The organism is Gardnerella sp. DNF01144 (assembly GCF_049244245.1).
Classification (GTDB): Bacteria; Actinomycetota; Actinomycetes; order Actinomycetales; family Bifidobacteriaceae; genus Bifidobacterium; species Bifidobacterium piotii.
The window spans coordinates 57672-115342 of record NZ_CP058390.1 but is presented as its reverse complement, the minus strand read 5'-3'; the positions used below and the strand labels follow the sequence as shown (position 1 = coordinate 115342).

41 protein-coding genes and 5 tRNA genes (2 of these 46 cut by a window edge) are annotated in these 57671 nt (G+C 42.4%); 5 read left to right on the top strand and 41 right to left on the bottom strand.

Annotated elements, in window-relative coordinates:
- The 6 genes from HXT36_RS00410 to HXT36_RS00385 form a co-directional block, all read right to left on the bottom strand.
- Positions 1–34, bottom strand: the 5' portion of a protein-coding gene (locus tag HXT36_RS00410) for a type II toxin-antitoxin system mRNA interferase toxin, RelE/StbE family (RefSeq protein WP_016635844.1). Its footprint begins 272 nt before the window's first position; 34 of the gene's 306 nt are visible here — the first part of the coding sequence; its start codon is at positions 32–34; its stop codon lies beyond the left edge, outside the window.
- The gene (locus HXT36_RS00405; protein ID WP_421778823.1) at positions 34–333 is read right to left on the bottom strand and encodes a type II toxin-antitoxin system RelB/DinJ family antitoxin; all 300 of its coding nucleotides are present in this window, start codon (positions 331–333) and stop codon (positions 34–36) included. The genes HXT36_RS00410 and HXT36_RS00405 overlap by 1 nt, the downstream gene beginning before the upstream one ends.
- Before the next feature lie 86 nt (positions 334–419).
- Positions 420–492 (bottom strand) — tRNA-Arg (locus HXT36_RS00400).
- A gap of 117 nt (positions 493–609) precedes the next feature.
- Positions 610–921 (bottom strand): exodeoxyribonuclease VII small subunit, encoded by a 312-nt coding sequence (locus HXT36_RS00395; RefSeq protein WP_032817070.1) that lies wholly within the window; start codon positions 919–921, stop codon positions 610–612.
- A gap of 80 nt (positions 922–1001) precedes the next feature.
- Positions 1002–2342 carry an exodeoxyribonuclease VII large subunit gene (xseA, locus tag HXT36_RS00390; protein WP_116438739.1) on the bottom strand — a complete coding sequence of 447 codons (1341 nt, stop codon included), beginning with the start codon at positions 2340–2342 and terminating at the stop codon, positions 1002–1004.
- Between the two features lie 120 nt (positions 2343–2462).
- On the bottom strand, positions 2463–8363 hold the full coding sequence (locus HXT36_RS00385) for a S8 family serine peptidase (protein WP_421778822.1): 5901 nt from the start codon (positions 8361–8363) through the stop codon (positions 2463–2465).
- Between the two features lie 438 nt (positions 8364–8801).
- On the opposite strand from HXT36_RS00385, the gene HXT36_RS00380 reads away from it, so the two are divergent.
- Positions 8802–8875 (top strand) — tRNA-Lys (locus HXT36_RS00380).
- 189 nt (positions 8876–9064) lie between these two features.
- On the opposite strand, the gene HXT36_RS00375 is transcribed toward HXT36_RS00380, so the two are convergent.
- The 17 genes from HXT36_RS00375 to mraZ form a co-directional block, all read right to left on the bottom strand.
- Positions 9065–11569 (bottom strand): leucine-rich repeat domain-containing protein, encoded by a 2505-nt coding sequence (locus tag HXT36_RS00375; protein ID WP_421778821.1) that lies wholly within the window; start codon positions 11567–11569, stop codon positions 9065–9067.
- A gap of 211 nt (positions 11570–11780) precedes the next feature.
- Entirely contained in the window at positions 11781–12980 is a 1200-nt protein-coding gene (tuf, locus tag HXT36_RS00370; RefSeq protein WP_415694684.1) for an elongation factor Tu, read from the bottom strand.
- 170 nt (positions 12981–13150) lie between these two features.
- A complete protein-coding gene (fusA, locus tag HXT36_RS00365) occupies positions 13151–15280 on the bottom strand; it encodes an elongation factor G (RefSeq protein ID WP_020757198.1) in 2130 nt (709 codons plus the stop codon).
- A gap of 42 nt (positions 15281–15322) precedes the next feature.
- A complete protein-coding gene (gene rpsG, locus HXT36_RS00360) occupies positions 15323–15793 on the bottom strand; it encodes a 30S ribosomal protein S7 (protein WP_004127577.1) in 471 nt (156 codons plus the stop codon).
- A 3-nt stretch (positions 15794–15796) separates the two neighbouring features.
- Positions 15797–16168: a 30S ribosomal protein S12 gene (gene rpsL / locus HXT36_RS00355; RefSeq protein WP_003813881.1), complete on the bottom strand. Its 372-nt coding sequence runs from the start codon at positions 16166–16168 to the stop codon at positions 15797–15799.
- A gap of 274 nt (positions 16169–16442) precedes the next feature.
- The gene (locus tag HXT36_RS00350; protein ID WP_421778820.1) at positions 16443–17663 is read right to left on the bottom strand and encodes a cell division protein FtsQ/DivIB; all 1221 of its coding nucleotides are present in this window, start codon (positions 17661–17663) and stop codon (positions 16443–16445) included.
- 128 nt (positions 17664–17791) lie between these two features.
- Positions 17792–19300 (bottom strand): UDP-N-acetylmuramate--L-alanine ligase, encoded by a 1509-nt coding sequence (gene murC / locus HXT36_RS00345; protein WP_016635785.1) that lies wholly within the window; start codon positions 19298–19300, stop codon positions 17792–17794.
- Positions 19301–19302: 2 nt separating this feature from the next.
- On the bottom strand, positions 19303–20508 hold the full coding sequence (locus HXT36_RS00340) for a UDP-N-acetylglucosamine--N-acetylmuramyl-(pentapeptide) pyrophosphoryl-undecaprenol N-acetylglucosamine transferase (RefSeq protein WP_421779254.1): 1206 nt from the start codon (positions 20506–20508) through the stop codon (positions 19303–19305).
- A gap of 208 nt (positions 20509–20716) precedes the next feature.
- Entirely contained in the window at positions 20717–22060 is a 1344-nt protein-coding gene (locus HXT36_RS00335) for an FtsW/RodA/SpoVE family cell cycle protein (protein WP_020757202.1), read from the bottom strand.
- Positions 22053–23621, bottom strand: coding sequence for a UDP-N-acetylmuramoyl-L-alanine--D-glutamate ligase (gene murD / locus HXT36_RS00330; protein WP_020757203.1), 1569 nt, complete (start codon positions 23619–23621; stop codon positions 22053–22055). The genes HXT36_RS00335 and murD overlap by 8 nt, the downstream gene beginning before the upstream one ends.
- A 9-nt stretch (positions 23622–23630) precedes the next feature.
- Complete coding sequence (gene mraY / locus HXT36_RS00325) at positions 23631–24734, bottom strand: phospho-N-acetylmuramoyl-pentapeptide-transferase (RefSeq protein ID WP_016802455.1); 1104 nt, start codon at positions 24732–24734, stop codon at positions 23631–23633.
- The gene (locus HXT36_RS00320) at positions 24731–26587 is read right to left on the bottom strand and encodes a UDP-N-acetylmuramoyl-tripeptide--D-alanyl-D-alanine ligase (protein WP_421778819.1); all 1857 of its coding nucleotides are present in this window, start codon (positions 26585–26587) and stop codon (positions 24731–24733) included. Before HXT36_RS00320 ends, mraY begins: the two co-directional genes overlap by 4 nt.
- Before the next feature lie 23 nt (positions 26588–26610).
- Positions 26611–27801: a UDP-N-acetylmuramyl peptide synthase gene (locus tag HXT36_RS00315; RefSeq protein ID WP_415680598.1), complete on the bottom strand. Its 1191-nt coding sequence runs from the start codon at positions 27799–27801 to the stop codon at positions 26611–26613.
- A 28-nt stretch (positions 27802–27829) separates the two neighbouring features.
- Positions 27830–29884: a peptidoglycan D,D-transpeptidase FtsI family protein gene (locus tag HXT36_RS00310; RefSeq protein WP_415680597.1), complete on the bottom strand. Its 2055-nt coding sequence runs from the start codon at positions 29882–29884 to the stop codon at positions 27830–27832.
- Positions 29884–30528 (bottom strand): hypothetical protein, encoded by a 645-nt coding sequence (locus tag HXT36_RS00305; RefSeq protein WP_016831782.1) that lies wholly within the window; start codon positions 30526–30528, stop codon positions 29884–29886. The genes HXT36_RS00310 and HXT36_RS00305 overlap by 1 nt, the downstream gene beginning before the upstream one ends.
- Entirely contained in the window at positions 30528–31598 is a 1071-nt protein-coding gene (rsmH, locus tag HXT36_RS00300) for a 16S rRNA (cytosine(1402)-N(4))-methyltransferase RsmH (RefSeq protein WP_415680596.1), read from the bottom strand. The genes HXT36_RS00305 and rsmH overlap by 1 nt, the downstream gene beginning before the upstream one ends.
- Positions 31595–32374: a division/cell wall cluster transcriptional repressor MraZ gene (gene mraZ / locus HXT36_RS00295; RefSeq protein WP_415680595.1), complete on the bottom strand. Its 780-nt coding sequence runs from the start codon at positions 32372–32374 to the stop codon at positions 31595–31597. The genes rsmH and mraZ overlap by 4 nt, the downstream gene beginning before the upstream one ends.
- 199 nt (positions 32375–32573) lie before the next feature.
- On the opposite strand from mraZ, the gene HXT36_RS00290 reads away from it, so the two are divergent.
- Positions 32574–34850 carry a HelD family protein gene (locus tag HXT36_RS00290; RefSeq protein WP_415680594.1) on the top strand — a complete coding sequence of 759 codons (2277 nt, stop codon included), beginning with the start codon at positions 32574–32576 and terminating at the stop codon, positions 34848–34850.
- A 234-nt stretch (positions 34851–35084) separates the two neighbouring features.
- Here the strand turns inward: HXT36_RS00290 and nrdR are convergent, their stop codons facing one another.
- From nrdR to HXT36_RS00275, 3 genes are read right to left on the bottom strand one after another with little or no spacing between them, the layout of a single operon-like run.
- Positions 35085–35531, bottom strand: coding sequence for a transcriptional regulator NrdR (nrdR, locus tag HXT36_RS00285; RefSeq protein WP_032812895.1), 447 nt, complete (start codon positions 35529–35531; stop codon positions 35085–35087).
- A gap of 51 nt (positions 35532–35582) precedes the next feature.
- Positions 35583–35807: a hypothetical protein gene (locus HXT36_RS00280; protein WP_101889679.1), complete on the bottom strand. Its 225-nt coding sequence runs from the start codon at positions 35805–35807 to the stop codon at positions 35583–35585.
- A gap of 36 nt (positions 35808–35843) precedes the next feature.
- On the bottom strand, positions 35844–36206 hold the full coding sequence (locus tag HXT36_RS00275; protein ID WP_016783656.1) for a LysM peptidoglycan-binding domain-containing protein: 363 nt from the start codon (positions 36204–36206) through the stop codon (positions 35844–35846).
- A gap of 160 nt (positions 36207–36366) precedes the next feature.
- On the opposite strand from HXT36_RS00275, the gene lexA reads away from it, so the two are divergent.
- Positions 36367–37089, top strand: a complete 723-nt coding sequence (gene lexA / locus HXT36_RS00270; protein WP_421778818.1) for a transcriptional repressor LexA — start codon at positions 36367–36369, stop codon at positions 37087–37089.
- Between the two features lie 186 nt (positions 37090–37275).
- On the opposite strand, the gene HXT36_RS00265 is transcribed toward lexA, so the two are convergent.
- The 7 genes from HXT36_RS00265 to trmB all read right to left on the bottom strand — a co-directional run bounded on the left by HXT36_RS00265 (position 37276) and on the right by trmB (position 44799).
- Positions 37276–37755 carry a GreA/GreB family elongation factor gene (locus HXT36_RS00265; protein ID WP_016635771.1) on the bottom strand — a complete coding sequence of 160 codons (480 nt, stop codon included), beginning with the start codon at positions 37753–37755 and terminating at the stop codon, positions 37276–37278.
- A gap of 57 nt (positions 37756–37812) precedes the next feature.
- Positions 37813–38220 carry an FKBP-type peptidyl-prolyl cis-trans isomerase gene (locus tag HXT36_RS00260; RefSeq protein ID WP_004130076.1) on the bottom strand — a complete coding sequence of 136 codons (408 nt, stop codon included), beginning with the start codon at positions 38218–38220 and terminating at the stop codon, positions 37813–37815.
- Positions 38221–38488: 268 nt separating this feature from the next.
- Positions 38489–39967, bottom strand: coding sequence for an L-serine ammonia-lyase (locus HXT36_RS00255; protein WP_421779253.1), 1479 nt, complete (start codon positions 39965–39967; stop codon positions 38489–38491).
- 62 nt (positions 39968–40029) lie between these two features.
- Entirely contained in the window at positions 40030–42744 is a 2715-nt protein-coding gene (locus tag HXT36_RS00250) for an HAD-IC family P-type ATPase (protein WP_421779252.1), read from the bottom strand.
- A gap of 25 nt (positions 42745–42769) precedes the next feature.
- Positions 42770–43507 (bottom strand): hypothetical protein, encoded by a 738-nt coding sequence (locus HXT36_RS00245; RefSeq protein WP_421778817.1) that lies wholly within the window; start codon positions 43505–43507, stop codon positions 42770–42772.
- A 137-nt stretch (positions 43508–43644) separates the two neighbouring features.
- Positions 43645–43716 (bottom strand) — tRNA-Glu (locus tag HXT36_RS00240).
- A 129-nt stretch (positions 43717–43845) separates the two neighbouring features.
- Complete coding sequence (gene trmB / locus HXT36_RS00235) at positions 43846–44799, bottom strand: tRNA (guanosine(46)-N7)-methyltransferase TrmB (protein ID WP_421778816.1); 954 nt, start codon at positions 44797–44799, stop codon at positions 43846–43848.
- 239 nt (positions 44800–45038) lie between these two features.
- Here trmB and galE point away from each other — a divergent pair, with 239 nt between their 5' ends.
- Complete coding sequence (gene galE / locus HXT36_RS00230; RefSeq protein ID WP_115757305.1) at positions 45039–46049, top strand: UDP-glucose 4-epimerase GalE; 1011 nt, start codon at positions 45039–45041, stop codon at positions 46047–46049.
- 81 nt (positions 46050–46130) lie between these two features.
- Here galE and HXT36_RS00225 read toward each other — a convergent pair.
- The 6 genes from HXT36_RS00225 to nrdD all read right to left on the bottom strand — a co-directional run bounded on the left by HXT36_RS00225 (position 46131) and on the right by nrdD (position 53866).
- Positions 46131–46203 (bottom strand) — tRNA-Phe (locus HXT36_RS00225).
- A gap of 42 nt (positions 46204–46245) precedes the next feature.
- Positions 46246–46319: transfer RNA gene (locus HXT36_RS00220), tRNA-Asp, on the bottom strand.
- 115 nt (positions 46320–46434) lie between these two features.
- On the bottom strand, positions 46435–48609 hold the full coding sequence (locus HXT36_RS00215; RefSeq protein WP_421778815.1) for an ABC transporter ATP-binding protein: 2175 nt from the start codon (positions 48607–48609) through the stop codon (positions 46435–46437).
- On the bottom strand, positions 48599–50509 hold the full coding sequence (locus HXT36_RS00210; protein WP_421778814.1) for an ABC transporter ATP-binding protein: 1911 nt from the start codon (positions 50507–50509) through the stop codon (positions 48599–48601). Before HXT36_RS00210 ends, HXT36_RS00215 begins: the two co-directional genes overlap by 11 nt.
- Before the next feature lie 80 nt (positions 50510–50589).
- A complete protein-coding gene (nrdG, locus tag HXT36_RS00205) occupies positions 50590–51297 on the bottom strand; it encodes an anaerobic ribonucleoside-triphosphate reductase activating protein (RefSeq protein ID WP_421778813.1) in 708 nt (235 codons plus the stop codon).
- Between the two features lie 121 nt (positions 51298–51418).
- On the bottom strand, positions 51419–53866 hold the full coding sequence (gene nrdD, locus HXT36_RS00200; RefSeq protein ID WP_421778812.1) for an anaerobic ribonucleoside-triphosphate reductase: 2448 nt from the start codon (positions 53864–53866) through the stop codon (positions 51419–51421).
- 237 nt (positions 53867–54103) lie between these two features.
- Between nrdD and HXT36_RS00195 the strand changes: the two genes are divergently transcribed.
- A complete protein-coding gene (locus HXT36_RS00195; RefSeq protein WP_101896648.1) occupies positions 54104–54526 on the top strand; it encodes a DUF3052 domain-containing protein in 423 nt (140 codons plus the stop codon).
- Positions 54527–54819: 293 nt separating this feature from the next.
- On the opposite strand, the gene HXT36_RS00190 is transcribed toward HXT36_RS00195, so the two are convergent.
- Positions 54820–56679, bottom strand: a complete 1860-nt coding sequence (locus tag HXT36_RS00190; protein WP_421778811.1) for a DEAD/DEAH box helicase — start codon at positions 56677–56679, stop codon at positions 54820–54822.
- A gap of 336 nt (positions 56680–57015) precedes the next feature.
- Positions 57016–57671, bottom strand: the final stretch of a protein-coding gene (locus HXT36_RS00185; protein ID WP_421778810.1) for a GA module. Its footprint extends 5113 nt past the window's final position; the window shows 656 of its 5769 coding nt (coding positions 5114–5769); its start codon lies off the right edge, out of view — the gene reads right to left on this strand; its stop codon occupies positions 57016–57018.

Here is a 57671-nt window from a genome sequence, read left to right as displayed (position 1 = left end):
CTGCTTGAAATTGAGTATCAAAAATAATATTCATTACATATTATCCAAAAATGCTTTAGCTTCATTAGCATTACTAAAAACAATGCCATCTTCAGCAATTTTGCCATTGATAATTTTGTTAGTATGATTCATAGCTTTAAGCGTTGCTTCATTGGGAACAGACGTAACGAGCGAAGGACTAATAGGTAGAGCTTGTTCACGCACTGCCTGCTTAAGAAACATGTTTAACGCAGTAGACATATCAAGACCTAAAGCATTAAATAAAACTTCTGCATCTTGTTTAGTTTTCTCATCTGTTCTGAAATTAATTCTTGCTACCGTAGAAACAACCATAAACACACCCCTCATTGTCATAATTACGTATAATATACGTCTATTATACACACGCATGACACTTGCAGCGAATAAGTAATAAAAAGTGCCCCGAATCAGAATCGAACTGACGACACCCACTTTAGGAGAGTGGTGCTCTATCCACTGAGCTACCGAGGCAGTTTAGTTGATTGCAGCGCACAACACGCAAAACGAAACATGCGCACGCTTCTTGCAAAGCAACAAATGGCAATTATACACCATGGCGTGGTTTACGCGCTATAACGCGCTCAAGATTCACGATTCAAGATTTGATTGCGTTCCAGCAGTTGCTGCTGTAGCCGACTGCTCCGCTTGAGCCGCGTCCAACTTAGCGCGAACCGATGCAAGCAAGCCCTGCGCACGCTTTGCTAACGCCTCTCCAAGCTCCCATTGATGCATAGACTGATCTAAAGTCAAACCGCCAGCCTCAAGCGCTTTAACAGCTTGCACAAGCTTTTCGCGCGCCTCTTCGTAAGGCATTGCGTCAATCGCAGCTCGCTCTTCGCTGCTAAGCGTGCTAATCGCATCAACTTTTGCACCATTTTCGCGCGTAGTTTCGTCACTCATAATCATCCTTTTCTAATTTTTATTTAAAACTTTTTTTATTTTACGATTTTACGATTTTACGATTTTACGACTTTACAACTTTACGACTTTTCTACAGAAGTAACATTAGCTGTGATCAAGCCACTTTTAAGAGTAACTGTTATATCGTCGCCAGTTTTTACACGACTAGAATCGTCCAACACTTTCCCGCCGCTAATTTGCACAACCGCGTAACCGCGATTAAGCGTTGATTGCGGGCTAAGAGCTGTAATGCTGGCATGTGCCTTTTCAACAGTCAAACTAGCGTCGTCCAGCAACCGCACCAAACCATGCCTCATGCGTTCAATTGCTTGCTGAACAAACAACTCGTGCGGCTCCAACATAGTGGTTGGCTGAGTAATACTTGGCCTGTTTGCGTAGCCTTCAATAAGCTGAATCTCGTTGCTAACTCGCGCAGAAATCCTCATGCGCGCGTGTTGCAAGGCGTTATCAATCAACTGCCATTGCTCGTTAACATCTGGAACAACACGCTTTGCTGCATCTGTAGGCGTAGAAGCTCGCATATCTGCCGCCAAATCAATCAGCGTCCAATCGTCTTCGTGACCAATCGCAGAAACAATCGGAGTTACGCAAGCAGCCGTAGCGCGAACCACGCCCTCGTCAGAAAATCCAATCAAATCTTCAAAACTACCGCCGCCGCGCGCAACAATAATCACATCAACCTCTGGGTCTGCGTCTAGCTGCTTAATGGCAGCAATAACGTCCGCTGGGCATTGCACACCCTGAACATGCGCGTGAACCACCTTAAAACGCGTTACAGGCCATCGCAAATTGACGTTTGTAATAACATCTCCCTCGGCTCGAGCTTGAGGCGCACACACCAGTCCAATGCACTTTGGAAACTCGGGCAGCGGCACCTTATTTTCCGCGTCGAACAAGCCTTCGCCTTTAAGCTTTTTGCGCAACTCGTCTATTTGCGCTTTTAAGTCGCCAGCACCAACACGCCTAATTTCATCGGCAACAAAGCTCAATCGTGTTGCTTTTACCCAAATATCTGCCTTGCCGTGAACAACTACCCTATCGCCCTGCCGCAAATCTTTCGCTTGCTGAACAAACTTGCTAAAGCCCATTATGGAGATTGAAACGTCTTCGTTGCTGTCTCTAAGCGTTACGTAGCCAGACGTAGACCTTCTCATGTTGATTTCAACAATCTGACCTTCTACCCAAGCCGCAGGCCACTTTTCTACAGCACCATGGAACTTTTGGCTTATAACGCTTACTGGCCAAGGATTTTCTGCACTTGTTTCGCTTGCACGCAAAGGTAGCGTGCGATTAGATTGCGCTTTAGGCTGCAACTCTGAGCCTTGATGCTCATTTTGCAATTCTTGCAACACCATACTTAATGTCATGCTTACAGCTTGACTGTTAAGAAGGACAAACATGCAAACACGCCAATTTAACAAATGAACATACAAAACATAAAGCGCACTAACCAAATATTCCCCATGCTGTTACACATGGGGAATATAACTATTTAGACTTAAAGGTAACTAGTTAACACTTTACATGCGCATTTTGCGAACAAAAAGTGCAAAAGTGCCACTTAGCAGTAACAAAGCCAATGTAGCCAGTGTGAATACTATTCCAGCACCAGTCACACCTAACTTTGAAAGCATTCCCTCTGTATTAGTGTTCTTTGAAGAAGACAATGAGTTACTTAAGGAAGAATTAGCATTATTATTAGCATTCTTACTATTGCCATTAACATTGCTATTAGCATTACCATTAGCACCTGCATATGCTCCCGAGTTAGTCTCAGAACCATTTACCTCATTATTATCTGCAATATTACTTACAGATTCATAATCTTCATCACTAGACGCAAAAGTAAATCCATAATGACTTTCAGAATGTATCAAGTTATATTCTGCAATAGTCTCATCGAATGAAGTTGCATTAGCTGGAATAACCCACACATTAGTCCAAGCAATTTGTAATCCTCTGTTATCAATAAGAACAATTGTATGTTTACCCGAATATCCTTCTGGAATCTCAGCATAAAAATGAGGCTGACCTTTATCATCCAAAACAACCTTTACGTAGCTAGCACCATCTTTGCCATGCAACAAAACAGGAAGAGAATAAATGTACGCATATGCATATACAACTTTATTCTTCTTAAGCTGCTCAATAATGTCACTATTTTGGCTAAGTCGAAGCTTCATAGGATTTTCGACACCTGCACGAGCAACATTGTTTTCATATTTACCAACTAAAAGATTGCTCTTAAGAGCTTTTGTTAATTCAACAACACTCTTAGGAGCTGCTGGAACATGAGCGTTTGCATCTGGAGGAGCAGGAATTTCTTGCTTCTTTGGAACATTTGGATTCACATTATGACCAGGCACATCTGGCTTAGAATGATCAGGCTTAACTGGTTCAGCATGCTTCTTTTTAACAAACGGAATGGAAGTTCGCTGATTATCACCAGCAGCTGAGTTTCCAGCATAATCAATAGCTTCTACGCGAAGAATATGATTACCTTCTGCCAGATCTTTAGCATGAATGACTGCCTTTAATTCCAAATGATCCTTTTCAGGTTTATCTACTTCAGTATAGGAACTATATCCTTGAGTTAACGAAAGCAACGTGCTCTCTACAGGATGAGGAGCTAAATTCGTATTAGAAACAGCACCGATTGGCTTGTCATCAACATATGCAGCTACAGATTTAAGATTTGCATCTTTAGCTTTTACAGCAACAGTATAGTCACCTTCTACTGATTCACCGTCTTTCATGCTCACATCTACAGTTGGATTTGTTTTATCAACAACAACTGGAATGGAACCATAAACAGATGAATTAACCTTGTCTTCAAGCTCAAGAAAAACATGATCTCCATCTTCTACATCAACATCACGCTCAAATTCTTTTTTGTTTGCTTCTGGGCCATCACCATTTTCCAGAGAAGTAAACTCTGCAACAACAGAATGATTGATAGAAAGCCTATATCCAGAAGCGTTATCTTGAGCACTACCCTTAAACTTTACGGTATCTTTGTTTGTAAACAATGTATGACCATATAATTGTGGATTAACAAAAGTAGCTTTTGGAGCTTCTTTATCAAACAAGAAAGCAACTGCAAAATCCATAAGCTTATTACCATCAGCAGTTTTTACAACAGCACGGAAATCATTAATTCCAGTATGCATTGGCAAATCAATAGAGAAACTATGCGCTTGACTGTCTATCTTTGCAGCAATAGCTGACTCTAACATATACTTGCCATCTTTATTAAGACGCGTAGAAGGAGTAAATTCTACACTCTTTATATCTGGACCAACAGTACCTTGCAAAGTAAAGGAGTCTAAGCTTGGTCCTGCAGTAATAGGATTAATCATCCAAATATTTGCTCCAAGTGGAGTTACATTACTTGGATAGAACACGCCATTGCTTACTTCCATAAAGTTCGGCTCGTTACGGCCTTGAAGCTTAACAGACTTAATTTTAAGATTCTGACCATTACTTGCGCAGAGAGTAACCTGATACGCCTTAGCAGAAGGCTTTACTGTTACTTCAAATGTTCCATCCGAATTAATCGTTACTGGATCCTCTTTTGTCTCAGTGTCATCTACATCATCAGCAGATTCGCTGCTTGAATTAGAAGAACCAGGATCAGTAGAACCAGCTGCTTGCTTCACTTTATCCACTTGGTAACGAATTGTTAGCTCAAGCTTTTGCTTAGGTTGTGAACTATCTTTTACTTTGCCTTTTACAGTTACACTACCATCACTCAAAACAGGCAAACTTCCATCACTATCGCCACTATCCGTATTAGTAACACTAATACGCGGACGCTCTGGATTGTATGTTAACGTAAACTCTTCGCTAGCTATTTGCGTTTTGCATTTATCATCAGAGAATCCAAGCACCTTTACAGTGTTTTCACCACGTACTATTTTTATATTACTAGCAGTAAACTTTGGTGCTTTATTTAAATTCACTTTAACTGTTGTTTTAACAATTGATCCATCGTATTTCTTGTAACTTGCTAGAACTTTCATGGATTTAACATCATCAGAAACATAACCTTCAAGATTTAACTTATTGTCATGCACTACAGATGTTCCAACCATCTTCCCGTCCATTTCCTTTCGACGAGAAATGAAGATTTTATGATCTTTATTAGCAAACACTTTAACTACACGAGTTCCATTCATTCCTGCGTCTTTAGCAACAACAGAAATAAATGGCGTTGTGTTACCAACATTTATTTTGCACACGCGCTTATGATGTACTTTATCTAAAGTGCAACCAGTTGCATCATCATACTTAAATACATCATCATCACCAACACGGCGAATAACTGGAAGACCAGGATCTTCACTTAAGTTATCACTTAAAGTGATTGTTACAACGCCATTAGAATCACGGTCGGAAACATTCACATTAGGACCATGCGTATCTAGAGCAAACTTCATGTCGTAGTTTTGCCACTGAAAGCCTTTGCCCAAACGAGCTTGAATGCGATACACGTAATTTCCATCCTCAAACCGCACAAACTGCGCGATTTTCGGATCATAACGCTTACCATCAAAACGACCATTCACACCTTCATGGCCCATTGAATCTGCTGCAGAAGGCAAAGTAGGTCTAGAAACATTGTGGTCTTCACCTAAAACTCGTAATACCTTGCTTGCATTTTCATCCATAATCTCGTAGCGAATATCTGCCGCACTACGCAATAATGGCACATATGGTGTGATTAAATCATACCATCCATCATCATTAGGTGAGAACATGAATCGTTTAGATCCATTTATCTTAACTTGCATACTTCCGTCTGCTGAATCAGACATAAGGGCAGTAGTTGAATCAATTTCACCATTACTTTCATCGGAAGACTGGTTCGGAGCTGCAGGAGAAGGATTTTGTGCAGGATTAACAGGCTTAGCTGGTTTATCAGCATTCTTATACTTTTCACCAGGTTTAACCAAAATCTGCTCAGCATTCCAATTACCAACAAAACCAAGATATGGAACAGACAAATCAGGCTGACCTTTAGTCTTAGACTTTAAGCAAGCCCATCCTTCAATGTAATGGTTTTCCCCATATTGAGGATTCAATGTGAAAGTAATATCAACTGTTTTACCAGCCTCTACAATTACGGAAGACTTATCTGCAGTTAATGTTTCTTTATCGTTCACAAATGTGGATGTTTTTTCACCAGGTTTATTTGTCTCGTTTACAACAACCTGATTCGGTATGCTATATTTAACATTCTCAGAACCATAATTGTGCAATGTTACATTAAACTTGCGTTCACCCTGCTTTAACTCATAAAGAGAAGCATATGCTTTACTTTCATTGCTGCGACTATCTTTAGTAGTTGCAACAACATCCGTCTTAATGGCTTTGTCGAGCTGCGCTAAACCAGCGCCAATTTGTCTAGGAGCATACGGAACTTTTTTATTACCATCATCCCGAGTAAGAATCTTAGCTGTATTCATCAACACTTGCTCAATACGATCAACTAATTCAGAAGGTTTAAGTTCTTTGCCCTTAAAACGCTTTTTATAATTTTCCATCAGCAGAGCAGAAAGACCTGATATATTTGGGGCTGCCATAGAAGTACCAGACATACTTCTGTACTTATTATCATTCTGAGTAGACCACACATTCCCACCAATACCAGAAATATGAGGCTTAAAATTAAGATCTGGAGTTGGACCCCAAGACGTAAATCTAGATGGCTTTAACGAATCTGGGTTAGCAATAGCAACGAAATCATTGGTGAAAGTTACTTCCACTTTTCCATTATTCTTTTTGATTGCTTGATAGATTGCCTCACCATCTTCATAGCGTATTGATGTTACAAAAACATCTTTAATCTTATCGACGCCTGCCATATCTAGGAATTGAGTAGGATCATCCTTTACATTGTATACAACAACACCTTCAGCACCTTTTTCTTTTGCGTTATTAACTTTTTCTGTAAACGCAATATCTCCGCGTTTAACTAATGCATATTTACCCTTTAAGTTAAGGTCTTTAACATCATCTTTTTTACCAAGGTTAATATCAACAATTTCATGTGATTTTCCATCAGCTACACCTGTAGAAAGTGAGTAAGGAAAATCATTTTTCTTAGCATCATTAGAACCAGAGTTTGTAGCAGATGCATTATTAACAAACCATTGCGCCTTGGTTTGTGTAACTTTTGAATTTTCAACAGAAGCAACACTAAAAGCATCTGGGAAGGAAGATGGAGACCCCAAAGTGCCATCATCCCATTTTCCAAACACATCATCTAATCCACCAGAATTCGAGAAGTTCAATCCAGAATTTCCAGCCGAAACAACAGGCAACACTCCAGCTTTTCTAGCCTTCATTAACGCTAACGCAGCAATACTTGAAGTAGAATCAAGTCCATTATCGGAGCCAATAGACATGTTTATAACGTCGGCACCAAGCTTAACAGAATCTTCTATAGCTGCCACAACATCCGCATCACGGCATCCAGGCATATCTGGGTTGTTAGAAAACACTTTCATAGCAAGCAGCTGCGCATTAGGAGCTATGCCATTAACACGATGATTGCTAGCTGCAGGAGCATTTTCTTCATCTCCATTAGCTCCAACAATTCCAGCAACATGCATGCCATGCTGTTCAGCATGATTATCTTTCACTTCATTAGTTTCATCTGCATAATTAAATCCTGCAGGAACTTTATCTGTAAATCCTGGTTGTGGATTTAACTTTTTTGCACTTTTAGCAGATGAATCCAGCTTCATATCTTTACTGTTAATATCAATTCCAGTATCGATTATTGAAACCAACATGCCAGTACCATCTAAGTTTTTATTACTTTCTCGGAAAGCCTGCGTAAGACCCTGAAGCTCACGAGCAAAATTTTCCAGCGGATAATATAAACGCTCTTTTTCTACAGATCTAACTTCTGGCTCATGGCGTAAAGCTTGCATACGGTTTGCTGGAATTGTTGCTTCAAAGCAATTCATTAAATATCCAAGCTGACGTCGAACACTCATATTGTACTTTTTACGCCATTTATCAATTAAACGATTTTGCTCATCTTTATTTGATTTTTCCGATGCAACTGAAGGACGACTCGGCTGCTTACGCAGAGTAACAATAACAGCAATAGGCTTATTGGGCACGCTAGCACTGTTCTTTATAGCATATTTTTCAAGCAATGCAGCTTTATTTGAATCTAAGTATAAATTCTCATATCTAGTAAGCTTATGGCTTACAGAGTTATTTTTATACATTCTAAACTGATTTTTAATAGAAGATGCATTTGCATCATTTACATAAGCACTGTTATTACTAACTGAATTCTTAGTATCCGCAGCATTTGCTGCACCAAATGGAGCAATAAGGGTTGCTGTAGCAACTCCTAATGCAGCTAAGCGAGTTAAATATGATGCTCTTTTGAACTTCATAAATACGCTCTCCTTCAATGAAATACTTATAAAATATTTTTCACAAGCCTAGCATTGAGTAAAATAAAAAAAAACATAAATATGTAAATTTTTATGCATAAACAGTTAACAAATACGAATCAACCCGCAAAGAACGGCGGAATATAGCCATTTCTAAAGAGAAAATTTTTCAGAACTGCGTTGATTATACAACTATAAATTAACATGTTGTTCACACAAAAGATTGAAAAACTCGTTTTTTGTTACTATTTTCTATAAATATTGCTTATATTTATAAACATATGTTACTTTAGATAAACTTCTTATCGAAATTTTTCCGAAATATAAAATGTGAAACCAAAAAAGCGTTATAGCACTAATAACAAAACACGACACGCCGTAACTTGCAAATAAAGCGATTCTGAGTATAGTTATTACTCGGCTCAAGAAAACGCCAACGCCCCTTTAGCTCAGTTGGCTAGAGCAGCTGACTCTTAATCAGCGTGTCCAGGGTTCGAATCCCTGAGGGGGCACAAACAAAACCCAAGCTTTGCGGCTTGGGTTTTTTCGTATTTAGGCACATCTCCTACTGCCTACCTGCTTTGCTAATTATTCCTGTAAATACGGAGATTCAAGCATAAAACTTATGCATCCATATTTACAGGGTTACACACAATTACATGCTTACGCATACTTACAGGCTTGCGCCCACACACCTATTTTTACAAAATATATTGCTTGAATTTGCATTTACAAATAGCAACAACTCCAAGCAATATGCTAAGCATTGCAACAATCGCTATTAAAGACGACTCAGAGCCAGTTGCTGGAATAGTTCCACGCGATTTATGCGATGCGGAGTTAATTCCAGCAGCAGTTTTGTGCCTATTAGCAGACTTAGCAAAAGCTACACCATTTTTAGATGCACCATTCCTAGAAGCATCTGGCTTTTGATTAAGGTACGGATTAGGCGTATTGCTATTTTCTGAACCAGTATTAGGCGTTGTGCCTATGTTTGAATCAGGTGTTACGTCTATGTTCAAATATGGCTTAGGCAATATCTCTGGTTCCGTCATGTGTGATTGACCCGAAGGGGTTTCAGGCTGATCTGGAGTTGGCGCAGGTGCAGGCGTGACAGGCGGATTCTGCGGATCTGGCGTTGGCGTTGGCTGCGGCGTTGGCGTCACTGGATGCGGCTGCGGCTCTGGCACTGGCTGAGGATGAGGCTGAGGTTGAGGCGTCACTGGCTGCGGCTGAGGTTGAGGCTTAGGCGTTGGCGGATTAAGCTGCGGCTTTGCCTTTACAGTAAAGCTTGCTTTAAACGTACACTTAGACCCATCAACGTAACTTACCGTAACAGGAACTTCAACAGTCTGATCTTTATCAGTCGCTTCAGGTATTTTAAAATCATCTACCGTAACCGTAGGTGCCTTGTAATAATACTGTGTAGTACAAGCATCTGGATCATCTACATTATAACAACTTTTATAGTAGGAATCACCAATCTTAATTGGATAAACCCTATCGTTATCGTCATTATAATAATAAGGTCTGGAATCAGAACTAAATCCATCATCTGGATTATCATCATCATTTTGACAAGCGCTTGAACATCCATCTTCAGATTTATTAGGATCACATAAATCGCATGCACTAGGAGTTTTACCTTCAGGAATCAAAGGATAGTTAAGTCTACTTGTTGTTGTAAATAATCCCTCGACCTGCTTTTTAACGTCCGTTTTAATAGAATCTACAGTTGGCTGTTTAGCAGGCGGATTTTTGCTAGACGAATCAATATTATCAATTTTCACATCACTGCTTTTAGCAGGCCACGTTTGAGCCATTGTTTTCGCGGTAACTATAAAGGTCAAATTATCAGCAGGAAAGTAGCCTTCTATATGATTATTAAACTCACCATTTTTGTAACATACAGGAAATTCAAAAGTTTCTTTACCAGGGAAAAAGGCTGTCCAATCGTCAGGCGAATTAGAATTGGTGTAACCTGCCCAGGGATCATATCCACAAAATTCCAATCCTAAATCGCTTATTTTCCCACTGTAGCCCGATAATTTACTATTTTTTAGCGCATTCCTAAAATCAATTGACTGACCAAAATTAACTTCTATATTTATACGTTTAATTACATATTGACGTATAAGAAGCCTTCCATTAAATCTAAAGTCTGGACCATAATGAACCGTACTGGTTCCATTGTAACCATTCTCTCCCAGTTTTTTATTTAAATCAAAATCGATTAATTTAACTCCATCATTTTTATCAATATGAATTAACTCATTTGTAAAAGTATATCTACTGTGATAGATGTCAAAAAAATTCATATAAGCATACCGATAATTAAAGATGTAATCGGCATCTTTAATTTTTGTTGGTTTCACAATTTGATTAACATTATACCCATTTATAGCATCACTAGGAGTTATATTTTTTTCAATATGTTGGTCAGAAAAATCGTAAGAACAGTTATATTTATCTCTATCTACATTATTATTCCAGCTTATATTCTTTTTATAAGCAATAGTGTAAATATTATAAACGTTGCTAATATTATTTGTTTTAGCATTAATTGTTTTAAGTTTTCCGTTACATAGACCAACAAGACTATCTACATTACTAATTTTGTTTGTACTTATGTCTAAAGATTCAAGATTTGTTAAACCAGATAATTTCGTAATATCACTTATATTATTCCAACTCAAATTCAAATTTTTAAGATTTGTTAAACTAGCTAACTGGGAAATATCACTTATCTTATTCTCACTCAAATTCAGATCTTCAAGATTTGGAAAATACTTTAAAAAGCTAATGTCACTAATACTCTTATTGCTTAATCCAAGCTTTTTAATCTTTTTTGCATCATTCGCAGTAAGCTTCCAGTCATTATAAGATTCTGGCACATTAATGTCTGTGTTTTTATACTCTTTTATACTGTCATACAACGCTTGTTTAAGTGTTGGGTTATTAGCGAATAAATCGTTTGGATCTTCTGTTTTTTCTGCATCTGCAGCACCGTTGGCATTTAAGCTAGTTGCCTGGTTAGGGATACCCCCCCCAGACGTATTTTGCGCAAAAGCTGCGTGAGATTCACAAGCTGGCATTATGCCAAAAAGCATGCAAACAGCAATAATCGAAGCAACAAACAGCTTAAAAACTTTAGCCGTTAAACCACTTTTAATACGATTAACCAACCTGCCAATAACCCCAGGCATAAACTCAACCTTCTTATTTAACAACTTAAAAATAAATGTTAACTCGTAAACGCAGCCACAAGCCGCAAGTCACTATTTTAGTAACCATCTGGAACAATTACATAAAAATGAATAAAATACGAAAAACACAGAAAACAAAGAGACCCCGCAAGAAAACTTACGGGGTCTCTTAAAGATTAGCTAATATCTTCAGACTAGAAAATCGAAAATACTAGGCAAGAATCTTGGTCACACGACCAGAGCCAACGGTACGGCCACCTTCACGAACTGCGAAGGTCAAGCCCTCTTCCATTGCGATAGCCTGGATCAACTCAACAGTGAAGGTTGCGTGATCGCCTGGCTGAACCATTTCGATGCCGTCTGGCAAGGTGATAACGCCAGTAACATCAGTGGTACGGAAGTAGAACTGTGGGCGGTAGTTGGAGAAGAATGGCGAGTGACGGCCACCTTCGTCCTTGGTCAAGACGTAAACTTCGCCTTCGAACTTGGTGTGTGGTGTCACAGAACCTGGAGCAGCCACAACCTGACCACGCTCAACGTCGGTACGGTTGATACCACGAAGAAGAAGACCAGTGTTATCGCCAGCCTCGGCCTCATCCATCTGCTTGTGGAAGGTCTCGATAGAGGTGACGGTGGTGGTCTGGGTATCGCGCAAACCAACGATCTCAACTGGGGTGTTGATTGGGAGCTTACCACGCTCAACACGACCGGTGACAACGGTACCACGACCGGAGATGGTGAACACATCTTCGATTGGCATCAAGAATGGCTTGTCAAGATCGTGAGTTGGGGTTGGGATGTACTCGTCAACAGCCTTCATGAGTTCCTTGACGGTCTCTACCCACTTTTCGTGATCTGGAGCGTCATCATGCAAAGCGCCGTAAGCGGAAGTACGGATGACTGGGCAATCGCGATCGAAGCCGTTTTCGTCGAGGAGGTCACGAACCTCTTCTTCAACGAGGTCGATAAGCTCTTCGTCGTCAACCATATCGCACTTGTTCAAAGCAACAAGAATTTTTGGAACGCCGACCTGCTTAGCAAGCAAGACGTGTTCACGGGTCTGAGCCATTGGGCCGTCGGTAGCAGCAACCACGAGGATTGCGCCATCCATCTGAGCGGCACCAGTGATCATGTTCTTAACGTAATCAGCGTGGCCTGGAGCGTCCACGTGAGCATAGTGGCGTGCAGCCGTCTGATACTCGATGTGGGCGATGTTAATGGTAATGCCGCGCTCCTTCTCTTCTGGAGCGGCGTCGATCTGATCGAAGTCATACTGAGGGTTCAGATCTGGATATTCGCCATGAAGCACCTTAGAAATAGCCGCGGTCAAGGTAGTCTTACCGTGATCAACGTGACCAATGGTACCAATGTTAACATGCGGCTTAGTACGCTCGTACTTTTCCTTTGCCATGTGTTTGTCCTCCTGGACGTCTCGTAGTTTGCTTCACACTCTTATGTGAAGCCTCTAGCTACATATTTACTGGGTTTCTGGGTTAGGTGCCACTTCGGTGCCAGAACCCAGTCAACGTACGAAATTTTAGCGTTGACTAGGGACACAAAACACCGAAGTAGCGTGCGCTTTTACTCGCCGCGCTGGGCTTTAATAATCTCGTCCGAAACAGCCTTTGGAACTTCCGCGTAAGAGTCCATTTGCATGGTGAACATTGCACGTCCCTGAGTCTTGGAACGAAGATCACCAATGTAGCCGAACATCTCACTCAGTGGAACCTTAGCGTCAATAACCTTAACGCCAGTAGCGTCGGTCATAGACTGAATGTTTCCACGACGGGAGTTCAAATCGCCCATAACGTCGCCCATGTACTCTTCTGGAGTACGAACTTCCACGGCCATAATTGGCTCGAGGATTACTGGGTGAGCCTTAGGAGCAGCTTCCTTGAAGCACATGGAACCTGCAATCTTGAAGGCCATTTCCGAAGAATCAACGTCGTGAGTCTGACCGTCGGTAACGGTTGCTTTAACGCCAACCACTGGGAAGCCAGCCAAAACGCCAGATTCCATAGCTTCCTGCACACCTGCGTCGATGGAAGGAATGAATTCCTTAGTAATGTGGCCACCAGTGACCTCGTTAACAAACTGATAGACTTCGCCAGATTCTGGATCGATTGGCTCGAAGTTCATCAAAACCTTTGCGAACTGACCAGAACCACCAGTCTGCTTCTTGTGGGTGTATTCCTGGTTCATAACAGCCTTGCGAATAGTTTCGCGATAAGCAACCTGTGGCTTACCAACATTCGCTTCAACCTTGAACTCGCGGCGCATACGATCCACAATAATGTCGAGCTGGAGCTCGCCCATACCAGAAATCAAAGTCTGACCAGATTCTTCGTCGGTCTTAACCTGGAAGGTAGGATCTTCGTCGGAAAGCTTAGCCAAGGCCAAGCTCATCTTTTCCTGATCTGCCTTAGTCTTTGGCTCCACAGCAACCTCGATAACAGGATCTGGGAATGTCATGGATTCCAAGGAAATTGGGCTCTTCTCGTCGCACAAGGTATCGCCCGTGCTAACGTTCTTCAAACCAACGAAGGTGTAAATGTTTCCAGCTTCTGCAGAATCTACAGGATTTTCCTTATCTGCGTGCATCTGGAAGATCTTACCAACGCGTTCCTTCTTGGACTTAGTGGAATCGTACACGGAATCGCCTGGCTTAACTTCGCCAGAGTACACGCGCACGAACACAAGCTTGCCGTAGAACGGATGAGTGGAGATCTTAAAGACCAATGCAGCAAATGGATCTGTATTTACTGGCTTACGATCAATCTCAACGGATTCGTCGCTTGGATCAAAGCCCTTAATAGATGGAACATCTTCTGGGCTTGGAAGGAAGTCAACAACAGCATCCAGCATTGGCTGAACGCCCTTATCCTTAAATGCAGAACCGCAAGTTACTGGGAAGGCTTCGCGAGCAATAGTAAGCTTGCGAATACCAGCACGCATTTCTTCTTCGGAAAGCTCTCCCGATTCAAGATACTTCTCGAGCAACTCTTCGTCGGCTTCTGCAACCTGATCCATAAGCTCGGCACGATATTCTTCTGCACGCTCTTGCAAGTCTGCAGGAATGTCAACGGTGTCGTAATGAGCACCCATATCGTCCTTAACGTCATTCCAAACGTAAGCCTTCATACGAATCAAGTCAACAACACCAAGGAAGTCGTTTTCAGCGCCGATTGGAAGCTGAATAACGAGTGGCTTAGCGCCAAGCTTTTCCTTAATGGTCTTAACAGAATAGTAGAAGTCTGCGCCCAACTTATCCATCTTGTTGATGAAGCAAATACGTGGAACGCTATACTTATCTGCCTGACGCCAAACGGTTTCGGACTGAGGCTCCACGCCTTCCTTACCGTCGAACACTGCAACAGCACCGTCGAGAACACGCAAAGAACGCTCTACCTCGGCGGTAAAGTCAACGTGTCCTGGTGTATCGATGATGTTGATTTGATAGCGGTCATCTGTGTCATGGGTTTGACGCTGCCAGAAGCAAGTGGTTGCAGCAGACTGAATAGTAATACCGCGTTCCTGCTCCTGCGCCATAAAGTCCATGGTAGAAGCGCCATCGTGAGTTTCACCAATCTTGTAATTCTTACCAGTGTAGTAAAGAATACGCTCGGTGGTAGTAGTCTTACCAGCATCGATGTGCGCCATGATGCCGATGTTACGAACCATATTAAGGTCGTTAAGCACATCTTGTGCCATATTATTATCCTTAGCTCTTTAAGATACCGATTATCTTGTGGATTACCAGCGATAGTGAGCAAAAGCCTTGTTTGCTTCTGCCATCTTGTGGGTATCCTCGCGGCGCTTTACAGAAGCACCCAAGCCATTGGAGGCATCGAGAATTTCGTTAGCCAAACGCTCAGCCATAGTCTTCTCACGACGAACGCGGGAGAAGTCTGTAAGCCAGCGCAACGACAAAGTGTTTGCACGAGCAGGCTTAACTTCGACTGGCACCTGGTAGGTTGCGCCACCAACGCGGCGGGAACGAACCTCGAGGCTTGGACGAATGTTATCGAGAGCGCGCTTCAAAACAGAAACTGGCTCCTGCTCGGTCTTTGCCTTCACCTGCTCAAGAGCGGTGTAGACGATGTTTTCTGCAATGGACTTCTTGCCATCGAGAAGAATTTTGTTAATCAACTGAGCCACGACGGTCGAGCCGTAGATTGGATCAGGAAGCAGCTGATGCTTTTTTGCAGGTCCTTTACGTGACATGTTTTACTTCGCCTTCTTTGCTCCATACAGGGAACGACCCTGCTTGCGGTCCTTAACACCCTGGGTATCGAGAGCGCCACGCACGATGTGGTAACGCACACCTGGGAGATCCTTCACACGGCCACCGCGCACAAGCACAATGGAGTGCTCCTGCAAGTTATGGCCTTCGCCTGGAATATAGGCGGTTACTTCAATACCCGAGCTGAGGCGCACACGAGCAACCTTACGAAGCGCAGAGTTTGGCTTCTTAGGAGTGGTTGTGTACACACGAGTGCACACGCCACGACGCAACGGGCTACCTTTCAAGGCCAAAGTCTTTGACTTCTTAGGCTTGGCCTGACGTCCCTTACGGACGAGTTGTTCAATCGTAGGCAACTTAAGTTCTCCGATTCATTAATGTCTTCTATTTGGTGAAACCGCAGCACTGCAGCACACCTTAAACCTGAATCGGTTAAAGAGAAAAGCCACAGTCCACCGGCCCGATGGCCCTTGCACCTCCAGACGCACATTACTGCGCGCTATCTTTGGCACTTGGGATATCCCAACCAGCACGCCTATTACATAAGGCACGCCGTTGGCACACACAAACTATTATTATACACATTTGCTTGACAATTAAAAAACCGCTTAAACAAGCTACTCAAGCAAACTATTTAAGAATCGGCCTTGCAGGAGCAGAAACATCCAAAAGCTGACGATTGCCGATTTTACTTGGATCGCTAATAATCGTTTCCACAATCGCCTTTTTAAGCTCCAAATCCGAAGAATCTCCCCAAACAACAATCCTATGAACGTCTCCGCTTGGACCAGGGTAAGAAACCTCTGTTTCAACAGAATCCTGCGTTTTTGCACTAACACGAATAACGTGAGACCTAAAATCTTGAGAAAGCGAGCTTACAATTTTCAACGCTTCCTTAACAGCTCTACTGTTTAGACTTTTAGTAACGTCGCTAACTTCTATAACTGGTATTCCGCTAGTAGAAACGTTTTGAACAGCGTTTAAGACTCTACCCTTAACATCTACAGCCGTAAGTTTTTCGCCATCTTTTGCTTTAAGCATTGCAGCAGGCTTTTGCGCACGAACAGTTATTTGCAAACCGTGCGGAAATTGCTTTACAACCTTTGTTTCTGTTACGCCGGGTATGTTATTTAATTGCTCAATTATTTGTTGAGAAGAAACTAAAAACAGTGACTTATCTACCTGATTAGACGCAATTAACGCAATTTTCTGTTCACTCACCCATTCGTTAGAGCCAAAAATGCGTATATTTTTAGAATCAAGACGGAAAAATGGAGATAAAAACAGCATCCAACAAAGCAAAGCGATTAACGCAAACGCAAGAAAAGCGTAGGCAAATCGCAGCAAAATGGTACGTATTTTAGCAAAATTCTTTTCTTTTTCGCGAGCGCTAAAATCTATTACTTTAGGTCTAGATGCAATTCCAAGAGGACCAGAACTAGACTTTAACGTTTGCTTTACAAAATCAACTACGGAAAGTCTTCTTGCATCTACAAAAGCATTTTTAGAAGATTGATTTTCTAACGAGCTACTCGTAGTCGCTTTTTTGCTATTAGATAAATCATTTTTAGCTAATCTTGTAGAATTTTGTGAGTTTAGATTGGATTGAATTGACCTTTTATGCGCATCAAGATTAGTAGACTTAGAAAAATTAGTAGACTTAGGGAAATTATCAGACTTAGGGAAATTATCAGACTTAGGGAAATTATCAGTCGCAGCAAAAGTATCGCTTGCAGCAAAAGTGGATGTAATAGACCTAGTATGCTTAATAGAGCTAGCAGATTCATTAGGATTATTAGGCTCATTGGATTCATCATTGCTTGCAGACTTGCCAAAAATCATTCGACCCATAGCTATCACTCACCTACTTCCACTTGCATCTATACGCGACTTTATTTACTACTTTATTTACTACTTTATTTGCGACTTTACAAATTGCTTATTATCGCTTGTTTGCCGACTATTATTGCCCATTTAGCTTATTGCTTTAAGCGCAACTCTTCTAGCATAACAGACGTCATAGTGGTAATGCTTCCAGCACCAACCGTAAAAAGTACATCTCCACTATTAGCTCGGCGAGCAAGCATTAAAGCGCCATCTTTCATGTCTTCTACAGCTTCAATATTGCAATTAAGCGCACATTCTTTAGCTGCGCTAACAATAGTCGAAGCGTGAATATTTGGAAAATCTTCCTGCTTTTCTCGAGCTGGGAAAATGCCTGTTACGATTACGTCATCTGCAAGAGATAAAGCAGAAGCAAATTCGCGCGCAAAAGAGCGCGTCCTAGAAAACAGATGTGGCTGGAAAAGCACGCGAATCGTAGAATCTGGATACCTTCTTCTTGCAGCGCGCAAAAGAGCGTCGATTTCTGTAGGATGATGCGCGTAATCGTCTACAACCGTTACTCCGCCAACACATCCGCGAATGTCAAATCTTCTAGAAGCACCAAGGAAGCTCGAAGCTCCATTTGCAGCATCTTTAGGATTCATTCCCAAAAGTGTTGCTGCAATAATCGCAGCACACGCGTTTCTAGCATTGTGCAAGCCTGGAATCATAAGATTAACGCTTATAGAATCGCCGTTAAAGTCAATAACAAACGACTCGCTACCACTACCCGTCTGCTCGCTTTCGTGATTAATAAACGCAAACTTTACAAGGCCTTTTACTCTATTACTTAAGCAAGAAACACTATTCTTACTACTTGCGTATGCGATTGTTTTTTTAAGAGAATCATCGCTTAAATCCTCTAAAACAGCGCGAGCGCCATCATCGTCTGCACAAATCACAATAAATCCTAGAGCGTGGCTTAAATGCTCAACAAACGCTGCGCGATAATTTTGCGCATTTCCATAATGGTCTAGGTGGTCCGCTTCTACGTTTGTAACAATTGCAATATATGGATTGTATTTTTCAAAGCTGCCGTCAGATTCGTCCGCCTCCGCAACCATAACACTTCCGCAACCAGCATGACCTCCGTCAACTTCGCCGCCGCCCTGCGCTTGAATCGAACCGCCAATCGCATAACTCGGGTCTGCTAAATCGCCTTTACCACAAACTTTCAAAATATGAGCCAAAAGAGAGCTTGTTGTAGTCTTACCATGCGCTCCCGCAACAGTCACACCTTTTTTAGAGCTTAAAAGTAAAGATAAAATGTCACTTCTGTGAACAAGTTTTACGCCATTTTGCGCAGCCGCCACTACTTCTGGATTATTTGGCTTAATCGCGCTAGAGTACACAAGAATATCCGCATTTTTTACATGGCTTGCACTTTGACCAATCTGTACATTTATGCCGAGTTCTTCTAGGCGACTTGTGTGGTCGCTTTCTTTGCTATCACATCCGCTTACGCTAACGCCTTCTTCGTGCAACATCTCTGCTAAAACGCTCATTCCAGCGCCGCCAATGCCAATAAAATGCACAGAACCTAAAGAATTTACAGTTTGATCTTTACTAAAAGCAGCACAAATAGGATTCATATTAATTTCCATGATTATTCTTTGCTTTCTTTTGCAATCTTAAGAATATGCTCTGCCATTACTCTTGCAGCATTACGAATGCCGTATTTCCAAGCTTGTTCGCGCATCTTGCAAAGCTCGTCTGGGTTATTAAGCAATTTCAACACGTTTGCACGAATCCAATCATCGCTAAAATCGCAATCGTTTACAATAATCGCTCCCCCTGCGTTTGCAACAGGTTGTGCGTTAAATCGCTGCTCACCGTTTCCAATTGGAAGAGGCACGTAGACTGCTGGAACACCAATCGCAGATACTTCTGCAACAGTGCCTGCTCCCGATCTGCAAATCACCAAGTCAGCGCAAGCAAAAGCCCAATCAATTCGCTCTAAATATTCGCAAATATGGTAATCACCAAGTCCTGCATGTTCTGGCTTAATGTCATTTATTTGATTAAGACCAGCCGAGCGCGCAACATTATCTTTAACTTCTTTAGATTTTCCGCTACCTGTAAGATGAACGATTTGCGCGCATTTTAGTAAATCGCCAGCAGCAATAGATACAGCTTCGTTAATGCTTTTAGCGCCCAAAGACCCGCCAGTTACAAGAATAATCGGCCTGCTAGGATCTAGTCCAAGATTTTTAGCGCCTTCAAATCTAGCTAAATCAATGTCTTGAGTAATCTTTGCGCATAAATCGGATATGGATTTTCTAAGAGGAAGACCAACTCTTATAGCTTTGCTATTCGACGCCACCCTTGCGATTAAACCAGTGCCATCGTAAACACATCCAATCATGCTTGCCCAACGCGCTCCAAGCTTATTTGCCATTCCAGCACGCGCATTTTGCTCATGAATCACAATAGGCAAATGCATTCTATGCGCTTGTGCATAAACTGGCGCAGACGCGTAACCGCCAAATCCAACAACAATATTCGCATGCCTTTTCTCAAGAATCTTAGCAACCTTTCGCGTTTCGCGAATCCACTTAAAAGGAAACTTAAGCATGTAAAGATTAGGTTTTCTAGGGAATGGGACTTTTTCAATAACGTCTAATGGCAGCCCCGCTTTAGGAACCAACGTTTTTTCTAAACCAGCATTAGTGCCAATAACACTGATTTCTACCGACTCATCTAAATCTTTTAATGCATGCGCTACAGAAAGAAGAGGATTAACATGACCAGCAGTGCCCCCACCTGCTAGAACAACATGCAAAGAATTGCTATCTTTATATTGATCTTGCACCAATTCAGCCACCTCAATCTGCTTATTTAATAATCCCAATCATAAATCCCAATCAGAACTAATCTACTTAAAACTTTAATATATGACTTAACAATTAAATATAAATTAAACAAAATTTTTACGAAAAGCGGATTTTATAATTTTATAATACTTTCCCAATTTTGATTAACACTTGTTTTTGATTAACACTTGTTTATTATTGAGCGGATTAATCACCACTTTGCTGCCGCGATTTTGCACGCTTTAATGACCATTTATTCCCAAATTTTATGTTCGGATTGCTCTTAATAAAACTATCCGCAACACCCATCGCAAGAAGACACATAACAAGAGAAGATCCACCTGCGGAAACAAATGGCATAGGAACGCCCATAACTGGCAAAACCTGAACAACAACCAAAATGTTTATTAGTCCTTGGCCAACAATCCAAGTAGCAATGCTAATAAGAGATATTGAAACAAGCTTATTTGTTGATTGCAAGGCAGAAGTTAGCAAGCACCATCCAATTACAATGTAAAGAAGGATTACGCAAGAAGCAACAATAAAGCCCATCTCTTCGCCAATGATTGCAAAAATAAAATCGTTGTGAGCATACGGCAAATAATTCCACTTTTCTCTAGAATTACCTATGCCAACTCCCATTATTCCACCAGACGCCATTGCGTATTGCGCATGAATCGACTGAAAACAAACGCCTCTAATCGACTTTGCATCGCATCCATGAATCGTAGCAAGAATACGACGCATACGATTTTGGCTAGTCACAACAAGCAATAAAACTGCTGCACAAGCCGTTATAAGGGCCACAACAAGCCATTTTGTAGGGAATCCTCCAACATAAAACGCCACAACAGCAATAAGCAAAATAATAAGAGCGGTACCAAGATCCTTGCCTGCAACAACTAAAAGAACCGAAACACCCAAAGCTACAACTGTTGGAATATATGCGCGCATAGCAACACGCTTATAAGCCTTTTTTGCAAGAATAAGTGCCATTGGTAGCCAAATGCATATAGCAAGTTTGGTGATTTCCGCTGGTTGCATTGTAAGCGGGCCTATTTTAATCCAGCTAGCATTACCATTAACCTCGTGCCTAATACCTGGAACAAAAGTCAAAAATTGCATAAAAACCGATATTGCGTAAATGGTAATAATCCTGCTTTTATAAAAATCAACAGGAAGATGCGAAAAAATCAAATATCCAGCAAGACCAATAACGCAATAAAACAGTTGGCTCATTCCAGAACCCCAAGGGCCAGCTCCGTAAGTAATCATCGTTACCGACGAGCTTGAAAACACCATAAATAAGCCAAAAACGGTTAATATTACAACAGATATTCTTAGTCCAAAAAGACACCACAATGGGTTAAAAATACTGCGAATACCAACGTATTGCTTAAAAGCCTTTGTATTATCACTAAATGTTTCTTTAACGCCAAAAGCATTATTTGAAGACTCCACTTTACTGCCAAAAATGCCAAAACCGCGTTTTTTAAGCTTTTTAGGGCTTCTAGAACTTGATGAGCTAGCTTTTTTATTGTTCTCATTCATGGCTCTTAACCCATCGCTCAGATTCTTTAGCAAAACGATTGCCACGATCTGCGTAAGAAACAAATTGATCCATAGAAGCGCATGCTGGTGCCAGAAGAACAACATCTCCAGGCTGCGCGTACCTTCCAGCAGCTTGAACAGCTGTAGAAATAACTTTTTGACCCAAAGTAGAATCCGCGCTAAGAACTGGCGAGTTCTCAACCTCTTTAAGAACGCGATCATCTACAGAATCAAAAGATTCGAAACCTTCGCCATTCGCAGAAACTATTGTTACAGGAATACCCTGGCCTTTAGAATTAAGCGCTTCTACAATCGGCTTTTGATCTAGTCCAATAACAACAACAGCCTTAATAATACTACGATTTTGATTAACTAAATCTTCAAAATGGCCACCTTTTGCAAGGCCTCCGGCAATCAAAATTACGGATTTTTTGCCAAAACTAGAAATAGAAGCGGCAGCAGCATGAGCATTAGTAGCTTTGGAATCGTCCACAAAACGAATCGCGTGTTCTGGAAGACTATCTTTAGCATTTAACGTTGCAACAGTTTGAATCCTATGCCCTCCTGGAGCAAAGTTGCACAATGCTTTAACTGCATTTTCAACGTCTTGTTTTAAGCCAAGAGTTAGAGCTAGTGCAGTTAGCGCGTCTGCAAGAAGATGAGGATACACACTTCCATCTGGCTCGCATAAGTGTTTTAGTTCTTTTAGAGCTACTATTTTGACTGGATCACCAACTTTTGCACCAGAAACGCCACTTTTGTCTACAATCCAACCATTTTCAACGCCTATTTCTCCGCATTTTGGCGCGCAAAGTGTAAAACCAATTTTTTTACAACCATCTTTTACTTGTGCAACTTTTGCTAATTCGCTAACTCGTGAATCTTGAGCATTGTACACAAGCGCTTTTTTAACGCCATTAAAAACTTTCGACTTATCTTTTGCGTAAGCTTCAATGCCACCGTGCCAATCCAAATGGTCAGCCGCAATATTAGTAATCGCAGCGCAATCCAACTCTAAGGAATTAGTAAAATGAAGTTGGAAAGAGCTTAATTCAACACATAACGCATCGTGTTCTTTTTCTAGCGCAGCGTAAGAAACAGACTTGCCAATGTTTCCAACTGCAGGAGCATCTAGACCGCAAGCTGTAAGCATATCGGAAGTCATCTCTGTTGTAGATGTTTTTCCATTTGTTCCAGTAATTCCAATCCATGCAGCTGGAAGACTTGTTTTAAGCGACTTTACGCGCACAAGCCACGCAAGCTCCACTTCGCTGATGACTGGAATATTGCGCTTTTGAGCCTCTAGAATAAAAGGCGTTCTAGGGTTAAAAACTGGCGATGTTACAACAGCATCAATCGTGTTCCAATCGATTTTAGAAAAATCGTGGATTTGCGCCTCTTCCTTACGCTCGTCTGCGCTAATCGCATTAGCGCCAACAGTTTTAAGCACTTCCATGGCTCCTATGCCAGAAACGCCTAATCCTGCTACAAGAACGTTATGGAATGGGAACTCATTGTGCAAAGAGAACTCCTTGCACAAATCATTTGCAACATTGCTCATATAATCACCCTAAATCAACAATCCAGAACGGCCTGCCCAATCCGCATAGAACGTCATCAACGCAGACAGAACAAACATAAGCTCAATCATCCAAAAACGAACAACAACTTTGCCTTCTGCCCATCCAACAAGCTCAAAATGATGATGAATTGGCGCCATTTTGAACACGCGCTTATGCGTTAACTTAAAACAGCCAACCTGAATCACATCACTGCAAGTTTCTGCAACGAACAGTCCGCCTAAAATAACAGCCAAAAACTCTGTGTGAGTAGCAATGGAAAGCGCAGCAAAAAGGCCACCTAAAGCCAAAGAGCCAGTGTCTCCCATAAACACTTGAGCAGGATTTGAGTTGTACCACAAGAATCCAAAGCAAGCAACGGCAGCACAAACAGAAATAATTGTTAAATCAAGCGGATCCGAGACGGCGTAAGAGAAGCCAAAGTGGCCGCCGCCTTTAACATGGTAGCTTTCCCAAAAAGCGATAAGTGCATATCCTGCAAAGGCAATCATAGAAGATCCAGCAGCAAGACCATCTAATCCATCTGTAAGATTTACTGCATTAGACCATGCAGCCATTAAAAAGTTTACCCAAACAATAAAAATTACGATTCCTATTGCTTTTCCAAACATAGAGAAATCAAAGAATGGCTTTTCTATAAAACTCATGCCAGGCTGCGCGCTTGCAATGCCCGACTGAGTTGGCAACATAAGAGCTAAAAGCGCATAAATGCTTGCAAAAATAATCTGACCAAATAACTTTGCTCGCACAGAAAGGCCAAGATTTTGCTTTTTTCTAACCTTTGCAAAATCATCAATAAAACCTAAAAAGCCCATTGAAAGCATTGCAAAAAGAACAAGAACTGCAGACCAAGAAGGCGTTCTGCCAACAGAAAAATACCTGTACAAAGCAGATGCAGCCCATCCAACCACAACAGCAAGATTAATAACAACACCGCCCATTGTAGGCGTGCCTCGCTTAACTAAATGTGATTGCGGACCGTCTTGGCGAATGTATTGTCCGTAATTTAATCGGTGTACTAAGCGGATTAAAAGCGGCGTGCCAACAATAGTGACTATTAGCGAAACCACTATTCCCACAATAAGCGCAATCACAGGTTAACCTCCGTATGTTTGTTAAGGCTAGCGTTAAGACTCTTACTAAGTTTAGCCCAGCTTTCAGCCAAAACACTCAGCCCCGAAGCATGAGACCCCTTTAACAACACAACAGTACTAGAATGCTCACCCACAAGACTCCAAACAATATTATTCGCCTCAATACAATCATGCACAAAGTACACGTTGTTTTTAGCATCAACATTGTTATTTTGATACTTATTTACAATGTTATTTCTATTATTTTGCCAATTATCTCTAGCACCTTTAGCTATGCAAGAAGCTAATTCATCTAATTTTTCACTCGTGGAAGATCCAACGGAAATTATTGCGTCAATATTCTTTTGTGCAACATATTTTCCTATAGACTCATGCATGTTATATTCGTCTTTTCCAAGTTCCAACATTGAGCCTAAAACAGCGATTCTAAAAAGTTTAGTGGACGAAGATTTGGCAGAATCTGCGGAATCTGCAGAATTTGCAGAATCGTCGGAGTTAGAAGAGTTAGCGGAATTAGAAGAATCATCGGACTCATAAGAGCATAATCCGTCAATTCCTGCTTTCATAGAGTCTGGATTTGCATTAAACGAATCGTCAATAAGTGTAAACTTTTTATCATCTTTGCAAATAACAGAAATTTGCATACGATGCGGGCTAATATGCGAAACTTTATTCAAAACTAGAGAAATGTTTTTAAGACTCATTCCAAAATATCGTGCAACATTTGATGCAGCAAGAGCATTCATAACATTGTGCGCGCCAGGAAGCGCAAGATGTAGTGTTGCACTATTTTCGCTAGTCGCGATGTTTACACTATCTGCTCTATTTTCGCTAGTCGCACTATTTTCGCTTTCGATAATCGTAAATTTTGCACAACCACTTTCGTCTAAAGAAATATCTTGCGCGCGCAATTGATAATTGCCATTATTCGACGCATCAAAATTGCCATTATTATCAACATTTAAGCCAAACCAGCGAACTTTATCTTGATCAGCCAGCTTGCTCATAGACGCAACGCGAAAATCATCTGCATTCAAAATTGCAACACCATGAGGCAAAAGTCCCCTAACAATCTCACTCTTAGCTTGCGCAATTTTTTCTACAGATCCAAATTCGCCCAAATGAGCAACACCAACTTTTAATACAACCGATAAATCAGGAGGCGCAATAGTTGTGAGCATTGCAATTTCTCCAACATGATTTGCACCCATCTCCGCAATAAGGAATCGCGTATTCTCGTTTACGCGCAAAGACGTTAATGGCAATCCAATCTCGTTATTAAAAGACCCAACGGGCGCAACTGTATTGCCAAGCGTTGAAAGCAAAGCATTAAGCATATCTTTTGTGGTAGTTTTTCCAACGGAACCAGTTATGCCAATAATGCTAAACGGCGTATTTAACGCGCGGCGGCGAACTAAATTATGTTTTGCTAAAAGTCCAAGCGCTTCAACCGAATTTTTAACAACGATTTGAGCAATCTTGTTTTGCACACTTTCATCTAGCAAAACAGCATGTTCCACAATCGCAGCTTTGGCTCCAAGTTGAGCTGCTTTTTGAACAAAATCGTGTCCGTCTACTCGCTCGCCCTTTATAGCAATAAATACCGCTCCGCAAGCAACGTTACGCGAATCACTTGTAGCGAAATTAACAATATCGGTGCTTTTTACAGAATCGCAAGATGCAGACGAACCACAAGATGCAGACGAACCACATAAAAGCTCGCTTGCGTTAACAGCATCTGCCACCTCTTTAATGCTCATAGGCATCATATGAGTGCTATCTTGCGTAAAAACAGTGTCTGTAATTTTATTTTGCTTGCTATTTTGCTTGCTATTTTGCTCTATTGAAAACATTTTCTGCTCTTAAATATTGGTTTCTATTTTAGTTCGTGAGATACTCGCAACGCGCTCTTAATTGTTCCTCTTCTAACACCAGCAGCAAGAACCATTGCGATTGAAAGAGAAAGATGTTTACTAACACTTTTGCCGCCGATTTGATCTGCTAATGCAGCTAACTCATCGGATTCCCTAGAACGCATTACACAATAAGATCTTTCGTGACTTATAAATCCATACCTTTGTTGCAAATTATAAAAACTCATTACAGGGCGCGCAGATTTTATGCTTGATTCGTCAATCTTGGAATCGTTCTTGTAATCAATCTTAGAATCATCTTTTTTATTACTATATATAAGTGATTCCGATGATTCTTTAGACTTAGACTCATGCGAATCTTGCGAATTTTGCGAATCTTCTGAATTAGCATCCACTTTAGATTTGGCTTCTAATGTGCCGCTTGCTTGCGACTTATCTTTTGAATTTGCCAAGCTTGAATCATATGCCAAATCGCCACCACTGTGTTCAATAACTTGCGAGCTGGAATCTGACTTATACAAATCAAGACTTCCTGCCATTGCGAGCGCATTATTGCTTTCAACTCCAAGAACATCAATGTTTACAGATTGCAAAGCGTCTTTTTTAAGAGTTGCAGAATTTAGCGCTATAACAACAGCTGCAGCACCATCTTCTACACATACCGACAAATTGTGCTGAATATCCACGATTCCAAGCGGATATTCTAAATCCAGTTCTCGCTGAAGAGAATTAGACCCCGCAGCGCTTATAACACCAATTGGATTGCCAAGCATATGAAGAAAATCAGCTAATCGTATAACATTTGCGTAGACTTCGTCATCATCATCGCCAGCAACCGCAAAAGTCGCTATAAAAGAAGATGGGTCATTATTAACATCGCAAGCAAGTTTGCCCAAAGTTACTGGATTGTTGGAAGAAACTAAAAGTGGAATACCAACGCTCATCGCTTCGGACATAAACTCTGGAGTAACCATTGCTGCGTATGCTCCAGCATCTCTAGCAGCTTCCAATTGTCTTTTATCTACGCGATTTGCAGGAATAAAAAGACACCCAGGCTTAACATTCCTAACATCACACGCTAAAGACGTAATTGTTATTCCAGAAGCAAAAGATGGTATTACTTCAAAACCGTATTGTTGTGCAGCAAAACCAAGAGTTACTCTTGTTCTAGAAAATTCATCAACAGCATTCATACTCGCACTCGCCCTCGTTCGCTATCTATTACCATTGTACAGCAATAGGATTGGTGCGAGGCGTCGATACTGGAACGTTGTACTTTTGCATTAGGAACTCGCCTATTGTTTTTATAATAGGCGCCGCAGTATAAACACCGAATGTACCTTCTGGATTGCTTAATGCTACAGTTATTGCAAAACGTGGATTATCTACAGGCAATATTGCTGCGCAGTCTGCAACAATAGAGCTAAGCGCTCCGCCAAATCCAGCAACTTCTGCAGTACCACTCTTTGCAGCAATTCGATATCCATTAACAGATATGTAGCTACCGTAATATTCTGCAGTGGACTCCATAGCGTTTAACATTTGATCAGCAACGTGCTCATCCAACACCCTAGTGCCTTCTGGCCTTTTGCGCTCAGTAACTCTACCTTGAGGATCAATTACAGACCTGATAATCGATTGCTTAAGTCTTACGCCTTTATTTGCGATTGTTGATATAGCATTAGTGATTTGCAAAGCGTTTGCTGCATAACCCTGACCGAACAAAACAGTGTTTTGCTTACGACCATCCCACGATTGAACACTCGGAAGCAAACCTTGAGATTCTCCTTGCAAGCCTAATCCAGTATATTGTCCAATTCCAAACTTAGACAAAAACTCATAACGCTTGTTATTTGGATATTTTTCGCCAGCCATAATCAATCCAACGTTAGAAGATTCCTTCAAAATGCCTGCCAAAGTGAGTCTCATAACACCATGATTATGAGCGTCGTGGAAAAGCTGACCTTGCTTATCAATGCTTCCTGGAACAGCAAACTTATCTGATAACGAGCGCGCGCCCGTCTGAAGCATGCCTGCAACTGAGAAAACTTTACCAATGGAGCCTGGCTCAAACACTTGGCTAACAGCTTTAGAAACAGATGCTCTAGCTTCGGCAGAACCAGCTTTAATACTATCGCTATCTTCTAGAGCAACGATTTCTCCAGTGCGAATATCTTGAACAACAGCAACGCCCCATCCAGCTTTATACCTGTTAATGCCATCTAGAAGAACCTTCTTAACGTACCAATCTACATCGCTATCAATAGTTAGCTTTATGTCGTTACCGTTTACAGCATCTTTATATTCGCTTACCGTTCCAGGAATTTTCTCATTTCCAACGTTATTTCCCTGATATTTTTGATAACCATCTTTACCAGTTAGAACCTTATCTTGAGAAAGCTCTAGTCCAGATTCGCCAATTTCTCCTCTTCTGCCCTTTGCTTCCTTGCGAGCGCTTTCTTCAGCGTCTTTAACGGAACCGATTAAAGCACCAAGAATAGGGCCACTCGAGTATACGCGTTCGCTACTGTTTTCTGCATAAACACAACCAGAAAGATTAAGCTTGTCTATTGCGCGCTTAACAGAAGGCTTAACATTTCTTTTAATAACAGCGTAACGTCCTACGCCTGCAATCTTGCCGCCTATTTCAACAGAACTCATATGCAAAATAGGAGCCAAAAGACGCGCCACAGCAACAGCGCCAGTTCCTTCAACATCTTTGCCATTAATTGCATGACAATTCCCAGCAGTTTGCTTTGTGCAAGGAGTTGGCTTAAAAGACTGAGCGTTCATAGGGTCTGCGATTATGTTGTATCTTTCAACGCTTTGAGCTAAAACGGTACCGTTTGCGTCTAAAATACGACCTCTACGAGCGAGTATTGGACGAGTTCTGCTACGTTCTGCCTGCGCCGCCTGAGCAGTAGAACGTGCATTGATTAACTGTATAAAGCTAAGCTTTACTATTGCTATAGACGCAATAAACGCGAATATCATTGCAACAGCAATACACTTTTTTGCAAAAACCGTGTTTCGTATAACGCTAGTTTGAGCGCCATAACGTGCATTAGCTCCAGAAGAAGCATAACCAGAACCAGAACGCGCGGCATTACTGCCGTATGATCTGTACAACTTACTCGTATTGAATCTGCTCTTGCTGATTTTGCTCACTCTGCTTGTAGTAGAGCGCAACTTTTTACCAGCAAGTTTGGCATAATACAATACTGTTTTCATTTTGCCTGAGTATTTGGCGAAACGTTGCTTGATTAGGCGGTTCATCAATGTTTCTCCTTATTTTTTTGTTCTGGCTGTTGTTTAGTTTGTTGTTTAGTTTTATCTGGTTTAGTTTTATCTGGTTTAGTTTGTTGTTGTTTAAGTTTTTGCTTTGCTTGCTCTGGCTTAGCTTTTTGAGCTTCAATCGCAGCTTGTTCTGCCTTCTTTTTGTTTGCATAAGCACTTAAATCAACTGTTATTGCTCCCTGTTGTGGAATCATTCCCATATCTTGTGCTTTTGCTGGAAGATCCGCTTCTAGCGCATCTAACTTTGTTTGCGCAGTTTCCACATCTTGACGAAGCCTAGAGATACTTGATTGAGTGGCAGCTTGTTCAAAAGATATCTCCGCCATTTTTGTTCGCAACAACAAAGACGTAGTAGGCGTAACAAAAAGGAAAATAACAACAATAATCAAGTTGAAAAGAGGAGCTTTACGAGTGTTACTCCACTCTATAACTCTATGTAAGTGATTCATTACTGTGTAAGACCTACGGTCAGAGGCACTAAACACTAATGGAATCGACTTTAAAACACGATTTTGCCTTGAATTATTACCAGCTGCTTTATCATTTACTCGCCCAGCAGGAGCAGATGAACTTGCATAAGACGCAGCAATCCTAGAAGCACGGTTTTTACTTGGCTTATCCATTAGAACCTGCCTCCTTTGCTGTTATTTACACCATTCGCTTTAGAAGAAGAACGATGCAAAGACGCATCTTCTCCTTGAGCAATAGCTGTAAAGTCTTTAATCCACCTATCTGGAATATCTCTAATAAGCTCCACTGCGCGTAAGCGAACAGAAGAAGACCTTGTATTATTTGCAATTTCTTCTTTAGATGCTTTAATAGCTCCGCGAGTTAAAGACTTAAAGAAAGGTTTTGCACTTTGCGGAATAATTGGCATATTTGCTGGAACATCTACTTCTAAGCCTTTATTCATAAAACGCTTAACCGTAATATCTTCCAAAGAATGATAAGACTCAACAACAATTCTGCCGCCGTTATTTAAGCGCAAAGCAAGCTTTGGTAAAGTCCTAGAAAGCTTATCCAGCTCTCCATTAACTTCGATTCTAAGAGCCTGAAAAACTCGTTTAGCTGGATTTCCTGGAGCACGATGAGCACGCGGAATAACATGATCCACTAAATCAACAAGTTGACCAGATGTTTTTATTGGATTCTCTTGTCTAACTTGCACTATATTTCTTGCGATTGGCCCAGAAAAACGTTCTTGACCATACTCACGGAATATTTGAGCAAGACTGGATGCACTATAAGTAGCAAGAATGGTTTCAGCAGTAACACTTTGAGTTGTATCCATACGCATATCTAAGACTGTGTTATGAGAATAAGAAAATCCTCTATCTTCCTCGTCTATTTGCAAACTAGAAAGACCCAAGTCCATAAACGCTGCGTCAATCTTATCGATTTCTAAATCTTCAAGAACTTTGTCAACTTCATCAAATGCAGCATGCACTGGAATAAAACGATTCTCTAAGCCTTCATCGCGCATTCTTTTTGTCGCTAAGCCAAGAGCTTCACTATCTCTATCTATTCCAATAAGAGTTGCAAGTGGAGCAGCTTTAAGAAAAGCTGTTGCGTGACCTGCAAGCCCAAGAGTGCAATCAACAACAATAGAATCTTTGTGATCTAATGCTGGAGAAACAAGATTTACACAGTCTTCCAACAGAACTGGCGCATGAATTGTAGATAAATCTTTCATTGTGCCACCGCCGGAAGAACATCATTTGCAATATCTGCATAATCTTGCTCTTTATCTGCAAGATAATTGTTCCAAGCAGATTTGTTCCATATTTCTGCGCGAGTTCCAACACCAATTACAACAATCTCATCTCCAAGATTTGCATAATCCCTTAGCATTGGAGGCACTACTATACGACCTTGCTTATCTGGCTCCTGATCAACAGCGCCAGAAAGGAAGACTCTAAGGTAGTCTCTTGCAGACTTATTACTCATAGATGTGAGCTGAATCTGAGTTGTAATACGCTCAAACTCTTGCATTGGAAGAACATAAACGCATCGCTCTTGTCCGCGAGCCATAACAAAACCATCGCCCAATTGGGATCTGAATTTTGCAGGTAAAGCAACGCGACCCTTTGCATCTATTTTTGGAGAATAAGTTCCAAGAAGTATCGGATTCTTTACGTGATTATTAGCCTGACTTTGCAAACTATTAGCGCCAAAAACCGCGTCTTGAGGCAAAGGAGTGGATGTAAAAGCCGAAGACGTAGGTTGAGGCTGCATAACAGGCTGCATAACAGGCATTTGAGGCATTTGCTGCGCTTGATACATTTGCGGCATTTGCGTCATCACATAATAAGGCTGAGCGTACGCTTGAGAATTTTGCATTGGCATATGCGCATCTTGGGCATTAGCTTGAGCCGTATTTTGAGAATCATAACCAGATGGATTTTGAGCATGCTTAAAGGAGGAATTGGCTTTATCTTGCGCATTTGCGCCAGCATTATTACTAGCCATAAATCCACCTCCTTTTCAACATGCAATATGCCACTTGCACATCTTTCACCATTTTACCCCATTTCTCACCAAAAATCCCCACTTTTTTGTAAAAAAATAATATTTTTTTAACTTAGATTGGAAACATGCAACGTGTATTAGCCTCGAGGTATACTTAAACGCCTAGTTTTAGCCCAACTTTTAAGAAGAACGGACACAAATGTCTACGTACTCCTCACAACTCAGCGAAGAACAACAAGCAGTTGATTGCGCTTACAGTCGATTAGATAACTTGCGTTCAACAATCCGAGCAAGGCTTGATTCTGTACGCGCTGCAGGCTCGCATGGCTCACCAACTCAGCGAACAGAACGAGATTCTTTTGCAACAATGTACGAAGATCGTTTAACGCAACTTAGAGCTGTAGAAGATAGACTCGTGTTCGGCAGACTAGACAGCCTAGAAGGCATAAGACGTTACATTGGAAGAATCGGTTTACTAAGCGAAAATCACGACCCAATCTTAACTGATTGGAGAGCAGAAGCAGCCAGACCATTCTACGAAGCAACTCCTTCAAATCATGGAGACATTGTTATGCGTAGGCACATAACTCTTAAATTCCGAGAAGTTGTAGGAGTTGAAGACGAGATTCTAGATATTCATTCAGACGAAGTCAACAAAGCGTCTCAACAAGGAACACTTACTGGCGAAGGTGCATTGCTTGCTTCTCTAGGCTCTCGCAGAACTGGAAAAATGACGGATATTGTTGCAACCATTCAGGCAGAACAAGACCGCATTATTCGCGCTCCTCTTGACCGTACAATTGTTGTTCAAGGCGGACCTGGTACAGGCAAAACTGCAGTAGCTTTGCACAGAGCAGCATACTTGCTCTACACGCATCGCAGAAAGCTTGAAAGATCAGGGGTTTTGATTGTAGGACCAAGCTCTGCATTCTTAAGATACATAGATCAAGTTTTGCCATCTTTGGGTGAAACTGGTGTTGTTAGCAGAACTATAGCGGATCTAATCCCAAATATTCATGCAACAGTGCAAGACACTCCTCATGCAGCAAAACTTAAGGGAATGTACCGCATGAAAAACGTTATTCAAAACGCTATTTGCGCAAGAATACGTATTCCTAAAGATTTGCCAACACTACGCATAAATGGTTTTGCTGTGCAATTAAAAAAGGAAGATATAGAGCTTGCGCAATTAGATGCTCAGCGCACACACCAGCCTCATAACCAGGCGCGTAAAACATTTGTAAAGTCAGTTATAAGTTCGCTTAGAAACAGGTATCTAGAACAACTTGATTACGTTCCTTCCCAAGCGGAAATATCTGACATTACTTCGCAACTTAGAATGGAAAATAAGCTCAAGATTACATTAAATCTTGCTTGGCTACCTATGAATGCCAATTGGCTTATAGACCAACTCTTTTCTAAACCTGAACAACTTCGCATATATGCTCCTTGGTTAAGTGAAAATGATATTCGTGCATTAATTAGACCAAAAGGAAGTCCTTTAACTCAGTCCGACATCCCACTTCTTGACGAAGCTATGGAGCTACTAGGCTCAGATCCAAAGATTGAAGCACAAAACGCTGCACTCGCTCGTAAAAAACTCGAAGAACAGCAATATGCTTCCGATACTCTTGCACAAAATGGCATAGGAAATGGCATTATTACCGCCGATATGCTTATTGAGAATATTCAAGGTAACGATGCAAGTATGGTTGCAAATCTTGCCGCGTCGGATAGAGAGTGGACTTATGGCCATGTTGTTGTAGATGAAGCGCAAGAGCTTACTGCAATGGATTGGCGTATGCTAATACGCAGGTGCCCTTCACGCTCATTTACAATTGTTGGCGATGTTGCACAAACCTCCTCTTTAGGTGGTACACATAGTTGGCAAAAAAACATGAGCTCATTGTTTGGAAACGAAAACTGGGATCTTTATGAACTAACAATTAATTACCGTAATCCTAAAGAAGTTTCTGAAGCTGCAGGAAAAGTTGCAAATAATTCTGGCTTATATATATCAACAGTTAATGCAGTTAGATCTGTTCCAGATTCGCTTGTTACACATACGGTTCAGAATCAAAATGAGCTTAATAATATGCTTGCTAAATATTGCATTGACTTATTTAACGAATTTGTTTCCGAAGACGGAAGCGGACGCGTAGCAATTATTGTTCCTCAAGAACTAATAGAGCATGCAAACAAAATCGTTAAAAATACTCTTAGCAAGAATCTTTCGACTAAGGAATATGCACGCATAATTCAGCAAAACTTTGACGATAGTCAAATTAGCGTTTGCAATGCGGAAGATGTTAAGGGATTGGAATACGATGCGGTAATTCTAATGCAACCTTCTGCAATCGAGCAGGAAGCGGCATCCAGACTTAGCGCAGCGGCAAATCTATACGTTGCAATGACAAGACCAACACAGCGTCTTGTTGTCTTGCGCACACAAGACGACGCCAATTTTTCAAAGTAATAATCGCGAAGTAAAAGTACTGAGTAAACCCAACTATTAACAACCTTGTTATTTGTTTGACCCTTTAATTGGGTCAAACAAATCAGGTTATCCCTCACACTATAACCATATTTATTCTAAGACTCAACGATTCGCTAACAAACAGCAAATCAACATTCACACAAACTCAAATACTCAAACTTATACTTTTAGCAACATTCACAAAGTGATTACTCAATGTAAAACATTGCACAATCACTTACTTTTCTTAAGATCATCTATTGCACGTTCAAAATCTTCCAAACCAGTAAAATTCTGATATACGCTAGCAAAACGAAGATACGCCACCTCGTCTAGTTCACGCAACGGCTTTAATATTGCTTTTCCAACATCTTCAGATGTGATTTGAGCTAATCCACGAGCACGTAAATCAGCTTCAACTTCCATTCCAAGAGTCTTTAGCTCCTCAGAATCTATTGGTCTACCCTGGCAAGCTTTTCCAACACCAGCAACCACTTTTGCTCTATCAAAAGGTTCCACAGAACCAGAACGCTTCATAACAAGCAATTGCGTAGTTTCTACTGTTGTAAAACGATTACCACACATCTGACACTCGCGCCTACGACGGATTGAATATCCATCCTCGCTGATTCTAGTGTCAATAACCTTAGTATCGGAATTCTTACAAAAAGGACAATGCATATATACAGCATACTAAAAATTAATTAAATATGTTATATATATTTCAATGTTTTATATAAATAAATCGATTTTTTCATATTTTTCCTCGTATATTTTATAAAATTTATCGCAAAACACTCGAATAGATGGATATATAGATACATCCATAACAACAAGTGGTTCAACAATTGGCTTAACGCTTAAATCATGACAACTACAACATGCAGAATCATCGCAATAATATAATGCAAACAAATCATATGAGTCTGACGAATTATATTCATAATCTGAACTCATAAATACTCCATTCTAATAATATTTGTAGTAACAAAATCAGTCGTCAATAAAAGGTACTCGTATAGACTGCCCTACTTCTAAATCTGTAGAATCAAGATTATTTAATTGCATAAGGTAATCAACAGAATCAGAAATATTGCCATTTTTATCTGTTATGGATTTTGCATAACTCCATAAGGTATCTCCAGGTCGAACAGTATACGTTACAAAGGATTTTGATACGGCCGAAACAGCTGGCTTTGGCATAAAAATAATCCAAGCAAAACAAACTAACGCAGAAAAAACTATAAAACGAATAAATAATTTATTTTTGCGTTTTTTGTAACCCTTATTAGCCAAAGCGGCACGATTTAGCGTTGAATAACTAATACCATTAGAAGAGTTCAAGTTCTTATACATGACTATCCTTTCTTACGTTTTAATTGACATGAACATTTGTTCTATCGAACAAGTGTATTAATCTTGACACATTTGTTCTAAAGATGCAACGGCGTGTCGAACATATGTTTGATTTTTTTAGAAAAGTGTATTAGAATGTAAAACAACGAAAGGAGACACCATGAATACCACCCAAAACGAGCTTAGTGATTCTGCGGCGCACAACGCTGAGCCACTAACAGATCGCCAGAGAAAAATCATGGATGCTATACAGCAATGCCTCGAAGAACATGGATTCCCTCCATCATTTAGAGAAATAGGCGAAGCTGTAGGCTTAAGAAGTCCTTCTTCCGTAAAACATCAATTACGAGCACTCGAAATGAAAGGATTAATACGAATAAGTGCAAATAAAGGTAGAGCAATTGAAGTTATTGGAGATTTTATACAAAAAAACAAAGAAAAAGCCCATGCATTGCTTGAAAAACAATCAGCTATCGATGTGAGCATGTATAACAGTGAGTCTTTGATAAACTCTCACGATGTTCCTCTTGTTGGAAGAATCGCTGCAGGAACACCTATAACAGCTGAACAACATGTTGAAGATGTTATGCGTTTGCCAGAAAGACTTACTGGAAGCGGAAATCTGTTCATGCTAGAAGTGCATGGAGATTCAATGATTGACACAGCAATTTGCGACGGTGATTATGTTGTTGTGCGAGAACAGAATGAAGCAACAAATGGAGATATTGTTGCTGCACTGCTAGATAACGAAGCAACTGTAAAGACGTTTAGAAAAGAAAATGGTCACGTTTGGCTTATGCCTCACAATCCAGCGTATTCCCCTATAGATGGGTCTCACGCAAAGATAATGGGCAAAGTTGTTACCATTTTAAGAAAAATTTAATGATTTAAGAGATTTACAAGATTTACGAGATTAAAACAGCTAAAGAGCGATACTGTTAAACGGATACAAATAAGCATATAAATAAAATCGCTGTGACCTATAAATCATATAGATTCTAAATCACAGCGATTAGAGAAAATAGATAGATAACAAGTATGTGCTCGCTTATTAAAACAAATTCATTGTTTAAGCGAGTGGATGAGAATCCTTAATGGTTACAGAAATTTGGCGACCATTTGGAGCAGAGTAGCTAACAGTATCACCCGCTTTAGCGCCAATAATTGCAGCACCAATCGGAGATTCTGGACTAATAACATCGTAATCGGTAGCAACAGCAATATCACGAGAGCCAAGAACATAAGTCATCTCTCGACCAGCAAGATCTAAAGTAACAACAGAGCCATTGCCAACAAGGCCTTCCTCTGGAGCCTCAAGAATCTTTGCGTTGCGTAGCTTAACAATAAGCTCGTTAATACGACCCTCGTTCTTGCCCTGCTCTTCGCGAGCAGCCTGATAGCCACCGTTTTCAGACAAATCGCCTTCGGCGCGAGCAGCAGCAATACGCTCGGTGATTTCATCACGATATTCACCTTCGCGATGAGCTAATTCTTCCTTAAGCTTATCGTAGGCTTCTTTAGTCAATAGAATTACTTTTTCTTCAGCCATTTTGCAATCTCCTTAACAAAGAATAAAGAATAAAAGCAACAAAACAATCACTCGCGTTTAGCGAGTAGAAATAATATCAATCACAAAAACGAGGGTGTCCGAACCACCAATTCCAGCCTGCGGAACACCTCGTGAACCATAACCATACTCAGGCGGAATAGAAACAAGTAAGCGAGAACCAACATTATGTCCTGGAACAGTACGATCCCAACCCTGAATAACCTGGCCAACACCAATACCAAAGCTGGCAGGAGTATGACGAGCAAAACTAGAGTCAAAAGGCTCGCTTGCTCCCCAAACAACGCCATGGTAATTAACGGTAACAGTGTCTCCAGCACGAACCAAAGGCCCATTGCCTTCTACCAATTCAACAACCTTAAGCCCTGCTGGCGGCTCAAGCGCTGGGAACGTCACCGTTGGCGTAGTACCAAATTCCGCAACTACTTCTGGCATATCCTGTGCCATTTTGCCTCCTTTATAACCTCTTATAATCCCTTACAAACATGTGTAAATGCTTGCAAAAAGCCACTAACACTTACAAACTATTCATTAAAAACTTTGAATATTATAACATTTTTGCAATTTTATAGCGTGTTTTAGATTAGCACTCAACCGCTACCTATGCCAATACGCATATAACTTGCATAACAATATAGCAACACAATGCAAGCAAATACGCAAAACATGCTTAAGGAAAATGCAATAAAAATAGCTATAAATGCAACGACTATAACTAGCACTCAACTACGTTCACAGCTAAGCCACCCTTAGATGTTTCGCGATATTTAGACATCATGTCTTGGCCAGTTTCCTTCATAGTTTTAATAGCACTATCTAAGCTAACAATATGAGAGCCATCACCTAGAAGAGCCATTCTAACAGCGTTAATAGCAGTGTTGGCAGCCATAGCATTGCGCTCGATACAAGGAATCTGAACCAAGCCACCAACCGGATCACAAGTGAGACCAAGATGATGCTCAATACCAATTTCGGCAGCATTTTCAACCTGCTGCGGAGTTCCGCCAAGAACTTCGCACAGGCCTGCAGCAGCCATAGAACACGCAGAGCCAACTTCTCCCTGGCACCCAACTTCTGCGCCAGAAATAGAAGCATTGCGCTTAAACAAATAGCCAACAGCTCCAGAAGCAAGAAGGAACTTTATTATTCCCTCCTCGCTAGAACTGTCTACAAAACGCCAATAGTATTGCAAAACAGCTGGAATAATACCAGCGGATCCATTAGTCGGAGCTGTAACAATACGACCACCTCCAGCGTTTTCTTCACTCACTGCAAGAGCAAAAAGATTTACCCATGCAGAGTCAGAAGCTTCCAGAGCGCAATCAGCTCGCCTACGATTTTGCTTAAGCATATCGGAATTCGCAGCAAGACGAGCATACATACGCGGAGCACGCCTATGAACCTCAAGTCCGCCTGGAAGAATCTGCTGCTTAGAGTTACATCCATTTTCAACACACTCTTCCATAACTTCCCAAACATGCAACAAATAGGAACGAACATATTCGGAATTACCGTTATGCAAAGCAAGTTCGTTTTGCCAAACAATGTCACTTATGCTCTTATGCTCTTTTTTGCAAATCGAGATAAGTTCTTTGCACGTTGTAAAAGGATATGGAACAGACGAGTCTTCACGCGAATCACTAGAAGATTCAGAATCTTTATGACTAGAATCTTTAGTTTTATCTTCACTTTCTTCCACATTTTCATCAACGCGGTCATGCAAACCAATCATCTTATCGTTTGCATTGCCTTTGCGAATAAATCCGCCACCAATCGAATACCAAACTTGTTCGTCAACAGTATTACCAAAGGAATCCAAAGCAACAAACCGCATGCCATTAGGATGTGCAGCCATGCGCCGCCACTTTTCAAAAACAACATCGGAATCGTAATCAAATTCGATAGTATGACTATGCGCAAGTGTTAAAGTTCCGCTTTTCTTACAATCTTCGCGAATAGTCATCATGTGTTCCGTATCAACATCGTCTGGAAGGTTACCTTCAAGACCAGCAACCGATGCACGATCCGTACCATGCCCCAATCCAGTAAGAGACAAGGAGCCATACAGTGTGACTCGCACACGCGAAACGTCTTTAAGCTTTCCATTCTTTTGAAGAGAAGTCACAAAAGCATTCGCTGCGCGCATAGGTCCAACCGTGTGCGAAGAACTAGGACCTACACCAACCGAGAACATTTCTAAAATACTGAACACATATCTATTGTAAGCACAATTGTTAGTAGGCACGACACGCTACGTCAACGATCACTATCATAAGAGTGCAAAACACTACCGTCGTTTACATTATCAATCCAGTTTTCAATCAAGTGACTAACAAGATGTAAAACTAACCAGATAACAAAGGCAAAAATTACAGCACAAATCATAACAAACATTGCATTTCCACTCACAGGAACATGCAAATCAAAGAAATGCGCAACAAACGGTATAAATGCACCAATAACGCCAGCAGCCGCAAAACATAAGACCATAATTCCACGCCAAGATATAAGTGGCTTAGAAACTGTGGCCAAAACTGCAACACCGAGCACAAAAACAGTAACAGCACAAATAGTGCGAGTTACACCAACAGCATGCACGGATTCAACAATAAGCCTAGAGGCGTTAACGTTAGAAGAATCAAGACCGCGCGCAAGCATTAAAGGAGCAAAAATGGACACAACCAAAACAGACACGGCAACAGCTATACCATTTGGTAGAGCAAAACGAACAACACGATGCAAGAATCCAGGAACATAGCGCCTTGTATTAGGAGCCAAAGCAAGCAAAAACGCTGGAATACCAATGGTTAACGAACCGATATAGGTTATGTGACGAGGCAAATATGGGAAATTAAGACCAAGCAAAACCACACCTGCAGAAATCAGCGCAGAATACACTGTTTTAACAAGGAACAGTCCTGCAACACGTTCCATGTTTGCCATTACTTGACGACCTCTAGCAACAACGTCTGGAAGATGCGAGAAACGTGAGTCAACAAGAACAACTTGAGCAACAGCCTTAGCAGCTGGAGCAGCATTACCCATTGCAACGCCTAAGTCTGCCTCTTTGAGCGCAAGTGTATCGTTTACACCATCGCCAGTCATAGCTACAACATGTCCTTTAGAGTGCAAAGCTTGAACAATCGCCTTTTTTTGATCTGGCAAAACGCGACCAAGAACGTCAACGTTTTCAAGAACTTCGGCAAGTTGATTTATATCTTTAGGCAACTGCCTTGCGTCCATCGAAACAGGCTTTGAGTCACCAGTTAGACCAACTTTTTCGGCAACAGATGCAACGGTTGTTGGATTATCGCCAGAAATAACTCGGCACCTAACACCTTGCTGTCTAAACCAATCAAGAGTTTGACGAGCATCATCACGTATTTTCTCTGAGCATCGAACTAAAGCAACAGGGCGAGCGCTTGTGGACACTACTGGAGAACTGGAGAACGTTGCGTTATTAGAATCGCCAGAATCACTATAAGCAACAGCTAGAAGAAGAACACGATTACTCTGCTGAGCGTATTCGTTTACACGATTCAAAATTTGCTTAAACGAATCCGTTAAATGGCAATTATCGAAAGGAGAATCGCCAGAAACCGCAGAATCGCTGATTCCGCCTTCTGCAACCGCTGGAGCAATAGAACCTTGCAAATCGCTAGAAACAACACTAGATTTGCGTGCACAAATCGCAGTTGCTAAGACCTCTGGAGCACCCATATACCACGTTTCAAATCTACCGTCTTTTAGCGCGTAGCGTATTGCGCTCCACTTTCTTGCAGACGAAAATGGCAAGCGAGCGCTAACACTAGAAGCAGAGGAAACACCTTGATTTTTAAGGCCTTCCATAATGGCAGAACCTGTAGCATTTGGATTTTCTTCGTTAGATAAGTCAAACAAAGCTTGATTCACCAAACGATTCGAGTCACCACCAATCAAGTCAACACCAACAAACGCGATTCCACCATCCGTAATCGTGCCAGTTTTGTCTAGATTAAGGCAATCCACTCGAGCCAAAGTTTCAACAGATTCAAGCTCCTGAACCAACGTTTTTTTACGCGCAAGACGCATTGCAGCAACAGCAAAGTTAAGTGAAGTTAAAAGAACAAGCCCTTCTGGAATCATGCCAACAACGCCAGCAACCGCAGAAACAACAGCACTCTTCCACTGCCCTGTCTGTAAAGCTACAGCAAATCCGCCAACCTTATTGATTTGCGACCAAACAAGCAAAACGCAAAGAGGAACAACAACAATCGTCATCCACTTTAGAATCGTGTTAATTCCACGACTCAAATCGGAGATTGTTTTTGTATAAACCTTTGCTTGTGCAGCAAGCTTAGACGCATAGCTGTTATCTCCTACAGCCGTAACGCGCATTAAAGCAATGCCAGAAACCGCAGTAGAGCCAGAATAAACAAAGTCATCCGCAGCTTTACGAACAGTAACAGATTCGCCCGTAAGCATGGACTCGTCCATCTCTAAGCCCCAAGATTTAACAACATTTGCATCTGCAGGAACCTGGTCGCCAGAACGAACCCACAACAAATCACCAAGCACAATACCGCTATGATCAACATAAACATTTTTGCCTTCGCGCCGAACAATCGATTTGGAAGCAACAAGAATCGAAAGACGGTCGAGCGTACGCTTTGCGCGCAACTCCGTAACAACACCAATACCCGTGTTAATAAGAATCACAAAGCCAAAAACAGCGTCTTTCCAAGAACCAGTGGCAAGAACAACAACCATTGCTGCAAAAATAATTGCGTTAAAAAGAGTAAACACGTTTGCGCGCACAATAGAAAGAACGGACCTAGATGTGCGATTATTTGTAACATTTACAAATCCGCGATTTACAGCATCAAAAACTTCGCTTTGCGTTAAGCCTTGTTCGCTAACCTCTGGCAAATCAGGGAAATCTGAGATATTCACAGAATCTGTAGAGTTTGCAGAGCTTTGCGAATCATGCATTTTTTGCAAACTCGTAACGTTAGAGCTAATCTTTGTCATTTATAACCACATCCCTACTGTGAGGCGTATTGTCAATCACAGATTGAACGATTTTTAGAAGACTAGAATGTTGGATTTTACCGAAACCCTTAATTAGATTTGCGTCAAACAAATTCTCGCCATCTAAATCCTTAAGAATATAAAGCTTTGCTGCATACAAAGTGCGGTCCTTAGGTGGATTTTGCGGATTAACAAGCACAACAGGAATCCCAGCAGAGCGCGCATATTCAAGCGCATTAGTCCAAGCTTTGCGAGCTTTTAGATCAACGTGCGCACCGCCAGCATTGCTTTTAACGCTAGAATCAACGCGATCTGCTCTATCAACATTAATGTTGTTTATAAAAATAATAGACACGGGCTGATTTGAAGCGTCTGTAATTGCCTCTTGCGAAGCAAAATTAGCATTTTTGACGTCTGCAATCGAAATATATGATGCATGCAAACCAGATTTCTCACACATATGCAAAAGCTTAGAATCAAGAGCCGCCTGCCTGGATCCAACTACAAACAATTTTATGTCTTCTACATCAATACCATCATGAACAATGTCGTCCAAATGCCCGCTATCGCCAACAGCATGGCCCTGAGGAGTGCAAGCACTTAGAGACGCAAATAAGAAAATCACCAATGCGGACGCAAAAGCCGAAACAACATAATTACGTTTGCACAAAACAGCACGAATCGCACGCATAAGAACGTGTTTTGTTTTGCGCATAAAGACCATAAGACTTTTATAGCACAAATCACGCACGAAGAGTATCGAAGAACAGCGCAAGAGTTAATAACTCTGGCCTATAACCACACAAGAGGTAAACATCATAGATAACAAAAACGCCGCTAAAACTAACGGCGCAAAATTTGTACCCCCTAAGAGAGTCGAACTCTTGTTGTCAGATTGAAAGTCTGGTGTCCTAACCGTTAGACGAAGGGGGCTTTAACCAAACCATATGATATTAACACTCATGAGCAGTTCTTGCAAATTACGGCGTGTTGAAGGAAGTCAACGCGATTCTAACGCCACACCACACGCCACACGCCACGCTCAACAATCAAATTCACAACTCACTTTTTAACAACATACGCAAAATCGTGAATCACGCGACCAGCTTCTAATCCCTTGCGCTCAAAATTCGTCAAAACACGCCCATCAAAGCGACGCGACTCCACAAAATCCGCATGAGGCAAATCCGCAGCATCTTGCGCATTACCCTTTCCAACATGCTCAATCGGCAAGCTCACACGCAAATCGCCATCGTTTTCAAAGCACGCCAAAGAATCCATAACTTCGTGAACATGCAATGCGTAATCCTCAATATCTGTAGCAATTCGCCAAACTCCACCTGCAACAAGCGCATTATGCACAGACTTAGCCAAAGAAGGCTGAACAATTCGGCGCTTGTGATGACGCATTTTAGGCCAAGGATCTGGGAAAAATGTCCAAACCTCTGCCAAAACACCACTTTTGCACGCTGCAAGAAAATCAGGAGCGTTAACTTGCGCAATTCGCAAATTATGCAAATCCTGCTTACCAGCCAAAAGCATAGTGTGCGCTACGCCTGGGTCATAAACTTCTAGCGCAAGAAAATTCGTATTCGGGTTTGCTGCAGCAGCTGCCACAATGTTTTCTCCCTGACCCGATCCTATTTCAACTATAAGCGGATTAGCATTGCCCCAATTGGCTTCAATCCATTGCGAATCCACACACAAATCGCTTTTTACGCGCAAAGACCCATCTCCATCCGCAATGCATAGCAAATAAGCGCCTGAGTAGCGTTGCTTGGCTTTCTCTAAGCGCGCGTCGAGCCTGGCAGATCTTCGTACAAACGAAAGAATCGCCCTAGCGGATGCGTGAGGCTGTTGAGGTTTGGAAGAGTCGCAAGCAACCGCGCAATCATACGCGCAATCATACGCGCCATCAGTCAAATCGCCAAAAGAGTGGCCACTATGCAAATCGTCACTTGCACTATCTACATTAAAATCGTTCATTTTTAGCCAATCTTCCTTATTTTCTTGCATACGCGATTGAATCACAACTCATCGCATAATATCAAACGCGCAAAACACTGGCACAAATACCAGCACAATCACAAACACAAACACAAACACAAACAATCACAAACACAAACACAAACACAAACAATCACAAACACTGGAACAAACACAAACAATGTCAAAAACACAATATGATTCAAGCGCTATAATTTCCCTATAACATTATGCAAAACAGCATAAGTAAGAAAGGTAAACGGTAAACAATGACTATTCTAGTTACAGGCGGATGCGGCTACATTGGCGCACACGTTGTACACGCTCTTCACCAAGCAAAGCAAAACGTTGTAGTTGTAGACGATTTAAGCTACGGAAAGCCTACAAGAATTGAAGGCGCGCGACTTTACGGAATGGACATTGCTTCCCCAGACGCTGGAGCGCGACTTGCGCAAATAATGAAGGAAAATAACGTTGATTCTGTGATTCACTTTGCTGCGCGAAAGCAAGTTGGAGAGTCCGTAGAAAAGCCACTTTGGTACTACCAGCAGAACATTAATGGCATGCTTAACGTTTTAGAAGGAATGCGCCAAAGCAGTGCTAAAAAGCTTGTTTTTTCGTCTAGCGCAGCCACGTATGGCGAGCCGCCTGTAGAAGTTGTGCCAGAAGACGTTGTGCCAATGCTTCCGATTAATCCGTACGGCCAAACTAAACTTTTTGGCGAGTGGATGGCACGCGCTTGCGAACACACTTATGGAATTCGTTTTTGCGCACTTCGTTACTTTAACGTTGCGGGATGCGGGCCTGTGGAGCTAGAAGATCCTGCGATTTTGAACCTGATTCCTATGCTTTTAGATAGGTTGCAGCAAGGCAAAGCTCCTGCGATTTTTGGTAATGACTACCCTACTGCCGACGGCACTTGCATTCGCGACTACATTCATGTTTCGGATCTTGCAGACGCACACATTGCAGCGCTTACTTATTTAGATCGCGATGAGCGCAAGTACGACGCTTTTAACGTTGGAACGGGCAAAGGCACTTCTGTTCGTCAAATTGTAGACGAAGTTAGGCGCGTTACTGGATTGCCATTTAGAGAGGCGATTTTAGGGCGTAGAGCTGGCGATCCGCCACAATTGATTGGAAGCACTAAGCGCATTAACGAAGAGATGGGGTGGCATGCGCGCTACAACGTTAAGGATATTGTGGAATCCGCATGGGAAGCTTGGCAAGCAAATCCAAACCATCATATTGATGTTGAATCGTGGAAGCAAGTTGACTAAGCAGGTTGACTAGCTTATAAACAAAAAACGCGCGGCAAAAATGCTGCGCGTTTTGTTATTTAGTTTTTGTTTATTTACTTGTGGCTCCGAGCGGGATCGATCCGCTGACCTAGCGATTTTCAGTCGCTCGCTCTACCAACTGAGCTACAGAGCCATGATGAATAAAAAACCCGGCGAACCGGGCCTTTACTAATCGCGACCCCGGCCGGACTTGAACCGGTGACCTCCGCCGTGACAGGGCGGCGCTCTAACCAACTGAGCTACGGGGCCGTGGCTTTGTTCCATTGAACAGCCGAGTTACTATCTTACAGAATCCACGCCAAAATGCAAGTTCAAAAGCGTATTCGGCGTGTTGCCGCAGAATATCAAGCAAACACGACGCTGACTACTCCAGCTCCATTGCACCTGTGCAAAGTTGATAATATTCGCCGCGCTTTTTCATCAAGTCTTCATGAGACCCACGCTCAACAATGCGACCATGGTCCAAAACCATAATCACATCCGCGTTTCGCACTGTAGAAAGCCTGTGCGCAATAACAAACACGGTTCTATCTTGCATCAAAGCGTCCATCGCGCTTTGCACAAGCGCTTCCGTATGCGTGTCAATCGAAGAAGTTGCTTCGTCTAAAATCAAAACAGGCGGATTCGCAACAGCAGCGCGCGCAATCGCAATCAACTGCTTTTGGCCTTGAGAAAGGTCTGCTCCGCCGTTTTTAATATGCGTGTTGTATCCGTCTGGCAGCTTGGAAATAAAGGAATCCGCATGAGCAAGAGTGGCTGCAGCAATGCAATCGGAATCGCTAGCATTAAGGCGTCCGTAGCGAATATTGTCTATTATGCTTGCACTAAACAATCCAACGTCTTGCAAAACGGTTGCAACAGCATGGCGCAAGTCACTTTTGCAAATATTACGAACATCGATTCCGTCATACAGGATTTGACCATCAGCAATGTTATAAAAACGCGTAAGAAGATTGGCGATAGTGGTTTTGCCAGCTCCAGTTGCACCTACAAGCGCAACTTTTTGACCCGCGTGAGCATACCAAGATATATTGTGCAAAACAGTTTTAGAAGGCTCGTAACCAAACGTAACGTTTTCAAAGCGAACATCTCCCCTAACAAGCGTGTACACGCCATCTTTAGAGCGACTCGCTTGTTTTTGGGCATCTGCGCAAGAATCGGAGCTTAAAGAACCACAATTTGAAGAACCGCCACTTAAATTTTTAGAGCAATTTTTCCACGCCCAATACACATTACTTCCGCAAGAATCTTCGCTTACTTCGTTAAAAACTTGCAAATAAGACTGTTTAGCGTCTGTAAAATCTACTTGATTTACTTGAGATTTATCGCCACTATCATCGCCATCTCCACTACAGCACTCAACGATTTTTGCGCGAATTTTAACTAGCTTAACTGTTCCATCATCTTTTTCAACAGGCTCATCTAAAAGCGCAAAGATGCGATTCGCTCCTGCAGTCGCCATCATAAGCGAATTTAGTTGCATTGTTATCTCGCCAATCGGGTTTATAAACGCGCGAGAAAGCGTAAGAAGAGATATAAGCGTGCCGATTGTAAGCGTGCTTGAATTCACACCAAAAACGCCGCTCAATCCAGCAGAATACACGCCAGCATTTACCGCCCACGCTCCAAAAATCGCAAGCAAAACGTAAAACAGGTAGCTCGCGTTACTAATCACAGGCATAACATTATTTGCGTAAGAATTGGCGCTAGCAGAAATTTTTTGCACGCGAATCGCCAAATCACTTAATTTTTCCACCGCCGCACGTTCGTGATTAAAAATCTTAATAACTTTTCTACCAGAATCCGCCTCTTCTACAAACTCGTTCAAATCGCCCAAAGCGGCCTGGAATTGCGCAAAAAGCTTGCCAGAACGATTAAGCATAAAACGCACTAGAAGCAAGAGAATTGCAGTAAAAATCACAAGAAAAATTGCAACAGGAATCGAAAGCCAAGCAATCGCACAAAATGCCGCCGTAATAGACATTAGCGAGCTAAACGAGTCTGGAAAAGACCAAGAAATCGCTTGATGAAGCGCTTCCGTATCGTTGGTGTATCGGCTCATAACATCGCCATATCCGTGAGAATCTAGGTACTTAAGCGGAAGTTCTTGATGATGCTTAAACATTTGATTTCTAAGGTTTCGCATTACACTTTGCGCGATTTTTACAACCAGCCTGCTCCAAAGCCAGCTAAAGAACACACCAATAGCGCACACGCATGCCATAATTGCAATCATTCGCAAAAGTGGCGCAAAATCGGGATTACGCTTGCCAATTAGAGGCAAAATGTACGCGTCTACAAGCGATTGCAAAAACATTGCGCTTACAGCTTGAACAATGGAGCTTATAATAATTGACGCAATAACAACAAAAACTTGCATCTTGTAAGCCATAATATAAGACGCTAAGCGCTTTAGAACGCGCCAATTTAGAGCGAATTTTTCTTGCGACTTTTGATCTAAGTTTCCTTGCGACTTTTGCGAAGATTCTTGCGAAGATTTTAACGCAGATTTTTCTTGCGACTTTTCCTTATTTATCATTGTTAATCCTGCCGCCCTCGCTGCCTTCGCTGTCTTCACTGCCTTCACTGCCTTCGCTGTTTTTAGATTCAATTATTTTTACACCTTGAGAAATCGCCATTTTCCTATACGTTTCACACGATTCCATCAACTCGCTATGCTTTCCTTTAGCAACAACACGCCCATCTTTAAGAACAACAATCAAATCCGCGTGCATGCAAGAAGACACGCGTTGCGCAACAATGATTTGCGTGGAATCGGGCATAAAATGCCTTAAATTCTCGCGAATCTTGGCGTCTGTCTTAACATCTACTGCACTCATTGAATCGTCTAAGATCAAGATTTTTGGCCGCTTTAGCAACGCGCGCGCAATGCAAAGTCGCTGTTTTTGACCGCCCGAAAGATTCTTGCCGCCTTGCTCAAGATTCGTGTTATATGCATGCGGCAAATCGTCTATAAACTCTTGAGCGCAAGCGATTTTACACGCCTCGCGCAAGTCGGAGTCAGTCGCATTCTCATTGCCCCATCGAAGATTTTGCGCAATAGTGCCGCTAAACAGAATATTTTTTTGTAACACAATTCCTATCTGGTTGCGCAAACTTTTGGAATCATAAAAACGAACGTCTGATCCGCCTACAAAAACAGTGCCTTTTGTTACATCGTAAATGCGCGCAATCAAATTTATAATACTTGACTTTCCACTACCCGTTGCGCCCACAATCCCAACAGTAGAGCCAGAAGGAATATTTAGATTTATGTTGTGTAAAATTTCCTGACTACCTTTAGACGAATCGCAAGCAGCCGAAGACAAATTGCCATTTACGCGCGCAGAATCATATGCAAAATCAACATTATTAAAACGAATCGAAGCATCTGCAAGCTCTGTAATCGGGTTTTTATGAACATACTCACTGTTATGCGATTGTAAAACATTTGCAACACGATGCATTGACGTGCGCGCAGTAACCGTCATAACAAAAATTACAACCAAATTAGCCAACGCAAACAAAATTTGCAACGCATATACAACCAGCGCAGCAAGATTTCCCGTAGTCAAGCCAAATGCAGGATTATTTCCCGAAGCAACGATTTGCTTAGAAGCCATCCACGCAACAAGAAGCAAACACGCATAAAAACACAAGTTAAAAAGCGGAATACTACAATTTAGAATATACTCCGCTTTTAAAAAATAGCTGTAAATTTTATGCGATATGCGCCTAAAACGGCGGTTTTCGTAGTCTTCTCTAACATACGACTTAACAATGCGAATATTGCGCAAATTTTCGCTAACCATGCCGTTCATGCTGTCAATCGTGCCGTAAATTTGCGCAAAAGTGGATGCAACAATCTTGGCACCAATACCACAAATAACGCCAACAATTGGAATAAGACTAAGAAAAACCCAAGAAATCGAAGGGCTTATGCAAAAAGTAAACCACCATGTTGCAACAATAATCACAAGGCTGCGAACGCCTGCGCGAATAACCATTTGATACGCAAATTGAATATTAGAAACGTCGCTAGTTAGGCGCGTAACAACCGTTCCAGTAGAAAAACGGTCAAGATCGCAAAAACTCAACGATTGCAAGCGACTAAACATCTTGCATCGCAAATTTTTGCCAAAGCCCGCGCTAGAATGCGCGCAACAAACGCCAGAAATAACGCCAAAAATCATTGATATTGCGGCAAAAGCGAGTAATTGCAAGCCGTAGTATTTAACAGCATTTTGGGATTTTGCGGCAATTCCAAAGTCAATAAGACTAGACATTACTGTTGGAATCGCAATTTGCATAGATGCTTCTACAAAAATCGCAGCAGACGTGATTACACCAAGCATACGATAGCGCTTTAACAGCGGCATTATTGTGCGAAACGCATTAGGCGCGTAATCCTTGTGTTTTTTATGCGATTTTGCTTTCATGCGACCTCTCTATTAAAAGAATTTATACGCTTAATCATATCACTTCTGACTTGTAGATCGCTATTTCTAACAACCATTAGCTAACTCGCGTCAGCTTCGCCAGCTGCTCGATCCTTGCCATAGATTGATGGAATAAAACGCTCTTGATCGTGAAGCTTTTCCCAGATTACAGGCGGATCAATCGGATTTTTCAGCGACTTTGGCACGTCAATAATCCGCTGATTACTAGATCCGCGGAATTGCAACAGCGAATCATGAAGATCCTTCATATATCGCCCGTCAACAAGAATGTCAATGTATTGCAAAAGCTCAAGTTTATCTGGCGTCTCGCCTTTGCGCATAAGCTCTTCCCAAGTGTAACCAGTCCAGCTCCAAATGTCTTTTGTATTTCCAAACTCGCTTCGAATACGCTTGCAAAGTGGCAGCAAAATACCAGTGTTAAGAAGCGGCTCTCCGCCAAGAAGCGTCAATCCTTGCACGTACGGAAGCGCCAAATCTTCCATAATTTGGTCTTCAAGCTTTTGCGTGTATGGGTATCCTGCGCGAAAATCCCAAATCGACTCGTTATAGCATTCAACGCAATGGAACGGGCAGCCAGAAACGTACAGCGAGCAACGGATTCCTTCGCCATCCGTCATCAAAAAACGCTTATAATCCGCAATCATGCCCTTGCTCATGCGCTCACTGGACCACTGCCCTGCGCGCGGATTATTAGAAAGAGAGGTTGGAATCCAAGGCCCGCGGTTAACGTCTGCAGGTGCAAAATCGTGCAAACTTATACGAGCCATGGTTCCGACCTTTTTAGTAATTTAGCCTAGCTTTTACCTTATTTTATGCGACTTTATGCGACTTTAAGCTGCGACTTTACGCAATTACACGCTCCGCGATTTTACGCCGCAATCCTACGCACTACTTAGTTTCCTCGTACCACTCGCGAGACTCGCCATTGTTAAGAACAACATGGCCAGTTTCGCCCGACATATGCTTTACGCGATGAGCGATTTCCTCGTGGCGGCCGTGAACCATTGGGCGCTGAACAGGATTACCCAAGTAGCCGCAAGTGCGCTTAGTCACATTGCACTTATCTGGGTCACTGTTGCCGCACTCTGGGCAGCGGAAGCCTTCCTTAGTCGGCTCAAAATCGCCCTGGAATCCGCAAACAAAGCAATGGTCAATCGGAGTGTTCGTACCCAAGTAGCCAATGCCAATCTTGTAAGCGTAATCCCAAACAGCCTCCAAAGCCTTAGGATTCGCTTGCAAGCATGGGAACTCGCAGTAGTTAATAAATCCGCCGGAAGCAAAGTACGGGAAGTCAACCTCGTAGCGGAGCTTCTCCATAGGAGTTGGCTGCAACCACACTGGGTAATGGAAGGAATTAGTGTAGAAGTCGTGATCTGTAACGCCTTCAATGCTGCCAAACTTCTGGCGATCCATGCGGTTAAAGCGATCCGTCAAAGACTCAGCAGGAGTGGAATATACCGAGTAGTGGTATCCCTCTGCCTTCGACCACTGCTGGCAAAGCTGATTCATGCGGCGAACCATAGAAAGCGCAAATTGCTTGCCATCCTCATTCCAGCTGTGATCTTGCATCCAATCCTTACCAAAGAACACGGATGTAGCTTCATACAAGCCAATATAGCCAAGAGACACAGTTGCACGCTCATTGCGGAACAGCTGATCCACGCTCTCGTTAGCTCCCAAACGCCCAAACGCGCCGTAGCGGAACAGAGTTGGAGCATTCACAGGAGTTGCCTGCTTGCAACGCATAATGCGGAATCGCAAAGCTTGATGAGCCACTTCCATGCGCTCGTTAAAGAGCTTCCAGAAGCGGTTTACGTCTCCGTGAGACTCCAGCGCAATGCGAGGCACGTTAACTGTTACAACGCCAAGATTCATGCGGCCGTCTTCCACGTCTTTGCCAGTCTTTGGATCAATCCAGCCCTGAAGGAAGGATCGGCAGCCCATAGGTGCCTTAAAGGAGCCTGTAATCTTAACAATATTCTCGTAGAACACAACGTCTGGGTACATGCGCTTTGTAGAGCACTCAAGCGCAAGCTGCTTCAAATCGTAGTTAGGGTCGCCAGCATCTGCGTTAACGCCGTGCTTAATAGTAAACACAAGTTTAGGGAAGATAGCAGTATGACGGTCCTTGCCAAGTCCGCGAATGCGATTAAGCAAAATAGCGCGCTGAATTTCGCGAGCAAACCAAGACGTACCAAGACCAAAGCCAACAGTTACAAACGGAGTCTGGCCGTTAGAAACGCGGTTGGAATTGATTTGATATTCCATTGTTTGCATAGCGTCGTAAATCGCCTTGCGCGTCATAATCTTTGCGTAAACTTCGCGAAGCTGATCCAACTCACTCAAATTCTCATCAAAAGGAGTGTCTTCTGGAAGCGGATCCCTATCTAAACAATGAAGATTCTTAGGCTCCTGAGCCTTTAAGCCGTCAATCATGGCCTTAGCAACTTCGATTGGCGTGGAATCTGGAATCATGGCCTGAGCCATAGCAAGATTCTTGTCGTAATCGCACTTAGCGTAAGGCTCCAGCATCTCGTCTGCGCGGTTTACAGTTTGTCCGCCGTACTGCGCGCCTGCAATATCCTTAATAATCTGCGTAACTTGAGTAGCCGCCGTGCCAATCGACTTTGGGCTATCCATCATTGCGTTTCCAAGCGCAAATCCCTTAGCAAGCATGTTTCCAAAGTCTGGAAGCGAGCAATTGCTCATGCAAGTAAATGGCGAATAATCGGCATCGTGGAAGTGAATATCGCCCTTCATATGCGCGTTAGAAACCGCGTGTGGAAGCATAGAAAACGCGGAAGCCTTGGAAACAGCGCCTGCAAGAAGATCGCGCTGAGTAGCGTAAACGTTGGAATCCTTGTTAGCATTTTCGCGCACAAGCGACTCATCTCGGTTTACAAGGCGATTCACAGCTTCGTTAATATCGGTTGCCTTAGCGCGGTCGATATCTCGGTTCAGGCGGTAGCTTGTGTAGCAACGCGCAACTTCGTAAAGGTGATTTTCAATAAGACCATGCTCAACAAGAGTCTGAATATCTTCGATTTTTGCAGGGCCATTGTAACGGTCTTGAATCTCGGCCTCAATATGATCCGTAATATCGCGAATCATTTGCTCTTCTTGCGGACCAACTTCTTTGCGCAAATCCTTAAACGCAGCTTTAATGGCCATTATTATGTTCATCTGATCAAAGTCAACAACGCGGCCATCGCGCTTTTCGACTTGCACGCGAGACTTCTTAGAAGAGCCGTTTGAAGCTACATTAAAATCACCCAAAGTGACGGCTTCTTCATCTTGCAAAGTGGCATCTTCTAAAGTCATATCAGAGACCTGCATTCTACAGACCTTTCTCAAGCTAACATGTATTTTGAATCGCAAATCTACTTATGATTCGCAACAACTTGCTCTACTATAGCCCATAGCATGCACAATATCTAGGGTAATTTACATAAATAACAAACTACATATAGTGATTTTGTGGTTTCTGGCGATTTTCCAGGCGTGTCTCAGCGTGCCGTGCGCGCGGCTAGGGCGAGTCGCGCAAATTCTTGACGCTTTGATATATTGAGTCACGTGGAACAGACAGCTTTTCAACATGCAGAAGAATTTGGATTCCAACCTGGAGACATCGTACAGCAGTGGCTGTGGGACGATGACGTTGACGATGCGATTTGCAGCAATATCGAAGAATTGACTGGCGAAGAACTTGTTGATGAAGATTACAACTCCACTGTTGACGGAGTGATTATTTGGTGGCGCGATGGCGACGATGAAGACGAGCTAGCAGACACCATTATGGATGCAACAAACATGTTGAACAGCAACGCACCTATGTGGGTTTTAACACCTAAGCCAGGGCGTGCTGGTTCTCCAAGCTCGAGCACTGTTCAAGCAGCAGCAATGACTGCTGGAATGAACGCCGCAACGCCTTTAACAGTTAGCGAAGATTGGAATGGTATTCGCTTGCGCGCATTCGGCAAAGGTCAAAGCAAGTAGCGCAAATAGTAGGCGCTTAGTCGCGCTTAGTTAGTTAGTTAGTTAGTTAGTTAGCCGACGCTTTTTGTTGCTCTAAACGGCATTTTGAACAACATTTTCGGGAAAACAACTCCGCTTTTTGTAGCGATTTACGGCGTGTTGAACAACAAAAAGCGGAAATATCGTTAGCGCGGTCTAAGCGCGCTGTGTCGCTCGCGCGGTCTAAGCGCGCTCGCGTCTTCGCCGCACGTAAAGTCCACTGGACTTTACGTTTGAGCGGCTCAGCGCTCCGAATTGCCTTTTCGCGCTGCGCTCTAAGCGCGCGAACGTCCGCGTCCTCTACCTTTGCCTCGGCCTCTACCCCGGCCTTTGCGCTTTGGCTGCTCTGGCTCTGGCATACTCCAGCCCTCTTGCAAATCTGCCAAATCGCCAACAATCTCTTGCAAAATCGGCGACTCTGGCTTAACGTCTTGCGCTTTAGCATTAATGCCAGCACGCCTCAACATAGTGTGAGCCATGCGCTTTTGATTAGGTAACACAAGAGTCACAACATTGCCCGACTCGCCTGCTCGCGCAGTACGCCCCGACCTATGCAAGAACGACTTTGGATCCTCTGGCGGCTCCGTTTGCACAACAAGCGCTACATCGCTAATATCAATGCCTCGCGCAGCAACGTCCGTAGCCACTAGCACGCGCACGTCTCCACTAGCAAAAACGCTCATATGCCTATCGCGTTGATTTTGAGACAAGTTTCCTTGCAAGTCAACTGCAGGAATCCCCTGTTGCACAAACTTCTTTGCCATATTCTTGGCTTGATACTTTGTGCGCGTAAAGAATATTGAGCGCGCTTTGCCAGAAGCTAGCTTTCGCAAAACTTCGTACTTATCTGCCGCAGAAACGCCAAAAACGTAGTGTGTCATTGTGTCTACTTGCGAATCCGCGTCATCTACAGCGTGAACAAGCGCATTTGGCAGGAAGCGATTTACTATAGTCGCAACTTGCTTATCTAAAGTAGCAGAAAACAGCATGCGCTGACCGTTTGGATCAGTCTGCTCAAGCAAGCGCGTAACAGCTGGCAAAAATCCCATATCTGCCATTTCGTCCGCCTCATCTAAAACGCTTACCATCACTTTTTCGAGCGTTAACGCGCCTTGACGCAGCAAATCCTCTAATCGCCCTGGGCAAGCCACTACGATTTGCGCTCCCTGCTTAAGAAGCGCCATTTGCTGCTTATAACGCACGCCGCCATAAACCGTTACAGTTTTCATGCCGTAAGCAGCCGCTAGAGGCGCGATTACGTCGTCGATTTGATGCACCAGCTCGCGAGTCGGCGCCAAAATCATTGCGTGAGGCGCTGGAATATCGTCTTCTTTGCGATTCTTGTTTTTTCTAGAAGCGCGACCCGAGTTGATTAAATCAACAAAGTTCTCAGCCAATCGCGCAACAAGCGGAATAGAAAACGCTAACGTCTTGCCACTTCCCGTTCGGCCGCGCCCTAGAATGTTCGCGCCTTGCAAAGAGTCTGGCAAAGTTGCTTGCTGTATTGGAAAAGCCGTGGTTTTGCCGTCTGCGCGCAAAACTTCCACCAAAGGCTGCGGAACGCCTAGCTGCGCAAAAGTCACGTCATCGCTATAGTTTTCGCGTGATTCCACAGCTGTATCTGGGATCATTACGGAATTTTTTGTGATTTCTTGATTTTGCTTATCTGAATTTTGCTTATTTTGATTACGATTATTTATACGACGATTCTTAAAGTCGCGCTTATCAAAGTCGCGCTTATCAAAATCGCGCTTGCTAAAGTCCTGCGAAGTAAAGCTCTTCTCTCCAAAGTCCTTCTCAGCTTCTTGAATTGCCATCTCTTCGTATTGCAAAGCTTTTTCTCTGGCGCGACTTCTAGCTTTATCTGCCTTACGATTGCGGTTCTTACGAGCGTTAAATTCGTTATTCTTGCGATTTCTTCTATATTCAAATGGATTTTCTTTGGACTTATGGCCTTTTTTAGAAAAATTCTTATTATCTTTTTGACTTACAGTGGATTTTTTACTATTCGATTTTCTAGCATCGTTTTTTTGAGAAGTCGTTTTTTGGGAAGTTGTTTTCTTAGCAAATCTATTGTCAGCAGTTTTCTTAGAGCCGTGCGTTTTAGCAGACGCAGCATAATGAGTATGTGGCACAATAGCCTTTCGTATTTTATGATTGAACAATTCGATTTACGAATCGATAAAAAGTCATGAACTAACCGAGATTAGCACACACCCCACACAAAAACCCTGTATTTAAGATATACGCAATTGTTCAAGTGCTTAAGAGGGATTGGTAATTCTTGATCACGCAAGCGACATTTCCGCATTTTGTTGCCCAACACGCAGATTAGAGCAACATTTTCGGGAAAACAAAAGCCTCGCTCGGCCAAAGACCAAACGAGGCTTATGAGTATTGCTATAAGCACCAGTAAAGCTAATCAGCTATCAGTAAAACACTAGTAAAGCTAAATAGCTTACAACTAAACGCTAGTCACGATTAGCGTGCTTTGTGCGCATGCGACGAGTTGCAAATGCTCCGCCGATTGCTGCAATCATAGTTGCCATCAATCCAGTAGTAGCAACGTCTGCACCAGTCGCAATACCTGCATTTCCGCGAGAACGCATGCCCTTTATAACGCGGCTGCGAACAGCTGCACGCACTTTTGCTGCATTGGCTTGAGCATCCGCAAGCGCCTTACGTGCATCCGCAAGCTTAGCTGCCGCAGCGTCGACTTGCGCTTGCGTTGCATGCGGATCTGCAGCAACACGCTTAGCTTGTGCCAAGGCTTCGTCTAGCGTAGCAGCAGCCTGCTTAACAGCAGCATCTGCTTGCTTAACTTCTGGAGCGTTTTCTACAGCGTTGTTTACAGCCTTGTTGTCAACACCTGCACTGGCTGCGCCCGCAGCGCCAGTGCCAGCAGCACCAGCGCCTGAGCCTGGAGCTACAGCACCCATACCAGCGCCTTGCGCACCTGCACCTGGCGTGCTTGGATTTGTGCCAGCAGCACCAGAGCCTGGCTTAGCACCGCCTGGATTTTCGGTGGTATTAATCTGATTAATCAAATTCTGCTTATTAACGCCACCGCTCGTGCTTGTGGAAGTGCCAGAGCCAGAATCCGAACCTGAACCAGAATCCGAACCTG

Excerpts from the sequence above, each read along its gene's own strand:
- HXT36_RS00395 (WP_032817070.1), bottom strand. The coding sequence starts at position 921 with ATGAGTGACGAAACTACGCGCGAAAATGGTGCAAAAGTTGATGCGATT.
- HXT36_RS00215 (WP_421778815.1), bottom strand. The coding sequence starts at position 48,609 with ATGATAAATAAGGAAAAGTCGCAAGAAAAATCTGCGTTAAAATCTTCG.
- rpsG (WP_004127577.1), bottom strand. The coding sequence starts at position 15,793 with ATGTCACGTAAAGGACCTGCAAAAAAGCATCAGCTGCTTCCTGATCCA.
- HXT36_RS00350 (WP_421778820.1), bottom strand. The coding sequence starts at position 17,663 with ATGGGTCGAATGATTTTTGGCAAGTCTGCAAGCAATGATGAATCCAAT.
- mraZ (WP_415680595.1), bottom strand. The coding sequence starts at position 32,374 with ATGGCTAGTAATAATGCTGGCGCAAATGCGCAAGATAAAGCCAATTCC.
- HXT36_RS00405 (WP_421778823.1), bottom strand. The coding sequence starts at position 333 with ATGGTTGTTTCTACGGTAGCAAGAATTAATTTCAGAACAGATGAGAAA.
- fusA (WP_020757198.1), bottom strand. The coding sequence starts at position 15,280 with ATGGCACAAGATGTGCTTAACGACCTTAATATGGTTCGTAACATCGGC.
- HXT36_RS00385 (WP_421778822.1), bottom strand. The coding sequence starts at position 8,363 with ATGAAGTTCAAAAGAGCATCATATTTAACTCGCTTAGCTGCATTAGGA.
- nrdD (WP_421778812.1), bottom strand. The coding sequence starts at position 53,866 with ATGCAGGTCTCTGATATGACTTTAGAAGATGCCACTTTGCAAGATGAA.
- HXT36_RS00275 (WP_016783656.1), bottom strand. The coding sequence starts at position 36,206 with ATGTATAAGAACTTGAACTCTTCTAATGGTATTAGTTATTCAACGCTA.
- HXT36_RS00210 (WP_421778814.1), bottom strand. The coding sequence starts at position 50,509 with ATGAAAGCAAAATCGCATAAAAAACACAAGGATTACGCGCCTAATGCG.
- HXT36_RS00320 (WP_421778819.1), bottom strand. The coding sequence starts at position 26,587 with ATGTTTTCAATAGAGCAAAATAGCAAGCAAAATAGCAAGCAAAATAAA.
- tuf (WP_415694684.1), bottom strand. The coding sequence starts at position 12,980 with ATGGCAAAGGAAAAGTACGAGCGTACTAAGCCGCATGTTAACATTGGT.
- HXT36_RS00250 (WP_421779252.1), bottom strand. The coding sequence starts at position 42,744 with ATGCATGATTCGCAAAGCTCTGCAAACTCTACAGATTCTGTGAATATC.
- HXT36_RS00335 (WP_020757202.1), bottom strand. The coding sequence starts at position 22,060 with ATGAATGAGAACAATAAAAAAGCTAGCTCATCAAGTTCTAGAAGCCCT.
- HXT36_RS00310 (WP_415680597.1), bottom strand. The coding sequence starts at position 29,884 with ATGAACCGCCTAATCAAGCAACGTTTCGCCAAATACTCAGGCAAAATG.
- HXT36_RS00305 (WP_016831782.1), bottom strand. The coding sequence starts at position 30,528 with ATGGATAAGCCAAGTAAAAACCGTGCTTCTAGGATTGCTGCGTCTTAT.
- murC (WP_016635785.1), bottom strand. The coding sequence starts at position 19,300 with ATGGAAATTAATATGAATCCTATTTGTGCTGCTTTTAGTAAAGATCAA.
- trmB (WP_421778816.1), bottom strand. The coding sequence starts at position 44,799 with ATGCAAGAAAATAAGGAAGATTGGCTAAAAATGAACGATTTTAATGTA.
- nrdG (WP_421778813.1), bottom strand. The coding sequence starts at position 51,297 with ATGGCTCGTATAAGTTTGCACGATTTTGCACCTGCAGACGTTAACCGC.
- HXT36_RS00280 (WP_101889679.1), bottom strand. The coding sequence starts at position 35,807 with ATGAGTTCAGATTATGAATATAATTCGTCAGACTCATATGATTTGTTT.
- HXT36_RS00260 (WP_004130076.1), bottom strand. The coding sequence starts at position 38,220 with ATGGCACAGGATATGCCAGAAGTAGTTGCGGAATTTGGTACTACGCCA.
- rsmH (WP_415680596.1), bottom strand. The coding sequence starts at position 31,598 with ATGAAAGATTTATCTACAATTCATGCGCCAGTTCTGTTGGAAGACTGT.
- HXT36_RS00315 (WP_415680598.1), bottom strand. The coding sequence starts at position 27,801 with ATGAATGCTGTTGATGAATTTTCTAGAACAAGAGTAACTCTTGGTTTT.
- HXT36_RS00290 (WP_415680594.1), top strand. The coding sequence starts at position 32,574 with ATGTCTACGTACTCCTCACAACTCAGCGAAGAACAACAAGCAGTTGAT.
- xseA (WP_116438739.1), bottom strand. The coding sequence starts at position 2,342 with ATGTTTGTCCTTCTTAACAGTCAAGCTGTAAGCATGACATTAAGTATG.
- HXT36_RS00245 (WP_421778817.1), bottom strand. The coding sequence starts at position 43,507 with ATGGTCTTTATGCGCAAAACAAAACACGTTCTTATGCGTGCGATTCGT.
- murD (WP_020757203.1), bottom strand. The coding sequence starts at position 23,621 with ATGAGCAATGTTGCAAATGATTTGTGCAAGGAGTTCTCTTTGCACAAT.
- HXT36_RS00375 (WP_421778821.1), bottom strand. The coding sequence starts at position 11,569 with ATGCCTGGGGTTATTGGCAGGTTGGTTAATCGTATTAAAAGTGGTTTA.
- galE (WP_115757305.1), top strand. The coding sequence starts at position 45,039 with ATGACTATTCTAGTTACAGGCGGATGCGGCTACATTGGCGCACACGTT.
- HXT36_RS00265 (WP_016635771.1), bottom strand. The coding sequence starts at position 37,755 with ATGGCTGAAGAAAAAGTAATTCTATTGACTAAAGAAGCCTACGATAAG.
- HXT36_RS00255 (WP_421779253.1), bottom strand. The coding sequence starts at position 39,967 with ATGTTCTCGGTTGGTGTAGGTCCTAGTTCTTCGCACACGGTTGGACCT.
- lexA (WP_421778818.1), top strand. The coding sequence starts at position 36,367 with ATGAATACCACCCAAAACGAGCTTAGTGATTCTGCGGCGCACAACGCT.
- nrdR (WP_032812895.1), bottom strand. The coding sequence starts at position 35,531 with ATGCATTGTCCTTTTTGTAAGAATTCCGATACTAAGGTTATTGACACT.